Source organism: Myroides sp. 1354 (genome assembly GCF_030324495.1).
Lineage (GTDB): Bacteria > Bacteroidota > Bacteroidia > Flavobacteriales > Flavobacteriaceae > Flavobacterium.
This window is the reverse complement of record NZ_JACAGN010000014.1, coordinates 57820-104260: the sequence shown is the minus strand read 5'-3', so window position 1 is coordinate 104260 and position 46441 is coordinate 57820. Positions and strand designations below refer to the sequence as shown.

The window sequence follows — 46441 nt, the reverse complement described above, 5'->3', positions numbered from 1 at the left end:
GATAGGTCGCATCTGTTACTCAACGCCTGTTACTCCGCAGTATGCTGTGAGCGCGGGATGCGACCCTTCGTTGCCTCAGGGTGACATACTGTGTGTGAGTACTGAGTAGTGTGCTCAACGCTCGTCACTAACGCCCGTCATGTCATTTCGACGAAGGATAGGTCGCATCTGTTACTCAACGCCTGTTACTCCGCAGTATGCTGTGAGCGCGGGATGCGACCCTTCGTTGCCTCAGGGCGATTACTGTGTGTGAGTACTGAGTGTGAGTAACGGATGGACTTATCTTTAATCGGTTAAATGGGTTAACCACTCTAACCATCCTAACCCTTACTCCAAAAGCGGTTCTTTCAGTTGTTGGAAGGTATTTACAACTTCGAGAATGCTGTTGATTTCTGTGGAAGTTAGTAAAACATCCGTTGAGGTTTCTGTACAATGCTGAACGTAGTAGTAAAACAAGTCGTTGATGCTTTGAGCATATGCAGCAAAATTGGGGTTGAGGTCGTAGAGTGTGGCTAGAAGCCCTAGGTTGTGCTGATCGTTGTTGGTGAATTTTGGGGATTGTGGGAGTGCATTCATAAGTAAAAATGTTAGAAAATAGAAAACTCGTACGGTTTAGGTGTCCTAACGTTTACATACTTAGTTTACGTTTGCGGTTGTTTCCAATACCGCCACCATGCCATACGAGTAAAATTCTTTCTTTTTTATGAAAGTATGTAATTAAATAGGAGTTGTAAAGTAAAGTGTTTTTATACAAAAATAAAAATGTAAGGGATTGATTTTTAGCGTTTTATTTGTTTTGTGAACGAGATTTATAGTTTGTGTTTGAATTGGTTAACATAGTAATCAGTTATCACTTATCTGTTATCGGTTGGGATTTTCTGAATAAGCATTTGTTCATCAACGCTTATTGTTCAACGCTCGTCACTCACATACAGTATGTCATTTCTCCTTTCGTTGAGGTGATTACTATGCGTGGGATCAGTTCTAAAGATTGAGAATTTGTACAACAAACAACAAACAACCATCTCACCATCCTAACTCATCGCTCACAAACAATCACATTAAACAATTCTTTTACCATATTTCGGAATTTTTTTCCATATCTTTTTTCTAACTCAGTGGGGGATAGTGCTGTGGTGATATGAAGTTTAGGGTAACTGGCATCGTATCGCTGTTCATAGAAATGTTCAACAATATCGTAAATCACATCACAAGAGGTGCCATAGTGTTTGGCGATAAACTCTTTACCAACATTATCTAGGCAGATGCACTTGGCATTTGGCGCAAAAATGGGGGTAAATATTTCATAGCCTTTGCATGAAAAATCTTGTGCCAATAGACGGCTTACCTTGATGTCGTAATTTTTTTTGTGTGGATAAAAGGATTGTGTTAAACGCATAAAGGCCGTTTTTCCACTTCCTTCTTCGCCCATAAGTAAAAGCCCTTTGTTTGAGGATAGTTTTAATGAAGCCATGACCTTTTGATCGTCAATAGCATAGGCAATGAGTTTGTAGAAAAGTTCTTTCTGACGAGAAGTTAGCGTAAAGTGATAACCAAAAATAGCCTTTCCACGTTCTTGAATAAAAGCAAAGCATTGATCAAGATCGTACATCTTGGTTTGATTCACCAAAGTGTAAGTATCCGTGATTTTTAATTTATAGGGGTTCATGAAATTTATTTTTTTGAATTGATGGATTTTTTTCTTTTATATCTTGGTTATTGTTTATTTGTTTATTATGTTTTAATATGTGTACCACTTCTTGTCCACTACTTGTATCACTACTTGTATCACTACTTGTACCACTACTTGTATCACTACTTGTATCACTACTTGTATCACTACTTGTATCACTACTTGTATCACTACTTGTATCACTACTTGTATCACTACTTGTTCCATTATTGCTACTAGTAGTGTACACTGTGGAACTATTATTTTTGTTATCTAAAGGAGTCATCATAACGTTACTTAATCCATATTTTGAATTACTCGCTTGGTAGTTGATCAATCCCCACCGATGTAAATCGCGCATGCATTTGCTGTACGTGCTATTGCTGCCAATTTTACTGCGGTTCATTAGCTCGTATCGGTTAATACCAAAGCGAGACGCAAATTGGAGGTTATTCCAGGTTTGAAATAGAGAATAATAGAGAGCAATATGAGAAGGAGTTGCTTCTGTATTTGTTCTGAAAAATTCTGATAAGGCATTCAAGTGCCGAATGTAGTTTACCATGGGCTACAGAGTTTATGTTATTATTAGAGTCAAAAATAGCATTGGCTTTTGTTTGGTTTATTTTAGTTAATAGTTTATGTTTTGTGTTTTTTCGTTTATTATTTGTTAATTGTATTTATATTGGGTGTTTTTATTGGTTATTTTATATTTTTAATTGATTTATCATCGTGATGAATAAGATGTAATTTCATAAATTGATTAATGAAAAATTTAAATGAAGTTTTAAGGCAAAAAGAAAGGATTATGGATCAATATGTTGTTCCTTTTGTCATGAATGAGAAAAGTTTAGCCATTAGCACAGCAAAACTGAGAAATTTGCTCTTAGAAATGCAAGAGATTACGAGTAAGAATCAATTCAGATCTCGTAAAAAAGAGATTACCTTCTACAGCAAAGACCTCATGGATATCTTATCTAGTTATTGGTTTTTACATGAAATAGGACTTTTGTATAGCACGATGCCACTCGATCAGTCGCTAAAAACAGCTTATCTCAACCAGAAATGGCAGTATTACTGTAGTTTTAAAAGTCAATATTATCACCAATATAGTCTATACTGCATTGAAAATGAAGTGTTAGATTGGCAAGCAATCAAGTACTATTTCCATACCAATAATTTACAGTGCGCATTTACATTCTTTGATGCTACCTGTGTTTTTTTATTTTCTGCTTATTTTAAAGCTCTACAACTTATATTGGAACAATTAGAATACGCGATGTCTACTTCTTCATTTTCATTTAATCACCGGCCTTTGCGGTGGAATAAATCTAAAATAGACCTAAGTTTGTTGGTGTATGCCTTGTTTGAGTTTAATAAAAACGATGACGAGAAAGTGTTGTTAATTGAATGGACCAATGCATTTGAAAAACTATTTAATACCTCAATTAGCAAGAACTTCCATCAAACTTTAAGCGCTTTTCAGAAGCGAAAAAATATAGATTATACTATTATTTCTCAATTAAGGGATATCATTCAGGCCAAGTATATGGATATAGAGTAACACATAGAGCATATTGTTTTTTAGAAAAATCAGTAAAAAACTAAGGAGGTTGTAAACCTCCCTAGCCATTTGGGGCATCCTTCTTGCCTTTTGCTATTCTTCTTCAGTAGTAATCTGACTTACCGCGGATAGAATACCTCCTGCAACAGCCATATAAGTTGCAATGGTGGTTATTAGAACGGGTAAGGCTACTGGAGCAGCGAGAATTCCTCCGCTAATAGCTACTAAACTTAGCCCTATGGTTCTTAGCGTTTTGAAGAACTTCGGCGTTGGTGCTTTGACACGTCGAATGATTTGTTTCATAATTTTCCTTGTTTTATTAGATTAATAATGGCGTCTTCAGACGCTTCTTTAATAGTTAATTGCAACAGCTGATCAGTGGGTATTGCTCCTGTGTGTTCTAATAATTTTTGCATGGCTAGTTGAGAGCGGTGTCCCCATGTAGAACTTATAATGCGACTAACGGGAGCAATGCATCCTTGTAGTTCTAGTTGTACATTGTTGGCGGTATGAAATCGAATACCGTGGCGATGGGGAACCTTTTTAATTTCAATGTGATGTTTAAAATGTTCATTATAGCACGGTTTTAGGGGGTAGGTTCCCTCTAGAATGCAAGAGATGTACGCCTTGTTATTTAACCAGGGTAATTCTAACGTAAAGCAGATGTTTTGATCATTAAATTGCAATAGCCCGTGTGTGGCCTCAGGGAAATAAACCCGGTGTAATGTTAATTTATTCATAGCGTTATATTTTTGATTCGTAAAATCCAAAGTTGAGCGAAATTGAAAAGCTGTAAAACAAGGGGGGGAGCAGTTGTCCTATAAAGGGAAAAGAAAAGTGTAAAAAGGAGTAAAAAAGGTGTTCTTGTTCACTGAGTATACAAGTAGTGAACTACAAGAAAAGCATCAGATTGTTCCATTATCTTCCAGGTCTAAACAATCAATTAAAAAACAAGAAGAATGAACGGAGTAAATAGCAAGAAAAAGAGAATGATTATTTACGCAATAGACGTTGTTGAATTGACGGGTAGAAGTTATAAAACAGCGTTGCGAATTTTGAATGAGGTACGAGTATTTTATGCTAAACCTCCTAGAGCTTTTGTCTCGTACAGAGAATTTGCCATGTATATGGGGTTGGATGAAAATGAAGTATTGGAATTTATAAATGGAGGAAAATCGGAGAAAAAATAGTATTAAAGAGCTTTAAACTGTGTTTAAGGCTCTTTTAATTTTCAATAACTCCATGTAATCCCTCGTAGTTATTGAGCATTTTCTTATGATCCAATAGACCTTCGTTATGGGTTTGTTATACCTTCGTTAGGTGTTTGTTTGGTAAAAGCCCCTAAAACCTAACAAACACCTAACAAACATCAAACAAACCCAAAAGGAACTGCGAATCAACTTTAACTAAAGTGTTGATTTATAGTTTTTTGTATTTTTTTATTTAGAGTAAAAATGGAAATTTACACCTTTGTTTTCCCTGAAATGGAAGAGTACGGAAGGGGGTGTTGTGCGTTTTTCTTTGTTTTTTTAGTATTGCAAGGAGAACATTAGTGAAGGTAGCTACGACGCATAATCTCAAAAATTAGTATTCATCAATTAAACGTTACAATCATGGGAAAAATGGACAATGGATTAACAGGCGGTTTTAGAGGAAAACTCGGAACAGTTGTAGGAGCAAAGATGAACGGACAGTACATTGTCCGTAATGCACCCAAAAAAGGAGGAAGAAAACCAACATCGGCTCAGTTGAATCACCGAAATAAATTTAGATTGGTTTCTAAATTTCTGCGTCCGATAAATAAAGTAATCAAGCGCTTTTTTGATCCTGATACGGAAGCAAAGTCTAAAATAAATATTGCTTTAGCCTATCACCTTAAAGAAGCAGTGAAAGAGATGGATGGTGAATATGTCATCGACTTTGAAAAGGTAGTCATTAGCAAGGGAATTCTCATTACTATTTTTGTGGATCAGGTAATCCTGGAAAATAAAGAATTTACCATCACTTGGAGTTCAAATTCAGTATTTAATACTATAGGGGCAACAGATACACTGACGCTTGTTCTCTATCAAAAATCAACCAAATCTACGTTTGTTTTTGAGAATGTTGTCCAGCGTAGTGCAATGGAATTTAAATTTCAATTACCTGGTAGCTTTGAAGAAACAGGGTATGCACTCTGGGGATTTATGTCGGATGAAGCAGGAGTTGAATGTAGTACAAGTCTCTTTCTGGGAGAGTATTAGTCGGTTAATAGTGAACAGTAATCGTATTCTTGCCCTTGATGCTAGAAACAGACGGGGTTGCAGTTTGGTTGTTTTTTACCAATAGTGAAGAAGTAGTATACTGTGAGCGCGGGATGCGACCCTTCGTGGCCTCAGGGTGATTACTATGTGTGGGTATTGAGTATGCTCAACGCCCGTCATGTCATTTCGACGAAGGAGAAATCGCATCCGTTACTCAACACCTGTTACTCTCGCCCGTCATTCACGCTCGTTATGTCATTTCGACGAAGGAGAAATCGCATCCGTTACTCCTCAGTATGATGTGAGCGCGGGATGCGACCCTTCGTTGCCTCAGGGTGACATACTGTGTGTGGGTACTGAGTATGCTCAACGCCCGTCATGTCATTTCGACGAAGGAGAAATCGCATCCGTTACTCAACGCCTGTTACTCTTGCTCGTCATTCACGCTCGTCACTAACACCCGTCACTAACACCCGTCATGTCACCTCGACGCAGGAGAAATCGAAACGTAGTGAAGATTCATCGAACTCCAAAACAAGATATAAACTCGGTGAGATAGGTCGCATCTGTTACTCAACGCCTGTTACTCTCGCCCGTCATTCACGCTCGTCATGTCACCTCGACGAAGGAGAAATCGCATCTGTTACTCAACGCCTGTTACTCCGCAGTATGCTGTGAGCGCGGGATGCGACCCTTCGTTGCCTCAGGGTGACATACTGTGTGTGGGTAACTGTGTGGGTATTGGATGGAACACAACGTTTAGTTGATTCGTAAAGCGTATTCACTGTTAGTCTCATCATGTAGTATTGACGCACCGGATGTCACCTGAATGATGGTACGTTATTTGTGATATCTAACAGAAAAGATGTACAAAGATTTTGATGAGAATAGTCCTGCGGGTTACCATACTTACTATGTTTATATTATGACAAATAAATATAGAACTACGTTTTATATTGGCGTAACGAATGATTTGAAAAGACGGGTGTCTGAACATCAGAGTAATAAAGAGAATAAGCCTAAAAGTTTTACAGGAAGGTACTTCTTAACTGATTTGATTTATTTTGAAACTTTTACTTGGATTCAAAACGCTATTCCACGAGAAAAGGAATTAAAAAAGTGGAGTAGAAAGAAGAAACTAAACCTTATTCGATCAACTAATCCTATGTTGAATACACTGATTGTTTAAAAGCTAATGGGTTACCTTTTAAACACTTTAATCCTTTTAACTAAGTTTATGTATAATGTGATTTGAGCACGGGATGCGACCTCTCCTTTCGTCGAGGTGACATACTGAGTGTGGGTACTGAGTGTGGGTACTGTGTGTGGGTACTGTGTGTGGGTACTGTGTGTGGGTACTGTGTGTGAGTATTGTGTGTGAGTATTGTGTGTGAGTATTGTGTGTGAGTATTGTGTGCTCAACGCCCCGTCACTCAACGCCCCGTTATGTCATTTCGACGAAGGAGAAATCGCATCTGTTATTCAACGCCTGTTACTCTCGCCCGTCATTCACGCCCGTCATGTCCTCGACTTAAGAGAAATCGGAGCACTGCGTAGATTCATCGAACTCCAAAACAAAATATAAACTCGGTGAGATAGGTTGCATCTGTTACTCAACGCCTGTTACTCCTCAGTATGCTGTGAGCGCGGGATGCGACCCTTCGTTGCCTCAGGGTGACATACTGTGTGTGGGTATACAGCGGTTTAGTTGATGTGTAAAGTGTATCCACTGTTAGTATCATCATGCAGTATTGACGCACCGTATGTCACCGCGACGAAGGAGAGGATTAACAACCAATTTTTCCATTCACTGCCTGCAATTCGCTATTAATAAAAGGAAAATTCATTTTTTACTCTCAATTTTTTAATAGTATAGTTGGGTTACCGGTAGGATATTAACGTAATATTTTTGTATAATTTCTTTTCATGTACTGTTTTGTGAAATACAGACAATAGTGATTAACTTAATTTTATGTTTTGTTAAATTTTAGTAGTATTGTGCATATTTTTAAAATTAGCTTAAAATCGTTGAGAATAGTTTGTTTTTTGTATAAAAATGAAGTTTGTTTTTGCGTTTATTGAATTAAAATTCATTTCGTTTTAGCTATTTATTAAAATAAAATCAATTATTACTTAATATAAGTAGTGAAAAACTAATTATGTAATAAATGCAGTAAAAACGAATAGAGGACCTACTGGTACAGCATTCGTTTTCTAAACGGACTAGTCGTCCATTTCTGCGTTTAAAATTTAAGTTATGCACAAAACCTTACTCTATTCCCTCCTAATTTTAGGCTCTAGTTCGCTGAGCTGTTTCGCACAGCAAACATTTAAAAATTCCCATCAATTAATATGGATAAAAGGGCTGTCAACGGCTGAATCTCAATTGGGATTTAATTACAATACTCGAATTCAGATCAGTGGTGAATTTCCTGTATTGAACAAAAAAATCACTTCTTCTCAATACAGTTATGTTTTTTATGTTTTGAAGAGCATAAAAGAAGGGGAAAAACTTTTCTCTATATACAATGGTGATTTATTGCACAGTTTTTATACAGATGTAATTAAATCAAGTTTGGAAGCGAAGGTGGATTTGGCATATTTAGCGAAAGGAGCAATTGTCAATTTTAATTTTTCTAATGTAGATTTTCGAAATGGTACAGCAAAAGAAATATTTTATTTAGATAATTCTTATGATAGATCAAAAACTGCTTTGTATGAGGTCTTAATTTGCAAGGATTGTTCTGAACCTTCTGTCCGCGATCAGATAGAAACCTATTTGGCTCTAAAGTATGGAATTACCTTATCTAATAAAGAAAAGTACAAGAGTAGTAGGAATGTAGCAATTTGGGATGCTCAATATAATTCATCATTTAATCACCATATTATTGGAATTGCTAAAGATTCTTATTTTGGTTTGGAGCAACGTGCAACTTCTAGTAATGAGGAACAAGAGGTAATTCTTAAAAAAACGGATAATCAAATTCCATTGGCTAATCAAACTTATTTATTGATAGGGGATAATGGAAAGGAAAAAGCCTTTGATAATCAAAGCAATCGTTTTAAACGTCAATGGTTGGCTCAAAATAAGGGAGATCATGATGTAGCTGTAGATTTAGAAGTTCTTGTTACACCAGAAAAAGAGATAAAGTATCACCTGTATACTTCTACAGGAAACGAGATTGCTCATGATGAATCTGATACAATTAAATTGAGCTTTAAAAACATAAGACTTAATAAAAGAACGGATACGTATTTATCTATTGGAAGAACAAAACCGTTTACGATTGAAGTAAAACAAGATACTTTGGGTATTAACCAAAGTTATAAGCTACTTACAAATGAACAAGGAGAACCTCCTTTCTCTATTCAGGCAACGGATTTAAAAACACAAAAGGCTTACTTTTTTGTTAGTGAAAATGCAACATACGCCTTAGAAAACTTGCCGAGTTCAACCTATGCTATTGTCGTTCAAGATAGCCAGCAACAAAAAGCAGAAATACCTGAGATTACTTTAGATTTTACTGCGGCTAATCAAATTCAATTAGCGTCGAGTTGGGCATTAAATGGACGCGAAATGTTGGATATTAAACCTCAGTTGAAATCAAAGGAAAAGCAATTGGGCTATCGTTGGTATTTGGAAGATAAACTAATTTCTACTGCACCCGTGTTACGCGTAAATTATCCTGGAACTTTTACGCTAGAAGTAACTGATGTTCGTGGAAAATATCAGCGTTTTGGTTTCACGGTAGATCGAAAAATAAAAACCGAAACTTCATTGGATGAACAATGGTTGGTTAGTCCGAATCCTGTGAATGCTGGAGAAGAGTTCAGCGTACATTATTTGTTTGAATCAGACAAATATGTGGATTTTTATATTTATACCCTAGAAGGAAAATTTATTCAACGCAATAAACTAGGATTTATTAGCGGAGGAGAGTATACGTACCGTTTAGCAGGTAAAACAACTTATTTGTTGGTTTCTATCATCAACAATAAAACATCTTTTCAAACCTTAATTGTTAAATAACCCTTACTATCATGCAATTTTTTAAACGTTATCAAAGAGAGATTTCTACTTTTATTTTGATAAGCTTACTGCAAAGTTTCGTATTCGAAGTTTCTGCGGCCTATGCAAAACCAATTCCTGTTGGACAGGTCTCTTATTTTTATGCGCCAATTTCAAATTTGGCAGAGGAAGAGCAGGAATTTGCACAAAATCAATCGCTGAATGAAAAAACATATTGGATCGATCCTGCTGATTTTAGTGTTGTTGAAAATACAACAATAGAAACACAACACAGTGAAGCGGAGAGAGAATCGCAAATTTATACAACAACTACAGATGATAAATCAATATTATACCCTGCAGATATCGCTTATGGTATAATTGGAACTGTTGCCTCTATGCCATATGACAATCCGGAAGATAACTTATTTAAAGTGAACTTAACGGATGGAGTAGATTATGAAGCTACTTATGTATTGTCTTATGAATTATATGGTGCTTCTAGTGGAGCAGAAGTAGCGAAAAGCATTAATACAACAACTAGTATAGGTGGGTATTTGCAACGTAATCATCAACAATGGACTAGGGTAGAAGAGTATATTTCTCCATTTAATTTAAAACAGGGAATTAATACAATTCTATTTACTGCAGATTTACAAAAGGAAACGCAATATACGGTTCGCAATTTGCAAATTGAAAAGCGTTTGCAACAAGCGACTAAAGGAGAAATTCAAGTAAACAAAACGGTAGGGGATAGTTTAACTGGAAAAGTGTATGTTTCGGGTATTGTTCCAATGCAAGAAGAAGTTGAATTGTTCATTTCAGGAAAGCGTATCCCTATTGTAAATCATACATTTGAGTATCTGCAAGAGGCGAATGGTACAGCATCTTCGTTGAAAATGGAAGTGAAAAAGGGAGATAACGTATTGGCTACCCAATTCATTGATTTAGAAAAAGCGAAGACGTTTCCACAAACAAAAGAGCTAACAAGTCCATTTAAACGCCATGAATTTGCGGTTAAAAAGTCAAAGGAAACCAATGAATTTATGCACGGTAAGGTAGGAATCCAAGTGCCAACAGCAAGTTTTGCCAAGGATTTTACTTTGTCAATTCAAGAATTAAGACCTAGTGATTATGCTCCTACAGGAATGGCATTGGTCAATGTAACATCAAATAATGGAGCGTATCGATTTTTACCGGATGGAATTCAATTTGATCAAGAGGTAACCTTAACCATCCCCTATGATGTTGCAGCATTACCTCGTGGTTACAGTGCTAAAGATATTCAGGTGTTTTACTTTGATACGGAATTGAAGCAATGGACCAAAGTAAAGGTAATTGATGTATTGGAAGATAGCCAACAGGTAGTAGCGGTAACGAACCACTTTACGGATTATTTGGCAGGGGTAATTCAAGAACCTGAGAGCCCAGAGACTAGTGCTTTTGCTCCAACAACGCTCAGTGGGATACAAGCAGTAAATCCAACCGAAAATATTCCCATGGTGAGTGTGCCACAAATTAACGATAAAGGAGATGCTGCACTTACATTCCCATTGCTATTACCTCAAGGAAGACATGGGATGACACCCGATATTTCGGTGAATTACAACAGTAGTGCAGATGAGGGAGATTTTGGATTGGGATGGAGTTTATCCGTACCTACCATATCAGTGGATACCCGTTGGGGTGTGCCTTTATATGACACGGCTAAAGAAACGGAATCTTATTTGTTTAATGGAGAGGAACTTTTACTTGTTAAAGCGGATCGTACACTTTATGCACCCCACAAAGATCCTTTGATGGGAAGGGTAGGCAATGTGGCGATATTTCAAAAGTTACAACACAATCCGAACCAAGAAATAAAGCGTGTAGGAACGGTGAATAATTATACTTGGGAAGTAACGGATAAATCATCTGGTTGGAGTTATGCCTATAGAACTTATGCTAAAGGGAAATGGTATTTGACTAGGGTAACTGATCCTTTTGAGAATTATATGTTGTATAGTTATAATCAAAATGCAAATGGTGATTATCAATTATCAGAAGTTACATATAATAGAAATCCTGTTTTAGATTCTAATGAAGATCGACATATCTTTAAAGTGATCATTAAGCGAAAAACTACTATTGACTCACCGTCAGGAGCCCGTCGTGATGTGAAACTCAGCAATCGCTTTGGTGTAGAATCTAAAAGTATTGATTTAATTGATAAAATTATCATTGAAACAGCACCAAAAGCAGATTTGAGAGTGGACAAGCATAATGTTTATTTAGGGCATATGCTTAATGAATATAAGTTTTTGTACAAAGCAGGTGCATTTGGACGAAGTTTGCTTTATAAGATAATTAATACGAATAACAATAACACGGATCATTTCGCTGATACTAGATCTCCCATCGTAGAGGAATATAACTTTGATTATTATAATGATGTGGCGGGCGGTTCTCTTTTTGAGAGTTCAGGAAAGACGTATAATACGTACAAGGATTACGCTACAGACTATGATGCCTTTAAAGTATATCTTTCTGCTTTAGGAGGTACGGAGGGAAAATCTACAAATTACAACGGAGGTGGTTCTGCTGGAATCGTAACCCCAATATTTCCAAATTCATGGTTGCCTTTTAGTCGTGCTGCAACCTTGGGTGGAAGTATAGGTGGAGGTTCTTCTAATTCTGAATCAAAAGTAATGATGACGGATATTGATGGGGATGGATTGCCAGATAAAGTATTCAAGGATGGAGGTAAATTTTATTACAGAAAAAATTTAAGTGATAAATTTTCTTCTGACGTGTATCCAATCAAAAATTTACCAAACCTGAGTTATTCACGTAGTACAAATAGTGATATGGGATTTAGTGTTAATATTTTCGTTGGAAATATTGCTAGATCAAATGCAAAAAGCTCAACCAAAACATCAACCTATATGACGGATGTAAATGCCGATGGTATATTGGATGTAGTGGATAATGAGCGCGTGTATTTTGGGTATATTGACCCCGTAACAAAAACTCCTACATATAGTTTAGATAGTTCGATAACACCTGTTATTATTTTAAAAGAAGAAGATGTAGCCCCAGTGTTGAATCCGATTCCTCAGGTGGATATGACTAATGGTCCCATGGATATTGTTATGGTTTGGCGTGCGCCCAAACCAGGACAGGTTAAAGTGTCGGGAACCATTACTAAACGACATGTAGGATTAGAAAATGGATTGAAATTTTCTATTGAACGCTTGCACGAAAGCAATATGGGGAATGCTAGTTTTATATTGGGACCTAACCTAATGCTTTCAACAAGTGAGAGTCACAATCATACCTTAACTGTAGAGAAGGGAGATTTGTTGTTCTTTCGATCGCATACCAATCAAACGCCTATTGAAGAATTAGGTGTTTCTTGGAATCCTCGCGTTGAATATATTGGAGAAAACCCAGATCCCATTCAAGCGGCTTCTCGTCATGCATCATCCTATCAAGAAGGGGTTTTAATTGGAACGAATATGGAACATACGTTCCGAACAAAGGGGAAATATAGACTAGAATGGCCTAGTTTTAATATTTTTGATGAAGATCGCGTAACAATTCGCGTTTCGTATTTCAAAAAGGGAACCACTGGTGGCGGGAACTTACCTGCAACAGGAAGCAATGTGGTTGTTTATGAGAAGATAAGTGGAATAAACTCTAGTACAGCTTTTCCTTCGCCTAATATAACGTTAGACATGAGTTCGATTACTACGGTTTCAAGTAGTTATCACTATGTAAAAGTGGAAGTATTGAGTGATTCGGAAATCGATTGGGGGAAAATTGACCGACAATTCAAACCAAAATTAGTCTCTCTCAATCGCGATAATACCGATGTGTATTTAACTCCTTATTATGGCAATTACAGTAAAGTACATACGAGTTATGTACCATTAAAAGTTACCGGTACAGGGCCAGATGTAACCATTACGATTAAAAATGATTTTAAACTAGAGAATTGTAGGCAAGAAGTATGTAGTGAACGTTATGTGTATTTAGTAGCACGTTGGGGTGATGGAACAATCATAAAATTAGTTAACGGGTCAAATGATGCTCCGGCAGGATTCATTAAATTTCGTTACAAATTTGATGCAGCAGGTAATATTATACAAAAACAGCGTTTGAATGCCAATTATCAGTATGAGAATTTACGCGATACTTATAAAATGAATTTTGGTAATAGTGTAGGGCAGAAGTATTATTTTGAATATTATACCACAGAACATAAAATTGGAGAATTAGTCGATGCTTACCAAGGTGGAGATTTTCCTGCATTGATTAAAGCTACCGCAAGTAGAGGAACTCCATCCAACTATATGCAAGGAGTAGATAATACAGGTAAAATAAAAGCAAATGTATATACCTCAGAACAAACAGCAGCTTGGGGACCTATGTTCCGAAATTGGGGACAATTTGCTTATAAAGGAGCGGATGTTGGACAAACATATAGACCGATAGTTGGAAAGAATATCAATCTATTTAATACAGCTGCGAACACAACTAATTCAGGAGCTACAGCAGAAGATATCTTAGAAGATCGAAGCTTGACATTGGATCAAGTAGATATGGATGAAGTTCAAGGTTTAGCGGGTAATATGACAGAATACTTTGGTATGTTGTTGCCAAATAAGCAAAAGGATCGATGGGAAAGCCATGAGCATTTATATATTTCCAAATCAGCTGTGAGTCCATATACGCGATTCTTAACGGACGATATCCCTGATTTACGACCACCAACGGTGCCTGTTGGGAATTTTGGTGCTGCAGGAATTAATAAGTATTCGTATTTTAAGAATAATACCACAAATAAATCTTTAGGTTTCTTAGGGTTTACAGTGGGTAGAGCAGATACAGATGGGTCTAGTGAATTGTTAAATGAGTTTTTAGATGTGAATGGAGATGGTTTCCCTGATATTATTGGAGAACAAATTCAGGTTACAGCAAAAAGAGGAGGACTATCGAGTCGTATTGAACAAACTAATTTTAATATAAAAACGTCAATTAGTGGATCTGGTTCCATGGCAGGCGGTGGTAATGCCGGGATAACTGGTAGTCCTAAATTAGGAGATAAATCAAATAGAGCGGCCAATTTAAATATAAAATTTGGGAATCAGGCCAGTGGTTCTATTGGAGGAAATAAGTTTACAACAAATAATACAACGACTCGTTTTTATGTAGACATTAATGGGGATGGACTGATTGATATTGTACAATCAGATGGTTCTGTATTGTTAAACTATGGAGGCGTTTTTAGACAAAGCTCCCTATGGCGCAATTTACCACTTCAACAAGGGAAAACGGAAACTAAAGGAGGAAGTATTGGCGGAGCATTAGGTAGTAGTTTCAAAAATGAATCAAACTTAGATATTTCTGCAGGTTTGAGTATTTCGCATAGTATATCCAATGATCAGGTAACGTACATAGATTTGAATGGAGATGGTTTGCCTGAGAAAATAGTGAATGGCAAATACTATATCAATACAGGAATGGGATTTGAATCTTCTTCACAGAATGCACCAGGAAGTCAAGTTCAAAAGTCAATTGAAGCGGGTATAAATGGAAATGTAACCATTTGTGTGTATTTTCCAATTCCGATTATTTTTACAGGACCTAAGTTTTGTTTCTCAGTAGGAGCAGCAGGTGGTAGAAGTTATTCTAGTGAAGAGGGACGTTATATGGATTTTGATGGTGATGGTTATGTCGATTATGTAACTTCTTCTAAGAATGAGAGTATTACCGTATATAAATCGCGTATTAAACGCACGAATTTGTTGAAAACAGTAACCCAGTCTACCGGAGCAACGATAAGTTTAGATTATGATATAAAAAACCCTTTGGATAATTCAGCTATTGGATCAACATACAAAATGCCTTATAAAAAATGGGCGTTGACTAAAGTGTCTGTATATGATGGTTTTGTGGGCGATGGGCAAAATACAACCCAATATGCCTATGAGTATTTCAATGGGTATAAAGATCGTAAAGAGCGCAATTTCTTAGGGTTTGGAAAAACCAAAGCTCATCTTCTACATGCAGATGGTAGAACACCGTTCCGTACGGATGTTACGGAATATCTACTAGATGGAATGCGCGATAATGAACTGTATATGCCAGGAACGAGCTCTGATCTAAAACAGTATATCTACAAAAAAGGATTACCGAAAAAAACCTATACACTAGATAAAAGACAGCGTTTACTTAAGGAAACAACGTATGACTATAAATTTTATGACACTCGTTTATTAACTGGAGATGTCAATACTACATCTACTTCGAATGCAGAGGTAAGAGTGTTTACTGAAAAACTATCTGTATTGCCATTGATTACCAATATACAAAACAAAAATTGGGTGTATCAAAGCGAAACAGGTACAACGGCTCTTATGAATCAGACGCAACAAAAGTTTGTGGTATATGATAAAATGGGAAATGTGAAAAAATATCAGGATGTTGATCGCGGATTAACAGTTGATATAGAATATAACACGGAGATTATGACTTTGCCAATCAGTCATAGAGTTGCGTTAACTGCAGGGAATAAGCAATTGCGATTAACCAAAGCCTCTGTAATTTTTAGTGGAACTAGGTATAATGAAATTAAGAAGTATATAAATGCAACTGAATTCATAACGGTAAAGTATGATTATAATTTATTCGGTAATTTAGCGAAGAAAACACTACCAGGCGGATTGAGCTATGTGTATGACTATGGTGTAATGAACTACGGAGCGCATGGGGATTACCTTAAAATTTTACCAGGGAAAATAAAAGACTCTTTTGGAAATATTACAGAAATATATTACAATTCTTTTAGTATGCCTGTATTGACAGTAGATGCCTATGGAGAGAAAGTGAAATACAAATACGATGCTTTTAATCGATTGAAAGAGGTAAAAGGACCGTACGAAGCAGATTGGACAATTAAAAATGAATACTTAAATAACCGTACGGCTATTACTAAACATAATTTAGGCAATGGTGATATTTTGCATACAAGTATGTTAACTGATGGATTGGGACGCGTGATTCAGGTGAAAAAACAACTAGAAAACGAAGAAAGCTATGAAGCTTGTGAAAATGGTAGAACTGCCTTGCGTTTTGCTGTTTCTGGTAAAAATATATATGACGAATTTGGTCGTGTGGTAACGAATTATCTTTCGGAAGAAGAATTGCATTGTGACCCTATGCCATTAGAAGATTTAGGCTTTGAAAACCTAACGCCGGAGGAAATATTTAAAGTTATGTTGACTAGATATTATCCGACTACAGATTTAGAAGATCGAAAAATCATGACGACCTATGACAATCAAGATCGTATATTAAAACAAGTAGTATCGGGATCTAATGCTTTGACGGAGAATGTTTATGGATTTACTGGAAATTTAATGACTCAAAAAGTTATTTTACCTGAAGGTAATACCACCATTAGCTATTTTGATAAATTAGGACAAAAAACGAAGCAAAGCCAAGTAGGTAATGGTCAAACACTGACAACTCAATTTGCTTATGATCCGTTAGGTCAAATAAACTACGTAACCAATGCCGCAAATCACTATACAAAATACGAGTATGATTTATTGGGTAGAATGATTAAAAAAGATGCTTCAGCTTCTGGTATAACTCACTTTAAATACGATGGTTTAGGACAAATTACGAATAAAGAAGATGCTAATGGTCAAGTGACGGAATACGTATATGAATACAATCGCTTAGTTAAGCTTCATGGCGAACAAATAAATGCAATGTTTACTTATGAACCAGGAGGCCGTCTGAAAGCAATGGAAGATCGTACAGGTAGCCATGAGTTTAAATACGGAAAATTGGGAGAAGTAGTAGAGGAAACGAAAAAACTTATCGATATTCATGGTGTTCCACATTATTTTAAAACCAAATACAAATACGATTCTTGGGGACGTATACTAGAAATGGTGTATCCTGATAAAGAAAAGGTAGTGTACAATTACAATAGCGTAGGGCAATTAATAAGTGTGATAAATGATAGTGATTTTGAATATTTATCGCATGTGAAGTATAATTATTTTGACCAACCTTATTATATTAAATATGGAAATAAGGTGGAAATGAAGCAGGAATTTGATTTAATAGAACGTTTACGCGCAGCTCAACTATCATCACCCCAGTCAGATGATACAGATGTTCAAAGTATTTTTTCTCGCAATGTATATGGTTACGATAGAAATAACAACGTAAAGAGTGTATATAATAATTTTAGCCAACATAGAACATTAAATGTTGGCGGAACTTATGCTAGGGTTTATAATTATGATATGTTTAATCGCTTAGAATCTTCTAATGGACAATGGGACGGATTGTTAGAAAAACACGAGTATGCCTTAACGATGAAGTACAATAAAGATCATTCTATCGCATTGAAAGAACAGGTACATCAAGTTTATGACAGAAATACACAACAGACGTTTTATACAGAAAATTCGTTGTATAAGGAATATAAATATGGGGATGCAAATAAACCGCAGTTGACTTCTATTGGAGGTAAGGATGGTTATAGTACACCCTTTACGCAAAATTTTAAATACGATGCGAATGGAAATATTCTGAATATATCGTCTACTGCTAATATTAAACAAGCATTAGAGTATAAGGATAGAGATTTTAAATGGGATGCTAATAACAACATTGTTTCCATTATCGAAGATGGTGGGAGTATTAGCAGCACATATTTATATGATGGTAAAGGAGAACGAGTTGGAAAGCGAATTGGTGGAGGTAGCAATTTGAGTATTAATGGAGGAGTTCCATTATTTGGATCTTATGGTGCTGCAGAAACTTTATATCCAAGTGGTCATTTGGTTTATACGAAAGGAAATTACACCAAACATTATTATGCAAATTCTAAACGCATAGCATCTCGTATTGGAAATTCACAAGACATAGGTGCCTTTGAAAGAGAAAATTATAATAATGTGCAAGTATCTCCACATGGACCAACTACTCCGCGAATGAATGCGACATCAAGTTATTCAACGCGTGGTATTGGCGAAATTGCTGATGGGGTGATTCCTTTTCCAGGAGGACCTTTGATACCTTCGAAGACTTCTACAACGATTTGTAAAAATCAAGTGGATTTCTTGTTAAATTCATTGTACAATACTCCAGAGAAAGCGTATTGTAAACAACAAATACTGGATATTATTGAGAAAAATAAGTATACTTTAAAAGCGTGTAAACATCCAATAGTAAATCTTTGGGATACATGTAGAGAATATGAAACGGTTGTTAGTATTGACTATTGTCGTGTATTGGAACAAATCAATGCTAAAGGCTGTGTGAAGTTAACAGATGATGGCCTAGTAATTGATCCAGATACGGGGTATATTTATGATCCATTAACTGGAATTCCTTATGATCCTATTACGAAAAAACCAATTGATTTAGGACTGGTAAAAGAACAAGATCGCTCAGAGTTGGATTGTTACAATCGTTTTCTTAATTTTATTGAACATTATAAAGATAAAGAGAAGAAGCCAGGGATTTATTTAGAGTTAATCAAATATTATAATTGCTTAACATGTTTAAATTGTAAAGAATGTTATGACTTACCAGGTATTCTTAATATAGATGACATCGCAGGGCGAGAAGGAGGTTGGATTAAAGCAGATGCAGGTTATTATATTCGTTTTTGTGACTTGATCATTCCTCCAATCGAGGAAGAAGAGGTTGAAACCGAAGAACCTAATTTTCCTCCTGTGGTATTGTCTCCAGGAGTTGGTGATACATGGACGGATATACCTCCTGTAATAGTGCCAATTGAAGCCAATCCGTTAGAACAACACGGTCCTGTTTGGTGGTACCATGGTGATCATTTGGGAAGTACTTCGTATATTACAGACGTTTTAGGAAAACCTGTACAATACATTGAGTATTTACCATTCGGAGAGGTAATGGTGGAACAAAGTACCAACAACATTTTGGAGAATGTGTATAAGTTCAATGCGAAGGAGTTAGATGCACAAACAGGGTATTACTATTACGGAGCACGTTATTATGATCCGGGAGCAAGTATATTTTTGAGTGTGGATCCGTTGGCAGAACAGTTCCCAGCATGGACACCGTACCATTATGTACATAATAACCCGATTAATTTGGTGGATCCTACGGGGATGGCAGCAGAGGACTCAACAGGGAAAGATGATTGGTTTGTTAATAACAAAAATGGTAATGTTATAAAAGTTGGAGGAGTTAGTGATTTAAGTACTTTAAGTAGCGAAACTTTAGAAAAGTACGAATTAGGAGATATTAACAACTATACTCGACTTGGAAAAGATGATATGTTTGGAGATATTGGAACTCCTGGTTTAAAAGGAAGAGTATCAGATTATAAGAATATTAAAATGAATGGTGAATCTGAAAATTTTATGAAAAATAATGACTATTATTTAGGGTGGGATTTTATTATGGAAGAGCAACAGATAACTTCTGGAGGAAGGATGGGAAGTGAGAATTATTCTCATAAAGTAGGATCCATTAAAAAGTTAGAAGATGTGGGATATACATATGCTAAATTAGATCAGTTTTATCAGAAAAAAGGAATTACGGAGGTTGCATCTGATGTAATGCAATATATGAAGGTGGAAACAGTGCAATATAGATATACTATGCGATTATATAGTCCAACAAGAGATGTGGAACCATTTTTTGAATCTAATAAAAAAGGAATGTCTAGAGATGTGCCTTTGAATATTGTAAAAGGTTTTGTTGAAGCCTTTTCTGATTTAATAGGAAAATAAGAAGATTAGTAATGAGGAATTTTTATTTAGTTATATTTATTATAAGTGTTTTGTTAAGTTGCAATGGGCAACAATCAATGTTAAATGAGACCAATTTGAAGTATAAGAATCATCATTTAAAAAAATTTGATAAGGATTTTATAGATCATTTTCCTAGTAGGATTACTACTCCAAAAAACACAATTATTAGTGCAGAAAATACAGAAAGAGGATTTATCGGTATGCTTTTGTATGAATATGATATGGAAGTAGAAGAAATAATAACAATTGAAAATAGATTGAAAAATGAAGCAATGAAATATTACAAATCTGAAGATAGTTGTTTATTGGTTATAAATAGATTTGATACTGATAAGACTTTTGGATATCCTAAAAAAATAATTTTACCTGATTCGATATCTGTAAACAGAAGCTGTTATCAAGATTTATTACCAATACCAAAGTTTTTTAAATATAAAAATGAGGATTCCAATTCAATAAAAAATGAAACGATGTTGCCTTCAGGATTTAATATCTATGTGTTAGAAGCTAAGTCAGGAAATTATTTTGGTAAGTATGATTTAATACCTAATAGACAAATGCCAGATGGATGGAAAAATGGCTATTCTAAAGGTGTAGCTGTAAGCCAAAAACATCGATGTGTTATTTATTGGAGCGTAGCTTTTTAAAATAGAAATGAACAACCCGATTGCGTTGAATTATCTTCAAGACCTTTCGGCTAAAGCCTCAGACGCAATCCTTGCCTCTAAATAAATAATAAAGCCCGTTAGTCTTTTGGATTAACGGGTTTTATTTTATAAAATAGTTTATAATTTTTTAGTCGTTCTTTTTCAACCAAATAAAACCTTATTTTTATATGGACAGTTGGTCTTGTAAAACCAAGGTTGAGTTCGCACAAAGAAAAAAGGGAATAGATATAGATGAGTGTGGACCCGTTGGCGGAAGAGTTCCCAGGATGGAATCCGTACCATTATGTACATAATAACCCGATTAATATGACTGATCCTACTGGAATGTTTGAATCTAAAAGTGAAGCTAAGTCATGGGCAAAGGAAAATAATATAAAAACGGGTTGGTTTAGAGATAATAAAATTAATCAATCAAGTGATGGAACATGGTCAATAGATAATCGAAAAGAGGGGACAAGTTATTATAGTCATTCATCACAAGGAACAACTGAAGTTTTGAAGGGAAGTTTAATGACAGTTAGTAGTAGTTCATTAGGTTCTTCTTGGGGTAATTGGTTTAGTAGAAGAAGAAGCGGTTCTATGTTATGGGGAAGTCAAAGATCCGAAACAACAGGAATTGGTTCTAAAAAAGGAGTAGATGGAGAGATTTATGGTAGTTGGGATTCGATATTAGCACCTGGCGGTGGAGGTGTCAATCTTATAAATTTTTCTGCCAAAATAAGGTTTTTTGGAGATTTAACACAAAGATACAGTAGTAGTTTATCCGCGGGGGTTGGTGCAGGGGAGAATTTAGGAAGTAAATATAATGTTGTGTTGTTTAAGGGATTTAATGATACAGTTCAATTCCCAGTAAATCATCAACAGCTTATTAATTTAGATATTAATAATAATGTAGATAATGGTAAGTTTAGAGATTCAATAAAAAAGAATGTTTTAGATTTTAATGGCTATGTGATTAAAAGTAATGAAAAAAAATAATATTAAATATTGGATAATCGGATTAGTTTTGTCGATTTGTGCATGTGATAATGAAAATATTACAGGATATAAAGAGATTGATGATAATTATACGTTCAAAAAGCCAGAGGTTGTATTTAAAGAAGATATACTATTGAAAAGATATTTCTTAGATTCAAAATCAGATTCTGTGTATACTATAATCAAAAATTCTAAAGGTGAAGTAAGTAGAGGATGGGCATATAAATTTATCCGAATAGGTAATTGGTTTTTTGAGAATAAAAAGCAACTTGATAGTATTTATAATTATGTTAATTATTGTGGAGGAATACATCATATCAATACGATACAGTATTTTGTTGAAGGTAAGCCGCAATACGAAAAAGGATATTGGTATGAATTGCATTATGATACACTTAATTTGAAGGAAAATAAGCCTATAGATGTTGAAATAAAAGTGAATTATGATAAGAATTTGTATGAAAGAAATATAGCCCTGTATTTTTTTAGGGAATCAATTAGTAATGCTGATTACTGTTATTTTAAAGAATTAAAAAAAGACAGTTTACCTTCATTTGGGAAGGATTATTATTCTTTTGAAATTACTCCGAAATATAAAGGCATACATTCAATAAATGGATTTTATATTTTGTTACCTAAGAAGCAATCTAATGCAAATCAGATGGTAGATTTGAAGCCTGTTTTTTTTAAATTTGATTTAGATGTGAAGTAAATGTATAGACTAAACCCTCGATCGTGCGGACTTAACTTCAAGCAATTCAGCTAAAGCCTCGGGTGCAGTCCGTGTGCATAAATTATAGAATACAAAACCCGTTAGTCTTTCGATTAGCGGGTTTTCTTTTATAAAATAGCTTGTACTTTTCTTGAATAAGTCGCTTTCAACTAAATAAAATCTTACTTTTATCGAAACAGTTGATCTTTGAAAATCAAGGTTGAGTTCGCACGAGCAAAAGAAGGAGTAGATGTGGCTGAATGGGGATTCGTTGGCGGAACAATTCCCAGCATGGAATCCGTACCATTATGTACACAATAACCCGATTAATTTGGTGGATCCAACGGGGATGAGTGCGGAAAATCCGGGAGAAGGGGAGCCTACTTTACCTAATACAACTTTACCTGAAATAACAATAAATGCGACAAGACCAACTTTTTCAGGATATGCAAAACCTCTTCATTCAGAGTCATCAGACAAGGGAAGTCGTTTAAGTGGATATAATATTTATGGAAGAGCAGGAGGGAATCTAGGTGAGGTTTATGGAGGTATTTCTGGTTTTAGTTTAGGTTACGAGAATTATACTGAATTAGGAGGGTATCATGGAAATATAGGTATTCATGATATCGAAGCAAAGACTGGAATCAGAGCTGGTACAACTGATACGAATTTATCACTTGATCTTAAGGGTAGTGTGTTATCTGCCAGGGCTTCAGCAGATGCTGGATTGTATACAGGAAGTAATGGTAAGTACGGAGGGGAATTGGGAGCCAATGCAGGAGCTTATGTTGCAGAAGGAGAAATAGCTCCTAGTGTAAGTATATTAGGATTAACGATTGGAGTTATGATAGGGGGATCTGCAGGCAGTGCACACATTGGTGGTAGGGCAGAAATGCTGTATGATTCGAATACTAATGAAGGTGAAGTTGCAGGTACTGCAAATATTGGGCTTGGAGTAGGTCTGAAAGTAGGATTTATATTAACTAATACAAAGCAAGAGTTTTTTAACACTAAATCAAAAAAATTATATGATGAAGGTATTTTATATTTTATTTTTTATTCTTTTGGATTTTTTGGTATTTAATTTTTTAGTACGAAAAATCAAATTAAATATAGTAGTGAAAAGTGTATGTGTCATTTTTCTCCTTATAATTGTAATGATTCATTTACTGAGATTTTCAGATTTTTTACTATCAGATAAAGTTTTTTTAATTTTAATTTTTTTTACTGCTGGATTATTTGTTTTTCATTTTGGTAAAGAGATTTCAATATGGATTACAGTTATATTTCATAATAGAGAAAAAAGTGAGTTAGTATTAAAATGGTTTAAAATTTGGACTGATTATATTATATATATTTTGGTATTGCTATTTCAAATAGCAACAATAATTAATTATGAAGATACGATTTAACTTAGTGGCTCTTTTTCTTTTTTTGAGCTGCAGTCACCATATTGAAACTAATAAGTTTGAAACTAATGAATTTTCAATCATATATCCTGAAAAATTAGTATTTAATGATGGTAATGAAGAAGGGGCAGTTTTTATTTTAAAATCAACACCAACAAGTCCTGATGATGTTTTTATAGAAAATATTAACCTTGTTACACAAGAAGTAAATGAGGTTGAATTTGTTGAATTTGCGAATCAAACAGTGAGTAAAATAGAAGGTTTTGCAGAAGTTGAGAAAAGCGAAATTATTAATATTAATACGATAAATTGCTTAAGAATTGTTTTTTCAATGAAGCAAAATAATTTAGATCTAAAATTTATTCAACATTATCTTATTAAGGGGAATAAAATGTATCTGTTAACATTTTCAAGTGAAAGTAAATTTTATAATGATTATTATGAAGAAATGAATAATGTTTTAATGAGCTTTAAATTAAAATAAATTTGTTTTTTATCTAAAAGAACATTTTAAAGCAGCAATAAAATAACCCGATTGAGCGGACTTGTAGTCCGTGCGCATCAATAAAAACGAAAACCCGTTAGTCTTTCGATTAGCGGGTTTCGTTGATAAAATAGCTTGTACTTTTCTTGAATAAGTCGCTTTCAACTAAATAAAATCTTACTTTTATCGAAAAAGTTGGTCATTGAAAATCAAGGTTGAGTTCGCACGAGCAAAAGAAGGAGTAGATGTGGTTGAGTGTGGATCCGTTAGCGGAAGAGTTTCCGGGATGGAATCCGTACCATTATGTACACAATAACCCGATTAATTTGGTGGATCCAACGGGGATGAGTGCACAAAATCCAGGAGAAGGAGATCCTGTGAAACAGCCACAACTGGGCAATATTGTAAACAGTGCATTATCCGAGATGGGAACAATATTAGATGATATTGTTATTAGTGTACAAAAAGGAGCAGATAAATTGGCTTCGGATTGGGAGAAGAATAAAGAGAAATCGGGGTATAATCATTTTAAAAATCATGGAAAGAATGATTTATTTGGTTTTATGAAGATATATGGAATAGGAACTGAAAGTGGAGGTTTTAGTTAGAGAAGTATAATGAATAATCAAACAATTGATGCTAATGATGCTGGGTTTATGAATGGTGCAGGCGGGGGGGTTTTATCTGTATTTAAGATGATAGCTAAATTTATGGATGGTGTCCAAGATATTATGGGGGCTATTTCTGTAGGTGGCGCTGCAGGAGATGCCTTAGAAAGTTGGTTTGGTGGCGATAAAGTTAGAAAGCATACATTTGATGGTTTTAAGGTAGAAAATCCTAATAAACCTTATACAAATTTACCTCCTATGCCTTTTTACCTTATTGAAGTACAGAAAGATACTTTTTTACCAGAGAGTAGAATACAACGTACAGATTGGGGTAGACATAAAAGAAATGATTCTTTGATAGAAGCAGGGAAAGCAAAAACATGGAATAATAGATATAATTTAGAATGAGAATAGTAAGTTTAATTTTTATGATGACATTATTGTCTTCTTGTGAAAGAAAACAAGAGAAAAAGGACAAATTTGAAGAATATAAAGGAATGCAATTAACAGAAACTCTTTCTGAATCAATACGTGGTAATATTAGTTATACGTTAGAATTGCCTGATACGTTAAGAGTAAACCAACCTTATGATGCTGTTTTTAATTTTGATAGCCCATTTGATACCATTGTAGATCCAATGGTTCAGGATAGTATTAAATTTAGAATATTAACCATGTTTTATTATAAACCCATAAAAGTTGGTGTCAAAAATAACAATAGTGATTTCGTAATAAAAGACTCTATTTATATACCTAATAAAGAGTTTATTTTAGGGAATGTTAGATTTAAGGAAAAGGGTAGATATTTATTTTTAGTATTAATTGAAGATCAAATAATGTATAATTTTTATAAGGAAGGGAAACGTGATTCGATTCATTATGATAGAATATTTGAAGAAATTACAAAAGAAGTCGTGGTTATTGAGTAAATATCGTTAAAATAAACATCCCGATCGCGAGGACTTAACTTCAAGCAGTTCGGCTAAAGCCTCGGGTGCAATCCGTGCGCCTAAATTGTAGAATACAAAATCCGTTAGTCTTTCGATTTAGCGGGTTTTGTTTTATAAAATAGCTTGTACTTTTCTTTAGAAGATTTTTTCAATCAAATAAAATCTTATTTTTATCGAAACAGTTAATCTTGTAAATCCAAGGTTGCACCGCGTGAGCAAAAGAAGGAGTAGAGGTGGTTGAGTGTGGACTCGTTGGCAGAAAAAATGCCAAATTGGAACCCTTATGCGTATACTTTTAATAATCCTATTAACTTTACGGATCCTACAGGGATGGTTCCAGAAGGGAAGGATGATTGGGTAGAATGGACTTCAACAGATGGAACAAAACACTTTACTTATGATAATGATGTAAAAACGGTACAAGATGCTGTTGGTAAAGGATATAATGATGTTTCATCTGTAATGGAAAGTTTTCATTATAGTGATGAATCAGGAATGCATCATATGAGAGATGATGGATATATATCAACAGCTGATGGAAATGTAGTTGACTTGCATAATAATGAAACTTATAGAACTACTGATAATACTTTTTTTAGTAAAAATAAAACAGGAAGGGAACAACTTTTAGAGCTTGGAGGTGCTTTTGGAGATTTTATAACGTTACTTGGACTCGTAACATTGCAACCAGAAATAGTGGCAGTAGGATCTTATATAGGCAATGGAACTTTAATTGGAGAGCTTGGTAATTCTTTTGCTACTCAAGGATTTAATGAAAGTACAATTACGGAGGGAGCTTCTAAAGTTGCTCTAAATAGAGCAAGTAGTTATTTAGGGAAAGCAGGAGTTAACGCAAGTAGAAAAGTTGCAGGCGATAATTTCGTTAAATCAGGAGCAAATAAAGTAACAGAATCAGTTATTGAAGGAAGTATTGGTATTAAAACAAAAATCATTGAAAGCGAGATGAAGAGTTCGCGTAAGAAATAAACTAATGTATGATAAATTATAAATTTTTATTAATTGGAGTTGTTTTTATAATAGCGGGGATAATACCAATTGTTCGAAATAAATTCTATAGGTTAAAAGAGAAGGATATGTTATGGGCAACATCTTTGGGCTCTTTTTTAAGTGCAATAGTTGTATTGTTATTTGGTTTAGCTGTATTGATTTATGAAATAAGTAAGTTGCTTTCTAATAAGTAGCTGTTTTATAATTTAATTAATTTCCGATCTTGCGGACTTAACCTCGTTCAATTCGGCTAAAGCCTCGGGTGCAATCCGTGCGCCTAAATTATAGAATATAAAACCCGTTAGTCTTTCGATTTAGCGGGTTTTGTTTTATAAAATAGCTTGTACTTTTCTTTAGAAGATCTTTTCAATCAAATAAAATCCTATTTTTATCGAAAAAGTTGGTCTTGTAAACCCAAGGTTGAGTTCGCGTGAGCAAAAGAAGGAGTAGATGTGGTTGAGTGTGGACCCTTTGGCGGAAGATTTTCCAGGATGGAATCCGTACCATTATGTGCACAATAATCCGATTAATTTGGTGGATCCTACGGGGATGGCAGCAGAATGGGTTCCTGGTACTGATGGAAATGCTATTAGTTATACTGTAAATGCCAAAGGAGTAGCAGTATGGTCATCAAATACTCCTACGGAATATATTAAACTTGGTAATACGATGTTACAAACTGTAAAAGGTAAGTCACAACTTGATAAAGCACTTTTAAGTCCTGATGTTAAAGTGGATACTTTTATACATAAAGGTAGGAAAGAAGGAGAGTCAGGTATTTTTGGGAAAAGCACTTTTGGTTTTGCAACCCCTCTTTCTGTTGATGACATAGATAATCCGACAAAAGTAACTTCAGGAAGAATAGATCTTTATCCGAAGGCATATGAAGATATTTTAGAAAATGAATACGGTAGTTTTGTTAAATTTAATTATGGTGAAGAGACTTTTTTTCCTTCGGAATTTTCGGTTTATGAAAATTTATCAACTACTTATGGACATGAAATAGAACATTTATTTGATTCTAATTCATCATCACATCTTAATAAGTTACAGGGGAAAGTATCAGATCCTGAAGTACAACCCAATAAGGTATCACAAGAAACCTTTCAACAATTAAAGGAGAATAAGAATAACCAAAAATAAAATAAGAATGATTTTAAAAAGAATATATATAGTAAATGCGTTGTTTTTACTTTCGTTGAATATTTATAGTCAAAATATAGATGTAAGTTTAAAGAATAGAATGATTCAATTTTTATATGAACAAAGAGAACTTAACGATTTTGATGTTAGATTTTTAAAGGAGAATAAAGATAATAAAAATGTCATTTTATTTTGGGCTGATGAAGTTGATTTTAATTGTATTGAACAGTTTAAGGTTTTTAAGTTTGGGACATCTAAAGAGCATAGTCAAATTTTTTTAATGATTGTAAAAAATAAGAACGAAATAATTGTATTAGGAAAGGATTTAAAGAATGAAATGAGAGAACAATATTTTTTTGATTTTTTTAAATTTTATGAAGATAATAAGATAATTTGTCTCTATAAATCTTTGCTTTTTACAGAGTTATTTGAAGTTTATCAACATAATATTAATGTTAATAGCATTGATTATATTGATTTGCCAAATGTTTTTATCCCCGATTGATTTAAATATTTTTATATAAAAGATACCCCCAGCTTTCCAAAACGGATCGTTGGGGTTTTGTATTTTAGTTAACAGTTTGCCGTTAGCGTTTGGCAATAGTAAAAAAACAAAGTCAATTTTTTGAAAGAGAAAATTCAGTATAATAAAAATTTGATTGGAACTTTAAAGCGTTATCTTTAGTATGATTTGGGATAAGTATCATAATTTTGATGTGCTTCTTTCTTAGTCTGGAGCTGCAGGATTCAATACAGGAGGTGTTACTAGTTATTTACTATCATTTACTGTGACTATGGATTTCTATGAAAATATTGACCCGAATGCAACAGTGTTTAAAGGAATAAAAGGGATCGGTTAAGATGTTAATGGAGGGATATGGTTATACAGTTGGATATTCGAGACCTGATAGAGGAGTTCGAATGGGACAATCAAGAACATATGCATTATTTATCTGAAGTGATAAGTAATTTTAAAAATTATGTAAAATCAATTAAACCCTAATTTATGAATCGAATATATATAAGTTTAGTGGTTAGTATTGTGTTGTCTTCTTGTGCTTATTTAGATAGTAAATTTTGTGCTAAAGTCACTCCAATAACTTTAGCAGAAGATTACTATCTTGTCTTGAATAAGAAACCAGAAAAATGGTCAGGTGATGGAACATGGTATTATGATCTAGTTGGAAAGGATTTGAATACACAAAGAGATACTTTAATTAAAGTGTATAACTACAGGTGGCACGATGGGTTTACATATTATTGGGATAAGGGAGATACGCTTGTTAAGAAAAAAGATTCTTTAATTGTAGAGATACGAAAAAAAGATACTATTTATTTTATGGAATGGCAGTGTGGTAATCCTTTGATTAATGGTGTTTCTTTTAGAGATTTTAAACATCCCAAATAAAACAATTAGTACAACCCCCAATCGCTCGGATTTAACGTCGTTCAATTCGACTAAAGCCTTGGGTGCAGTCCGTGCGAATGAATTATAGAATACAAAACCCGATCGCGCGGATTTAACTTCGTTCAATTCGGCTAAAGCCTCGGGTGCAATCCGTGCGCCTAATTATAAAAGAAAACCCGCTTTCTATTAGCGGGTTTTCTTTTATAAAATAGCTTGTAATTTTCTTGAATAAGTCGCTTTCAACTAAATAAAATCTTACTTTTATCGAAACAGATGGTTGAGTAAATGCAAGGTTGAGTTCGCACGAGCAAAAGAAGGAGTAGATTTGGTTGAATGGGGATTCGTTGGCGGAAGAGTTCCCAGGATGGAATCCGTATCATTATGTACACAATAATCCTGTTAATTTGATTGATCCAACGGGGATGAGTGCGGAAAAAGGAGACGGACATTATTTTGGAAGTGATGGAAAAACATACTTAGGTACAGATGGAAAAAATGATAACAAAGCATATACCTTAAAAGGAGGTTTAAAACCCAATTTAAATAATAAGCCAGTTAATTGGGGAGGAAGATTAGATGCTAAACATGCTGAAGCATTAAGAAGTAATTCTACAGAAGGGATTTTTGATACAAGTAGAGTTATTAATACTCTGACATCCACAATCAAGCGAACAGGAAGTGGAGGATTTGACCCAAGTGTAGTAGATGGCGCTGTAATAAATGCGCTTAAATACAATTTACCACAAGGATTACAAGATGCAGGAGATGTTATTGCTTTGAGTGGATATGGGATGACTATAACAGGAGTCGGTGCTGGTATTGGTGTGGCAATATTTAGTATAGGAGGTGCTATGTTAGGAGTTGGAGCTGGTATGGAAGCGATAGTGAATATTGTTGATCATAATTATGGAGAAGTAGGTTAGAGCGTAGCATTTACAACTGGAGATGAACTGCTTAATGCAGGGATGAATAAGGTTATTCCAGGTCCTAAAAATGATTTAGGGAAAGAAATTCTTAAACAAGGAGCTTCTTTAAAGTTTAAAATAATTGAGAACGAAGTTAAAAAAAGAAAATAATGGAATTAGTTTATTCTATCCTATGTATTTTAGGAGGTAGTTTGTATTTGGCTTATTTATTTAGAAAAAAAAATGAAGAGTCTAACTTTTGGGATAAGTCAATGGAAATACGTGGATATATTGGTGGTATGATATTTCTTCTTATGGGAATAGTAATGCTGTATAGATTTTTTTTTGATTAAATAGCTACAAACCCCAATAAGAAGTACTTAACTTCAAGCCGTTCGGCTGAAGCTTTGGGGTTAGTGTGTGAGTATAGGTAGGAGATAGTTTGTATGAGGTTGAGGTGTAAAAAGGCACGGATTGCACTCGAGGCTTTAGCCGAACTGAACGAAGTTAAATCCGCGCTAACGGTTATTCTCGATCATAGACAATAGAGTTAACACCAGAGCAAGATAGACTGTTTGATGACTATCAAAGTCAAAAAGGACATAATTTAAGAGACTCTATTAGAAAAGCATATTATTATAACGTAAGTTCAAAATGATTTTTAAAAAAAAGAATAGTATTTTTATTATAGTTATATCATTTGTTTTTATACAGTGTGACAATAAAACGATAATAACAAAAATTGAAGATATCGATAGCAAATATAAATTTACAGCTATTGAAAGGTTTAATTTTGATAGGGACTCTTTATATCCATATGTTGAATTATTTTATTTAAGTAAGTATAAAGATTCAGTGTATGTCATTGGTACAAAAAAAATGAAAGATTATACAATTAGATCGAGAGGATGGTCTTATAGAGACAATAAAGTTGGAGATTGGTACTATGAAAAAGTATATTCAAATCAAAAGATTAAGGCTGATAGTGTTATTAATTTTGTTTCTTTTTGTGGGGAATATGTAATTAACACAGTAAAAAAATTTCAGAACGATTCTTTAAATAAATTTGAAGGGTATACCTATGATCTTAAATTTAAGAAGGATATTAGAGTTAATGATACCGTAGATATTAAATTAGAGTTTGTATACGATACAATAATGTTTAAAAGAATTAGTAATGAATTCTATATATTTAAGCCTAAGTCTTTGAAAGACTATTGTGATAGTTCTAATTACGTAATAGACAGTTTTCCTATTGTTAATAATACTGCTAAAATGAAGTTTCAGGTGGATGAGATAGGAGAAATTAAAATTTTAGGTTATTGTTATTTGTTGAATAAACGAAATGCTAATGATACTATAAAAAGAGCACAGAAGATTTTTACTGAAATAAATTTAGAAGTTAAATAAGATCTAAAACCCGATCGCGCGGATTTAAGGTTGCAATCCGTGCGCCTAAATTATAGAATACACAACCCGTTAGTCTTTCGATTAGCGGGTTTTCTTTTATAAAATAGCTTGTAATTTTCTTGAATAAGTCGCTTTCAACTAAATAAAATCTTACTTTTATCGAAACAGTTGGTTTTTTAAATTCAAGGTTGAGTTCGCGCGAGCAAAAGAAGAAGTAGAGGTGGTTGAGTGTGGATCCGTTAGTGGAAGAGTTTCCGGGATGGACACCGAAAATCAATTATAAACAATAAAATCCTTAATCCTCTTTAACCAAATTACTCTGCAGTATGCTGTGAGCGCGGGATGCGACCCTTCGTTGCCTCAGGGTGACATACTGTGTGTGGGTATTGAGTATGCTCAACGCCCGTCATGTCATTTCGACGAAGGAGAAATCGCATCTGTTACTCAACGCCTGTTACTCTTGCTCGTCATTCACGCTCGTCATGTCACCTCGACGTAGGAGAAATCGTAGCGCAGCGTAGATTCATCGAACTCCAAAATAAAATCGAAACGTAGTGAAAATCGTAACGCAGTGGAGATTCATCGAACTCCAAAACAAAATATAAAATAGGTGAGATATATTCATCGAATACCAAAACATAAACCTAATGAGATAAATATAAACTCGGTGAGATAGGTCGCATCTGTTACTCCACAGTATGCTGTGAGCGCGGGATGCGACCCTTCGTTGCCTCAGGGTGACATACTGTGTGTGGGTACTGTGTGTGGGTACTGTGTGTGGGTACTGTGTGTGGGTACTGTGTGTGTTCAACACCCGTCATTCACGCTCGTCATTCACGCTCGTCATGTCACCTCGACGTAGGAGAAATCGTAGCGCAGCGTAGATTCATCGAATACAAAAACAAATATAAACTCGGTGAGATAGGTCGCATCTGTTACTCAACGCCTGTTACTCCGCAGTATGATGTGAGCGCGAGATGCGACCCTTCGTTGCCTCAGAGTGTTCAAATTATCTACAACTTGTGCAGAATACAAAACAAATTTAGGACAAGAGGTGAATAAAGAGGAAGAAGCGTGTGCTTATATCGTGTTATGAGATGTAAGTGATTGTTTTTGAGTGAATTGCGCTTTGTTTTTTTATGTTTTGTTTAATGAAAAGGCAGTTTTTCTGTGTTTTTTTATAAATTGAGTTGTAATTGTTTTAAAAAGGATAATTTTTTAATAATAAAACGTGAATATTTTTGCTTTTATTGATTGATAATTGATTGTTTTTGCTTTGTTTATAATAATATTATTTGTTTTTTATGCAATTGTTGATATATTTGCAATGTATTTAACGATATAAAACTAAAAAAAATGATAGATTCAATTGTTTTACATTTGGAATCATTGAAACAGGACGATTGGTATGAGGAGTTTTTAGTTTTGTTGGAAAAAGAGAAACAGCTAGGAAAAAACTACCTCTTATTATCGTCGATTCCAGTAGCCTTACACTATCGCTTGATACAAGAAAATTATACGATTAAGCGCATAGAGAAAACGAGTAGACACTTCTTCTTTTTTAAAAAGACGGAGTATTATTTTGAGGTAAGTCATGAATGAGGAATGGGGAAGGAGTAGAAAATAGTGAATGGTGTTTTTTAATTTATACATTATGCATTATTTTCTACTTAGGAATGGTTATCCTAAATAAGGTATAGGGCGTATGATTAATAAAAGATAAAAAATGATCACAAAAGGCTTAGATAAATCAAAATACAAGTGGAATTGTAATGAAATATTGTTAGTTTTTTGTTAAAGTGGTATTTTGTTGGTTTTTTTGTGAATTTATTACAAATCACCTTATTTTCTTGAGAAAAACATTGATTTTATCGTTTTATTTGATATATTTACAACATCTTACTAAAACGAAAATATTAATAAAATGTTAGAATCAGCATTTGAACAATTGAAATTGTCAGAATGTTCTGATGATTTTGATCAGTTTTTACTCTTACTAGAAAAAGAGAAAAAGCAGGGACAGAATTATGTTACTTTGTCAACACTGCCCAAAGGCTTACATTATCGCCTAATCCAAGAGGATTACATCATCAAAAGAGAGGAACGCACAGTAAAACGCTTCTTATTCTTTAAGAAAAGTGTGCTCTATTATGTGGTAAGGCCTTCAAAATAAAATTTGTTTTTGTTTACACCTAGGTAAATAAGGAAAAAGGAAAATTCGAGGTATTTGAACAAAATTGGAGATTCTTAAATTGTTATTACCGATCCTTACTATGATGATCTTATAAAATAAGATATATCGAATGATCTTGTACCGTATTTATCACACCTGCTCTGGCTTACTTTCCTAGAGCGGGTTTTTTTGTGAATAGTCTAATTGTATTTGATTCTTCTTTCTTAGTTGATAATTAATGATCATACAATGACCTAAATGCAAAAAACCATCCCTCTGTAGGAATGGTTTCTTTTTATTTGATATTCATCGGTAAGCGTAGAGCTGTAACCGTATACTATCGTTTTTCTTACATGGCGATTACTTTGCCATTTTCTTTTTCTGCTACTTCTTTGCGCAACGAACTGCTAGAAAAACGGTGATCTCTAGAATTGAAATACAATTCGATTCCCTTTTCTTCACAGTATTTTCTGCCGGTGAAGTTTTTCTCCGCATATTCATCTCCTAAAATTCTCACATGAATATGGAAAGCGCGTAGGATATCTTCTAAGTCTTGTTCAGTGGTATACGGAACAATCTCATCTACAAATTTACAACCTTTCAGTTGGATATAACGCTCTACTACAGTTTGAGTAGGTTTGTTCTTTTCTGGTCGGTCAATGGTAGGATCAGTCTGTAATCCTACGATTAAATAATCACATTGGCGTTTTGCCTCTTCTAGCATCTTGATATGGCCTGCATGTAGCAAGTCAAATGAGCTAAATGTAATACCAATTTTTTTTGTTGTCATAGCATTGGGGTTAAAAGTTTATTGTTGTACAAATGCCTTGGTAAGATGCAATACAATACAGAAGAAACTTTTATTAATCTGCCAAATTTACAAGCTTTTTAACCTAACTTCCAAATGATTTAAGGGAATATTAGCTTTGTTTTAGTAATAAAGGTTGTAAATAGGCATAAAAAAAGCGTTTTTGTAATTTACTTAAAAAACGCCTTTTTTTACTTTATATTGTTTGAAATGCTAATCAAGTGAACTTTTTCCGCTATAGTAGCATTTTCTAGCTTCTAAGAATAAATAATACTGTACTCCAAAAAGGATAGAGGCAATCACTAAGTGAGCGGCTTGTGTGCCAAATGGGAAATGTGCATACTGCATTAATATACCCGTTAGAATCTCTAAAACTAAAAGAATAGCAACCCATTTTACTTTAGAGAAACCTAGATTCAATTTGTTATTCAAGAAAAACAAATAGAAGTTGAGTACGAATACCAGTATAGAGAAACTACGGTGAATGTAGAAGTCTAAGGTAGGTGTGTTTAACCAAAGGTATTCATTGGTAATTCCTGCTTTTACTTGTTCATCTACAAATTCGCGAACCTGTGTTCCCAATACTACCTGAACCAAAGTTAACAATAAGGTAATGGCTGTTAGAGCGCGGAAAGTTGCATTGTATTTTTTTATTTCGGTTTTGTTTTTCGCCACTTTGATGATGTTAATCAACAAGGCGACAATAACCAAAGCCATAACCATGTGTACCGTGATTTTAAGTGGGTTTAATACCGAATAAACCACAGTTGCCCCCAACCACGCTTGGAATCCCATAAGGAATACTACAAGCCAAGAAGCGAAGACTAATTTCTTTCTGGTTTTCCAATAACCAAAGGATGCAATGGCTAAGGCTAAACACCCTATTCCTGCCACGGCACCACAAAGTCGGTTGATGTACTCTGTCCAGGTGTGTTTAGGGTTAAATTTAGCGTAGTCGTGTTTGGTGTACTTCTCCCAATGTGCTTCGTCATACGTTGATGGGGTGGTGAAGGTTTCTTTGGCTTTCCAAAGCGCTTCATCGTGAATAATCATTTGTCCCTTTTTGTATTCTCGGTCGGGCTGCCAAGTTAGTACTTCCTCGTCGGTTGGAGGAATATAGTAACCAAAACACTTCGGCCAATCAGGACATCCCATTCCGGAACCTGTCATTCGAACTGCCGCCCCTGCAAAAATCACCAGGTATACCAATACCAGGGATAGTTTTGCTAAAGGTAAAAAAGAGCTTTTCATAGTATTATTTATTTACAATTGTTAGTCCCATTTTAGTTGCCTTTTCAAGCATAAAGTCGTAGGCAGCCTGGTATTCATTCGGGATAACCCCCTCTAGAATAGCTTCTTTGATTGCCTCTTTCAACGTGCCAATCTCTCTACAAGGTTGTAGGTTGAACAACTCCATGATTTCTTCTCCTGTAATAGGTGGTTGGAAGTTGCGCACGTGATCTCTTTCTTCCACTTCTACTATCTTTTGGCGTACCATTTGAAAGTTGTTGTGGTATTTCTTAAATTTATTCGGATTCTTTGTTGTAATATCTGCCTCACACAAAGTCATCAAGTCCTCTACGTGTTCTCCTGCATCAAATACCAAACGGCGTACAGCCGAATCAGTGACTTCTTTTTGAGACAAAACAATGGGACGTGAACTCATCATCACCATTTTTTGCACAAATTTCATCTTCTGATTTAAAGGCATGTGCAAACGAGTAAAGATATTTTTTACCATCTTGCCTCCCAAAAATTCATGCCCGTGAAATGTCCAGCCTTGTTTTTTAGAAAAACGCTTGGTTGGTGCTTTGCCAATATCGTGTAATAAAGCGGCCCAACGCAACCATACATCGTCTGTATTGCGCGCAATATTATCAACTACCTCAAGGGTGTGATAGAAATTGTTTTTGTGCGTATGTCCTTCTATTTCTTCTACTTGATTTAGGGCAATCAACTCAGGTAGAATTAAGTGGAGTAATCCCGTTTGATATAGCAATAAAAAGCCTTTTGACGGAACTTCCGCTTGTAGTATTTTGTTTAATTCATCCACAATGCGTTCCCCTGAAATAATTTGAAGGCGCTCACAATTGCGTTTAATTGAGGCTAGCGAATCTTCTTCTATGACAAAGTTGAGTTGCGTAGCAAATCGAATGGCACGCATCATGCGCAATGGATCGTCAGAATAGGTAATATCTGGATCTAATGGAGTGCGAATGATTTTGTTTTGTAGATCCTCACTGCCGTTAAACGGGTCAATGAGTTGTCCATAGGTAGCTTTACTTAGCGAAAGGGCCAAGGCATTAATGGTGAAATCTCTTCGGTTTTGATCGTCTTCTAAGGTACCATCTTCTACTACAGGCTTGCGACTGTCAAAGTGATACGACTCTTTTCGGGCACCCACAAATTCAATGTCAATGTCATCATAGCGCAACATAGCCGTACCATAGTTTTTGAAAACCTGTACTTTAGGATGATTTGGCAATAAATTTGATACTTCTAAAGCTAAGGCAATGCCGCTGCCCACAGCCACAATGTCAATGTCTTTCTTTGAATCTCTTTGCAGTAAAAAATCGCGTACAAAACCGCCAATTACATAAGCGTCTACCTCTAGGTTTGCTGCCGCTTGGGTAATAATCTCAAAAATGGGATGTTGTAGTGCTTCTTTATAGGTTGGATGTTCTTGGGTCATAATGTCAAATGGCACAGCTTATTTGCGTATAATTGTTACCTGTGCGTTTTCTTTTAATTTAATGATAGTGGAAGGTTTGATTGGTTTGGTTTCCTCTTGTCTGAGGTTTACCACATAATCAACGCCTTCAAGAATGCGTAAATCGATGTCCATAAAGTTCTGAGGCGAAGGATATCCACTTAGGTTTGCCGATGTGGAAACTAAAGGAACCTTCATGCGCTCAATCAAATTATAACAAAATGGATCTTTGACAATGCGCATACCCAGTGAATTATCAGAGGCGATAATTTCGGGGGCAACCATTTTGGGGTTGTCTAAGATTAAGGTGGTCGGTTTATCGCTAAATTCGAGAATCTCCCACGCTACCTCGGGTATATTGTTAAATACGCGATGTAAAAGGCGATCGCCATTAACCAAGACGATCATGCTCTTGCTCTCCGCACGTTGTTTTAATTGATATATCTTTTTGATGGCTTCTGAATTTGTTGCATCACAGCCAATCCCCCAAATGGTGTCTGTGGGATACAAAATGATACCGCCATTCTTAATTACTTCGAAAGCTTTGTGAACTTCTTTTTGGATGTCTTCCATTTTAGTCTCCTTACAATAAAATTGGTTCTTTATTTGAAGGGCTTAAAAATACTAAAAAAATAGGATACACGGGAGCCTTGAGACAGAAGAAATACAGTAGCACTTTCAAAAAAGAAAGAATTATAATATTTTTAAGGGAAGTGCATCTTTTTTGGCTTACTTTTAAGACGCCTAAAATTAGTTATATTATGCATGTGAAAAGAAGAAAGGACTTTAATAAAGAAGAGGTATTAGCCATGTATGCTAAAGTGTGTAAGCACACTTTAATGGAGACATTGCAAATTGAATATATAGATGCAGGACCTGAGTTTTTAGTGGCAACGATGCCTGTAAACGAACGCGTACATCAACCAGCAGGTTTACTACATGGTGGCGCAATGGTGGCCCTGGCCGAAAGTCTAGGAAGTGGAGCATCTCTAATGCTCATTGATCCTACTCAACAAGAAATAAGAGGAATTGAAATATCAGCCAATCACGTGCGCAGCAAAAGAGCAGGGTTGGTCACGGGAACGGCTCGATTAGTACACCGTGGACGTACATTACACTTATGGGAAATTAAAATTACAGATGAAAATGACGTATTGCTGTCTGTCTGTAAGATTACCAATATTGTAATTGATAAAAATAAAGCGGAATGAGATTATACGAGACATGGACCCAACATATAGCAGCAGATAAACCCTATGTGCTCTATAAAAAACCAGGTCAAACCCAAGTCATCGGCTTGTTTCAACGCGATAATACCCTACACCAAGTAGAACATTTTACCGAATCTGGATTCATATTAGCGCCTTTTCACGAAGGCATTCGCTTTTATATACCCTTGGCTCATGCCGATAAGATAGAGGAAGAGATCCCTGTAGAGGCCGTTGATTTTGCTGCCTTTGATTTAGATTATGAGGCACAACCAGCTAAGGCTAATTTTGAGCATTTAGTTGGTCGTTGTGTAACAGCAATCAAAAATGGACAGTTTAGCAAAGTTGTCCCAGCGAGAAAAGAAGAAGTTGCTGTTGAAGTAACGGAAATTCAATCGCTGTTTACCAAGTTGCTGGTGGCTTATCCAGAGGCATTTTGCTATGTGATATACCACCCACAAATAGGTTTGTGGATGGGGGCAACACCAGAAACACTCGTGGAGTTAAAAGGTAAGGTATTGCATACCATGGCTTTGGCAGGTACGCAGGTAAATCACGGTAAAGATGAAGTGCGTTGGGGGGAGAAAGAACGAGAAGAGCAGCGCTATGTCACAGAGTTTATTGTAGAGAAATTACAGCCGTTGAGTACACATATTGAGGTGTCTGAGCCTTTTACTAAACGAGCCGCTAAGGTAATGCACATCTGTACGAATATAGAAGCAGAGCTGAAAGAAGTTGATGTACAAACAATCGTAGAAGCCTTGCATCCAACGCCTGCAGTTTGTGGAATGCCTAAAGATGTTAGTCGAGATTTCCTACTTCATGAAGAAGGATATTCGCGTAAGTATTATGCTGGTTATTTGGGAGAGTTGAATGTTCCGATCGCTGAAAATTCACAACATAGTCGCCTGTTTGTAAACTTAAGGTGTATGGAAATTGAAAAAGAACACGTAAATTTATATATCGGATGTGGTGTAACGGAAGATAGCGATCCAACGAGTGAGTTTATCGAAACCGTTAATAAATCCACCACGATGAAGAAAGTTTTATTTTAAGTATTAAGCATGAAAGTAGATATATTAGCCTTTGGGGCTCATCCAGATGATGTGGAATTGGGATGTGGAGCTACCTTAGCCAAAGAAGTTCACGGAGGAAAGAAAGTGGGGATTGTCGATCTAACCCGCGGTGAATTAGGAACAAGAGGAAGTGCCGAAATTCGCGCACAAGAAGCGGCAGCAGCAGCTCAGGTTTTGGGAGTAGTAGTACGTGAGAATTTAGGTTTTCGCGATGGTTTTTTTGTCAATGACGAGGCACATCAATTGGAAGTAATTAAAATGATTCGCAAGTACAAACCAGAGATTGTCTTGTGTAATGCGATTGACGACCGACATATTGACCATGGAAAAGGAAGTAAATTAGTTTCTGATGCTTGTTTTTTAGCAGGGTTGAGGCGTATTGAAACTGCGCTAAATGGAGTAGAGCAGGAGGAATGGCGTCCAAAAGTAGTGTATCACTATATTCAATGGAAAAATATTGAACCTGATTTTGTCGTAGATGTTACAGGATTCATTGATCAAAAAATGGAAGCGGTTTTAGCGTATGGTACCCAATTTTATGATGTAAACTCCAAAGAGCCCTCAACACCAATTACTTCCAAAAATTTCTTGGACAGTATTGTGTATCGCGCTCAGGATTTAGGGCGCTTGATTAATAGAGAACACGCAGAAGGATTTACAGTAGAAAGATATTTGGCTGTCAATCGTTTAGATGATTTGATGTAAAATTTTTCAAAAAATGCTTGCAACATAAGGAAATATGGCTACCTTTGCAAGCGTCAAAATAAGACAAATACGGTGGTTATAGCTCAGCTGGTTAGAGCGTCGGATTGTGGTTCCGAAGGTCGTGGGTTCGAAACCCATTAATCACCCAAAAAGAACTAGGTGAATGTATTGAAACACCTTAAAAAATATACACGGTGGTTATAGCTCAGCTGGTTAGAGCGTCGGATTGTGGTTCCGAAGGTCGTGGGTTCGAAACCCATTAATCACCCAAAAAGAACTAGGTGAATGTATTGAAACACCTTAAAAAATATACACGGTGGTTATAGCTCAGCTGGTTAGAGCGTCGGATTGTGGTTCCGAAGGTCGTGGGTTCGAACCCCATTAATCACCCTAAAAAAAGAGAGAATGAGTAATCATTCTCTCTTTTTTTATTATCGGTTATGAGTTATCGGTTATGAGTGTCATTCTCACCACCACACCCTCCTCACCAACTATCGGTTATGAGTGCCCTTCTCACCATCACACCAACTATCTCACCTAGTTTATATTTATCTCACCTATTTTATATTTTGTTTTGGAGTTCGATGAATCTCCACTGCGTTACGATTTTCACTGCGTTACGATTTGGTTTTAGTGTTCGATGAATATATCTCACCTATTTTATGTTTTGTTTTGGTATTCGATGAATCTCCACTGCGTTACGATTTGGTTTTAGTGTTCGATGAATATATCTCACCTATTTTATATTTTGTTTTGGAGTTCGATGAATCTCCACTGTGTTACGATTTTCACTACGTTTCGATTTCACCAACTCATAATAACACAAAAAAAGTTAGGAGTAAATCATCCTATTTAGATCATTTACTCCTAACCGATAACCGATAACCGATAATCAATTAAAATTTATAGCCTACACCTAATTGGAATACGCGGTGTTGAATTTTATCTCCTTCTTTATTGAAGTTTGTTAAACCAAGGTTGTAACGAGCATCAAAGAATAAACCAATAGGTAGATCATATCCTACGCCAAAGTTTAAACCAAAGTCAACTTTATTTACTGAGGATTTGATATCTTTAGTTATAGTTGTTTTTTCATTCTCGATTTTAACATCTATTTCAGCTTTAGCTTTGAGAAGAAACCCTAGCTGTGGACCTGCTTGAATACTCAAACCATCCGCAATATAGTATTTAGCCATGATAGGAATGTTGAGGTAATTTAATTTAGCAACCATTTTTGAAATTTGATAGCCAGAGTCATAATAATAGCCATAATCATCATAATCATCATAGTCATAATCATATTCATATTCATAATCATCGTACGCACTACTTTTGGCTTTGGCTCCTTGCGTTGAATACTGAAGCTCTGGTTGGATAGAGAATTTATCTGTTATAAAGATTTCAGCTGCAGCTCCCAGGTGAAAACCCGTTTTGCTTTTGCTTTCGGGATCATTGGAGAAGTTTGAAATATTTAAACCAGATTTAACTCTGAATTTCACTTCTGGCGTGTCTGGTTTATCTGTTGTTTGTGCATGAGACAAAACACTAAAAGCAAAAATAGCTAATAGGCTAGTTGTTATTTTTTTCATTGGTAATGGTGATTTTATTTTAACTTTTCTTCTTGTTTTTTAGAACAAAGGTTGTAAGGGTAAAAAAAAGAGGATAATGTTGATTATCCTCTTTCGTTTTTTTTAGAATTTATATCCTACCGAAATTTGAATGACTCTATTTTTTAAAGAGTTATCGCCTTCCTTGTTTATTTTAGTTAAACCTAAGTTATAGCGTGCATCAAAGAAAAGACCCATAGGTAATTCATAACCAGCTCCAAAGTTTAAGCCAAAATCAACTTTTTGAGTTTCACTTTTTACATTTGTAGTTTCAGATTCACCTTGGAATTTGTCTTTCGTTTCAGCTTTTACTAAAAAACCAATTTGAGGACCTGCTTGTACACTTAATCCATCAATGATATAGTATTTTGCCATGATAGGAATGTTGATGTAGTCTAATTTTAGTGTGCTATCCAATGTAAAAGTTTGCCCCATAAAAGTCTCTTTTTGTGAAGCTTTAGCTCCTTGAGTAGAGTAAAGAAGCTCTGGTTGAATTGAGAATTTTTCGTTGATGAAAATTTCTGCTACAGCTCCTACGTGAAATCCTGTTTTGCTTTTTGAGTCATCTATATCAGAAACGTTTGAAATATTCAAACCTGCTTTTGCTCCAATTTTAACATCTGGAGTTTGTGCTAATGCAGCTCCGCTGAAAGCGAAAATAGCCAATAGGCTCATAGTAATTTTCTTCATGTGTATTGTGTATTTATAAGGTTAAATTCATGCTAAAAGTATTAAATATATTTCTAATTAAAAATGAAAATAAATATGATTTGTATAATTTTTCAAAAAATAAAGTGAAATGATAAAAAAATGTGATTTCTATACTATTAATACGTATATTTAGCATTATTAAATCTCCAATAAGGGAATAAGAAGTAATTATAAGATTACTTTTTTTATTTTTGCTCGTTGAATTGGTACTTACTCCGCTACTTTTAGAAAAAGAAGAGGAGGAGGAGACGTGATTATTAAATTTTTAATGACATCTTTGTAAGTAAGAGAAATAGAGCGATGCAAAAACAAATTATCACAGAAAAAGTATGTCCACTTGAATATGCGGTAAAAGCAATCAGTGGAAAATGGAAAATTCCCATTATTTGGCGAATCAATGAAGGAGAAAAAAGGCCCAGTGAGTTTTTGAGGGGAATTGCCACAGTTGATCGGAGAGTACTCAATCAACAACTCAAAGAATTAGAAGATGTGGGTATTTTAAATAAAACGCGTTTTGATGAGGTTCCTCCTAGAGTTGAATATACATTGACCCCTATAGGAATAGCACTTGTTGAGGTTTTGAAACAACTTAATCGATGGGGGGAAGTTTTGTTGGATCAACAAACACCTAATCCGGAAGACAATTCGCAAGCAAAGGATTATAAATAACCGAATAGTCTCAAAAAAGCTAGTAGTTGTGCTACTACAAGGTGAAGGGAAGAAGATAAATACATAAAAAAAAGAAGAAAAAGCACAGATGTATGCCAATTTGGATAAAAAAAACTTGTAAAAAGAATATTTTTTTTTTGGTTTTATTGTGTTATATCTAATTTTATTGGCCTTGAGTAAGATTTATTTCATTAATTTTTTTTATAGTATTAAATTAAAACTAAAAAAGAATAACGTTGAATTTTTTTCTTGTTTATTACCTAGAATGTTATTTCCTTTGTTAGGGAATTAAATAAATGAGTAGAAGTTCATTTCGAAGCAGATTATTCCTTTTTTTTAGTAAGGCAGAAGAAAGGATATCGTGATTTGCAAGTAGTGAATTTCAAGTTTTTAATTTGATAAGGAATAATAGGAGTTCTGTTTAATTGTTTGTTGTTTCGAAATAGTACCTTATACTTTCAAGTTAAAAAACCTTACTAAAAACAAGTTGTTTTTAGTATACAAGAAAAATTTATGAAAAAGAAAAAGCAGGATGTGTAATTGTCCTGCTTTTTCTTTTTAATTTCGATTCTTTGTAAGATATGTCAGTAAATTGAAAAGCTATGTCTCCGTTAATCCAACTCCATATTGTACCAGCTACAACTCAAGCTATCGAACAAATTCAAAACTTTCTGATTGATGCAGAAGCGATGAGCGCGATAGAATCATACGAAAAGAAAGATAAGTCGATAGAAATCTTTGAATTAATTCAGCAAAATCAGTTTTATTTGGTTTACTTAAATGAATCCCTTTGGGGGTGTTTTGCGTTTCGTTCATTGGGCTATGGGGCACAATTGACTAGTTTTTACCTTTCATCCACAAAACAGTTGCCTGAAACTAACATAGTGCAAAGACAACATAATTTACTATTGCTGTGGGAGTCTATTCAAAGAAAGGCGCTCGAGGCTTCGTTTAGTTATTTAACTGTTGTGTCAGCACCAGCAAGACAAGCGTGGTATGAAACATTAGGTGGAAAACCATCCAATGTTCTCCACAATCAAAATGACGCTGTAGAATACTACCTTGCGGTAGTGGATCAACCGTGGATAAATCTGCCTACTGCTGGATTGGTGTGCATAAAAGACCATCGACTTTTGTTGGCCTTTAGTAAAAATAAACAGGCTTGGTATCTTCCTGGTGGAAAAATAGATGCAGGCGAAAATAGTCAAGAGGCATTGATACGCGAAATTGAAGAGGAACTATCTCTCATTCTACAGCCTGAACGACTTTCGTATCTAACACACATTGTAGCTCCTGCTTATGGAGAGAAAAAAAATATTCTTTTTACAAGTTTTTTTTATACGAATTAGCAGCGGATGTGATTACTATTGCAAATGAAATCGGAGGAATACAATATTTTACCAAAGAAGAATATCTCCAACATCAAATACCCGTTCCAGGGGTTTTAAAGGTATTTGATTTTTTGTTTGATCGTTGCTTGTTGTAAAGTTGTTGTTCTTGCGCTTTTTTGCAAGTTGCTTTTTCGTTTTTTCGCTTTTTTGTGTTTTTGTCAGATTGTCGATTAAAGAAAATGTATTCTTAAATCAGAAAATTTAACCGTTAACTGATAACCGATAACTATTTACAATAAAATTAACAACTCAAATGCTTGTATTTTTTGAAAAAAAAATATTTTTGTTGCTATGAAATACGCAGCACTAGTAGTCTTGTTTTTCTTTGTCAATTTTATTGCTACACCCACTATTGCGGTGTTAGCTGGCATTGAGCTAGATATTCCTATGCTGACGATTTCGGAAGAAAATAAAAAACCCATTACTAATGCAGAGGAAGAAGAAAAAGGACACTTCCATGGGTTACATCCTTTTCAAGATGATTTTCTATTTCAAGATAGAGAGGAATCTGGACTTCATTATGCACAATTGAAATTAGTGTACGAATCTTTAGAATTCGACGTTTTATCCCCCCCTCCAGAATTTTTTGTTGCTTAATTGGTTATCAGTGATCAAGGATCAGTGATTTTTTTGTTGTAAGAATATTTTTTCTTACGACCGAATATGTTTTTAACCAGAAACTGTTAACCGTAAACTAATTTTAAGTAAACAAAAAATGAAATTCAATATAAATTTGGCAACGCTTAAACCAAGTGTTGCTCCAGGCCTTGTGGTCTTTTTAGTCGCACTTCCGCTTTGTTTGGGAATTGCGCTAGCTTCGGGTGCTCCTCCAATTGCGGGAATTATCGCTGGAATAGTAGGGGGTGTAATCGTTGGATTTCTCAGTAATTCCAACGTTAGTGTAAGTGGTCCTGCAGCGGGATTAGCCGCTATTATCTTAGCCGCTATTAGTGAGTTAGGATCCTTTCAACTTTTGCTGACTGCTGGAATCCTTGCTGGGATTATTCAATTAATTTTAGGATTTTTACGCGCGGGAACTATAGCAAACTTCTTTCCGTCTAGTGTGATAGAAGGGATGTTGGCCGGAATTGGAGTCGTAATTGTAATCAAACAATTGCCTTTAGCTCTTGGGGTCAACGCCTTTAGTGAGGTTCAAAATTTCACTTCTATTCACAAAGGAACTCTTTTGATGACTCTACTCTCATTGGCTATTTTAATCGGGTGGAACAAGAGTAAAAGGTTGAAGAAAATGACCTTTTTACCCGCAGCTCTAGTTGTTGTAGCAGTAGGTATTATACTCAATCAATTGTGGATTTATACCGATAGTTCATGGGCAATCGGCGCCTCTCAAGTTGTGGCTATTCCCGTATTAGATGGACTTTCATCCATTGGTTCGCTTTTCGTTTT

The 46441-nt window shown here is 35.1% G+C and carries 40 protein-coding genes, 3 tRNA genes and 2 pseudogenes (1 of these 45 cut by a window edge); 34 read left to right on the top strand and 11 right to left on the bottom strand.

The genetic code is table 11. From position 1 onward, the window contains the following. Positions 1-327: 327 nt before the first annotated feature. From HX004_RS13895 to HX004_RS13885, 3 genes are all read right to left on the bottom strand, one after another. A complete protein-coding gene (locus tag HX004_RS13895; RefSeq protein ID WP_286443203.1) occupies positions 328-576 on the bottom strand; it encodes a hypothetical protein in 249 nt (82 codons plus the stop codon). 463 nt (positions 577-1039) lie between these two features. After that, entirely contained in the window at positions 1040-1669 is a 630-nt protein-coding gene (locus tag HX004_RS13890; protein ID WP_286443202.1) for a hypothetical protein, read from the bottom strand. Further along, entirely contained in the window at positions 1656-2234 is a 579-nt protein-coding gene (locus HX004_RS13885) for a hypothetical protein (RefSeq protein ID WP_286443201.1), read from the bottom strand. Before HX004_RS13885 ends, HX004_RS13890 begins: the two co-directional genes overlap by 14 nt. Before the next feature lie 243 nt (positions 2235-2477). On the opposite strand from HX004_RS13885, the gene HX004_RS13880 reads away from it, so the two are divergent. Next, positions 2478-3233 (top strand): hypothetical protein, encoded by a 756-nt coding sequence (locus tag HX004_RS13880; protein WP_286443200.1) that lies wholly within the window; start codon positions 2478-2480, stop codon positions 3231-3233. 93 nt (positions 3234-3326) lie between these two features. On the opposite strand, the gene HX004_RS13875 is transcribed toward HX004_RS13880, so the two are convergent. Both HX004_RS13875 and HX004_RS13870 read right to left on the bottom strand, forming a co-directional pair. Beyond that, complete coding sequence (locus HX004_RS13875; protein ID WP_286443199.1) at positions 3327-3536, bottom strand: hypothetical protein; 210 nt, start codon at positions 3534-3536, stop codon at positions 3327-3329. Further along, a complete protein-coding gene (locus HX004_RS13870; RefSeq protein ID WP_286443198.1) occupies positions 3533-3973 on the bottom strand; it encodes a DUF5675 family protein in 441 nt (146 codons plus the stop codon). Before HX004_RS13870 ends, HX004_RS13875 begins: the two co-directional genes overlap by 4 nt. 219 nt (positions 3974-4192) lie before the next feature. On the opposite strand from HX004_RS13870, the gene HX004_RS13865 reads away from it, so the two are divergent. The 23 genes and pseudogenes from HX004_RS13865 (at position 4193) to HX004_RS13755 (ending at position 34149) form a co-directional block, all read left to right on the top strand. Continuing rightward, on the top strand, positions 4193-4423 hold the full coding sequence (locus tag HX004_RS13865; RefSeq protein ID WP_286443197.1) for a hypothetical protein: 231 nt from the start codon (positions 4193-4195) through the stop codon (positions 4421-4423). Positions 4424-4846: 423 nt separating this feature from the next. Continuing rightward, the gene (locus tag HX004_RS13860) at positions 4847-5476 is read left to right on the top strand and encodes a DUF6266 family protein (RefSeq protein ID WP_286443196.1); all 630 of its coding nucleotides are present in this window, start codon (positions 4847-4849) and stop codon (positions 5474-5476) included. Positions 5477-6341: 865 nt separating this feature from the next. After that, positions 6342-6665, top strand: a complete 324-nt coding sequence (locus tag HX004_RS13855) for a GIY-YIG nuclease family protein (protein WP_286443195.1) — start codon at positions 6342-6344, stop codon at positions 6663-6665. A gap of 1068 nt (positions 6666-7733) precedes the next feature. Next, on the top strand, positions 7734-9506 hold the full coding sequence (locus HX004_RS13850; protein WP_286443194.1) for a DUF8202 domain-containing protein: 1773 nt from the start codon (positions 7734-7736) through the stop codon (positions 9504-9506). Positions 9507-9517: 11 nt separating this feature from the next. Further along, positions 9518-15508, top strand: a pseudogene (locus HX004_RS13845) (SpvB/TcaC N-terminal domain-containing protein); the annotation flags it as partial. Between the two features lie 3918 nt (positions 15509-19426). After that, positions 19427-19664 (top strand): annotated as a pseudogene (locus tag HX004_RS13840) (RHS repeat domain-containing protein); the annotation flags it as partial. A 703-nt stretch (positions 19665-20367) separates the two neighbouring features. Then, positions 20368-20940, top strand: coding sequence for a hypothetical protein (locus HX004_RS13835; RefSeq protein WP_286443193.1), 573 nt, complete (start codon positions 20368-20370; stop codon positions 20938-20940). Between the two features lie 327 nt (positions 20941-21267). Then, entirely contained in the window at positions 21268-21939 is a 672-nt protein-coding gene (locus tag HX004_RS13830) for a hypothetical protein (RefSeq protein ID WP_286443192.1), read from the top strand. Continuing rightward, positions 21926-22651 (top strand): hypothetical protein, encoded by a 726-nt coding sequence (locus tag HX004_RS13825; RefSeq protein ID WP_286443191.1) that lies wholly within the window; start codon positions 21926-21928, stop codon positions 22649-22651. The genes HX004_RS13830 and HX004_RS13825 overlap by 14 nt, the downstream gene beginning before the upstream one ends. A 250-nt stretch (positions 22652-22901) precedes the next feature. Beyond that, complete coding sequence (locus HX004_RS13820) at positions 22902-23735, top strand: RHS repeat-associated core domain-containing protein (RefSeq protein WP_286443190.1); 834 nt, start codon at positions 22902-22904, stop codon at positions 23733-23735. A 311-nt stretch (positions 23736-24046) separates the two neighbouring features. Then, the gene (locus HX004_RS13815) at positions 24047-24544 is read left to right on the top strand and encodes a hypothetical protein (RefSeq protein WP_286443189.1); all 498 of its coding nucleotides are present in this window, start codon (positions 24047-24049) and stop codon (positions 24542-24544) included. A gap of 245 nt (positions 24545-24789) precedes the next feature. Beyond that, positions 24790-25152, top strand: coding sequence for an RHS repeat domain-containing protein (locus HX004_RS13810; RefSeq protein ID WP_286443188.1), 363 nt, complete (start codon positions 24790-24792; stop codon positions 25150-25152). Positions 25153-25161: 9 nt separating this feature from the next. Next, positions 25162-25560, top strand: coding sequence for a hypothetical protein (locus tag HX004_RS13805; protein ID WP_286443187.1), 399 nt, complete (start codon positions 25162-25164; stop codon positions 25558-25560). A gap of 20 nt (positions 25561-25580) precedes the next feature. After that, positions 25581-26081, top strand: a complete 501-nt coding sequence (locus HX004_RS13800; protein WP_286443186.1) for a hypothetical protein — start codon at positions 25581-25583, stop codon at positions 26079-26081. A gap of 285 nt (positions 26082-26366) precedes the next feature. Next, complete coding sequence (locus tag HX004_RS13795; protein WP_286443185.1) at positions 26367-27089, top strand: RHS repeat-associated core domain-containing protein; 723 nt, start codon at positions 26367-26369, stop codon at positions 27087-27089. A 471-nt stretch (positions 27090-27560) separates the two neighbouring features. Further along, on the top strand, positions 27561-28253 hold the full coding sequence (locus HX004_RS13790) for an RHS repeat domain-containing protein (protein ID WP_286443184.1): 693 nt from the start codon (positions 27561-27563) through the stop codon (positions 28251-28253). 7 nt (positions 28254-28260) lie between these two features. After that, complete coding sequence (locus HX004_RS13785) at positions 28261-28758, top strand: hypothetical protein (RefSeq protein ID WP_286443183.1); 498 nt, start codon at positions 28261-28263, stop codon at positions 28756-28758. 501 nt (positions 28759-29259) lie between these two features. Then, entirely contained in the window at positions 29260-29661 is a 402-nt protein-coding gene (locus HX004_RS13780) for a hypothetical protein (protein ID WP_286443182.1), read from the top strand. Between the two features lie 344 nt (positions 29662-30005). Next, positions 30006-30584 carry an RHS repeat-associated core domain-containing protein gene (locus HX004_RS13775; protein ID WP_286443181.1) on the top strand — a complete coding sequence of 193 codons (579 nt, stop codon included), beginning with the start codon at positions 30006-30008 and terminating at the stop codon, positions 30582-30584. A gap of 152 nt (positions 30585-30736) precedes the next feature. Beyond that, on the top strand, positions 30737-30919 hold the full coding sequence (locus tag HX004_RS13770) for a hypothetical protein (RefSeq protein WP_286443180.1): 183 nt from the start codon (positions 30737-30739) through the stop codon (positions 30917-30919). A gap of 301 nt (positions 30920-31220) precedes the next feature. Then, positions 31221-31976, top strand: a complete 756-nt coding sequence (locus HX004_RS13765) for a hypothetical protein (RefSeq protein WP_286443179.1) — start codon at positions 31221-31223, stop codon at positions 31974-31976. 1356 nt (positions 31977-33332) lie between these two features. Beyond that, positions 33333-33578: a hypothetical protein gene (locus HX004_RS13760; protein WP_286443178.1), complete on the top strand. Its 246-nt coding sequence runs from the start codon at positions 33333-33335 to the stop codon at positions 33576-33578. A gap of 322 nt (positions 33579-33900) precedes the next feature. Then, positions 33901-34149: a hypothetical protein gene (locus HX004_RS13755; protein ID WP_286443177.1), complete on the top strand. Its 249-nt coding sequence runs from the start codon at positions 33901-33903 to the stop codon at positions 34147-34149. A gap of 349 nt (positions 34150-34498) precedes the next feature. Here HX004_RS13755 and HX004_RS13750 read toward each other — a convergent pair whose 3' ends face one another. From HX004_RS13750 to HX004_RS13735, 4 genes are all read right to left on the bottom strand, one after another. Continuing rightward, on the bottom strand, positions 34499-34939 hold the full coding sequence (locus HX004_RS13750; protein ID WP_286443176.1) for an adenylyltransferase/cytidyltransferase family protein: 441 nt from the start codon (positions 34937-34939) through the stop codon (positions 34499-34501). 231 nt (positions 34940-35170) lie between these two features. Further along, positions 35171-36208 carry a COX15/CtaA family protein gene (locus HX004_RS13745; protein ID WP_286443175.1) on the bottom strand — a complete coding sequence of 346 codons (1038 nt, stop codon included), beginning with the start codon at positions 36206-36208 and terminating at the stop codon, positions 35171-35173. 4 nt (positions 36209-36212) lie between these two features. After that, positions 36213-37649, bottom strand: coding sequence for a CCA tRNA nucleotidyltransferase (locus tag HX004_RS13740; protein WP_286443204.1), 1437 nt, complete (start codon positions 37647-37649; stop codon positions 36213-36215). Positions 37650-37667: 18 nt separating this feature from the next. Then, positions 37668-38240: an L-threonylcarbamoyladenylate synthase gene (locus HX004_RS13735; RefSeq protein WP_286443174.1), complete on the bottom strand. Its 573-nt coding sequence runs from the start codon at positions 38238-38240 to the stop codon at positions 37668-37670. Between the two features lie 188 nt (positions 38241-38428). Between HX004_RS13735 and HX004_RS13730 the strand changes: the two genes are divergently transcribed. The 6 genes from HX004_RS13730 (at position 38429) to HX004_RS13705 (ending at position 41046) form a co-directional block, all read left to right on the top strand. Continuing rightward, the gene (locus HX004_RS13730; RefSeq protein ID WP_286443173.1) at positions 38429-38878 is read left to right on the top strand and encodes a PaaI family thioesterase; all 450 of its coding nucleotides are present in this window, start codon (positions 38429-38431) and stop codon (positions 38876-38878) included. Then, on the top strand, positions 38875-39930 hold the full coding sequence (locus HX004_RS13725) for an isochorismate synthase (protein ID WP_286443172.1): 1056 nt from the start codon (positions 38875-38877) through the stop codon (positions 39928-39930). Before HX004_RS13730 ends, HX004_RS13725 begins: the two co-directional genes overlap by 4 nt. A gap of 9 nt (positions 39931-39939) precedes the next feature. Continuing rightward, a complete protein-coding gene (gene bshB1 / locus HX004_RS13720; protein WP_286443171.1) occupies positions 39940-40656 on the top strand; it encodes a bacillithiol biosynthesis deacetylase BshB1 in 717 nt (238 codons plus the stop codon). Positions 40657-40728: 72 nt separating this feature from the next. Next, positions 40729-40802 (top strand) — tRNA-His (locus HX004_RS13715). A gap of 48 nt (positions 40803-40850) precedes the next feature. Further along, a tRNA-His gene (locus HX004_RS13710) sits at positions 40851-40924 on the top strand. A 48-nt stretch (positions 40925-40972) separates the two neighbouring features. Continuing rightward, positions 40973-41046 (top strand) — tRNA-His (locus HX004_RS13705). A 506-nt stretch (positions 41047-41552) separates the two neighbouring features. Here HX004_RS13705 and HX004_RS13700 read toward each other — a convergent pair. Both HX004_RS13700 and HX004_RS13695 read right to left on the bottom strand, forming a co-directional pair. Next, positions 41553-42245, bottom strand: coding sequence for a porin family protein (locus HX004_RS13700; RefSeq protein ID WP_286443170.1), 693 nt, complete (start codon positions 42243-42245; stop codon positions 41553-41555). Between the two features lie 102 nt (positions 42246-42347). Beyond that, positions 42348-42953 (bottom strand): porin family protein, encoded by a 606-nt coding sequence (locus tag HX004_RS13695; protein ID WP_286443169.1) that lies wholly within the window; start codon positions 42951-42953, stop codon positions 42348-42350. Positions 42954-43274: 321 nt separating this feature from the next. On the opposite strand from HX004_RS13695, the gene HX004_RS13690 reads away from it, so the two are divergent. From HX004_RS13690 to HX004_RS13675, 4 genes are all read left to right on the top strand, one after another. Then, entirely contained in the window at positions 43275-43643 is a 369-nt protein-coding gene (locus HX004_RS13690; RefSeq protein WP_286443168.1) for a winged helix-turn-helix transcriptional regulator, read from the top strand. A 602-nt stretch (positions 43644-44245) separates the two neighbouring features. Continuing rightward, on the top strand, positions 44246-44992 hold the full coding sequence (locus HX004_RS13685; RefSeq protein ID WP_286443167.1) for an NUDIX hydrolase: 747 nt from the start codon (positions 44246-44248) through the stop codon (positions 44990-44992). A 333-nt stretch (positions 44993-45325) separates the two neighbouring features. Further along, entirely contained in the window at positions 45326-45631 is a 306-nt protein-coding gene (locus HX004_RS13680) for a hypothetical protein (RefSeq protein ID WP_286443166.1), read from the top strand. Positions 45632-45749: 118 nt separating this feature from the next. Beyond that, a protein-coding gene (locus HX004_RS13675; protein ID WP_286443165.1) for a SulP family inorganic anion transporter crosses the window boundary here: on the top strand, positions 45750-46441 show its 5' end (the start). It continues 850 nt past the right edge of the window; the window shows 692 of its 1542 coding nt (coding positions 1-692); the start codon lies at positions 45750-45752; its stop codon lies off the right edge, out of view.

Coding starts and splice junctions, on each gene's coding strand:
- HX004_RS13895 (WP_286443203.1), bottom strand. CDS start 576: ATGAATGCACTCCCACAATCCCCAAAATTCACCAACAACGATCAGCAC.
- HX004_RS13890 (WP_286443202.1), bottom strand. CDS start 1,669: ATGAACCCCTATAAATTAAAAATCACGGATACTTACACTTTGGTGAAT.
- HX004_RS13885 (WP_286443201.1), bottom strand. CDS start 2,234: ATGGTAAACTACATTCGGCACTTGAATGCCTTATCAGAATTTTTCAGA.
- HX004_RS13880 (WP_286443200.1), top strand. CDS start 2,478: ATGGATCAATATGTTGTTCCTTTTGTCATGAATGAGAAAAGTTTAGCC.
- HX004_RS13875 (WP_286443199.1), bottom strand. CDS start 3,536: ATGAAACAAATCATTCGACGTGTCAAAGCACCAACGCCGAAGTTCTTC.
- HX004_RS13870 (WP_286443198.1), bottom strand. CDS start 3,973: ATGAATAAATTAACATTACACCGGGTTTATTTCCCTGAGGCCACACAC.
- HX004_RS13865 (WP_286443197.1), top strand. CDS start 4,193: ATGAACGGAGTAAATAGCAAGAAAAAGAGAATGATTATTTACGCAATA.
- HX004_RS13860 (WP_286443196.1), top strand. CDS start 4,847: ATGGGAAAAATGGACAATGGATTAACAGGCGGTTTTAGAGGAAAACTC.
- HX004_RS13855 (WP_286443195.1), top strand. CDS start 6,342: ATGTACAAAGATTTTGATGAGAATAGTCCTGCGGGTTACCATACTTAC.
- HX004_RS13850 (WP_286443194.1), top strand. CDS start 7,734: ATGCACAAAACCTTACTCTATTCCCTCCTAATTTTAGGCTCTAGTTCG.
- HX004_RS13830 (WP_286443192.1), top strand. CDS start 21,268: ATGACTGATCCTACTGGAATGTTTGAATCTAAAAGTGAAGCTAAGTCA.
- HX004_RS13825 (WP_286443191.1), top strand. CDS start 21,926: ATGAAAAAAAATAATATTAAATATTGGATAATCGGATTAGTTTTGTCG.
- HX004_RS13820 (WP_286443190.1), top strand. CDS start 22,902: ATGTGGCTGAATGGGGATTCGTTGGCGGAACAATTCCCAGCATGGAAT.
- HX004_RS13815 (WP_286443189.1), top strand. CDS start 24,047: ATGAAGATACGATTTAACTTAGTGGCTCTTTTTCTTTTTTTGAGCTGC.
- HX004_RS13810 (WP_286443188.1), top strand. CDS start 24,790: ATGTGGTTGAGTGTGGATCCGTTAGCGGAAGAGTTTCCGGGATGGAAT.
- HX004_RS13805 (WP_286443187.1), top strand. CDS start 25,162: ATGAATAATCAAACAATTGATGCTAATGATGCTGGGTTTATGAATGGT.
- HX004_RS13800 (WP_286443186.1), top strand. CDS start 25,581: ATGATGACATTATTGTCTTCTTGTGAAAGAAAACAAGAGAAAAAGGAC.
- HX004_RS13795 (WP_286443185.1), top strand. CDS start 26,367: ATGCCAAATTGGAACCCTTATGCGTATACTTTTAATAATCCTATTAAC.
- HX004_RS13790 (WP_286443184.1), top strand. CDS start 27,561: ATGTGGTTGAGTGTGGACCCTTTGGCGGAAGATTTTCCAGGATGGAAT.
- HX004_RS13785 (WP_286443183.1), top strand. CDS start 28,261: ATGATTTTAAAAAGAATATATATAGTAAATGCGTTGTTTTTACTTTCG.
- HX004_RS13780 (WP_286443182.1), top strand. CDS start 29,260: ATGAATCGAATATATATAAGTTTAGTGGTTAGTATTGTGTTGTCTTCT.
- HX004_RS13770 (WP_286443180.1), top strand. CDS start 30,737: ATGGAATTAGTTTATTCTATCCTATGTATTTTAGGAGGTAGTTTGTAT.
- HX004_RS13765 (WP_286443179.1), top strand. CDS start 31,221: ATGATTTTTAAAAAAAAGAATAGTATTTTTATTATAGTTATATCATTT.
- HX004_RS13760 (WP_286443178.1), top strand. CDS start 33,333: ATGATAGATTCAATTGTTTTACATTTGGAATCATTGAAACAGGACGAT.
- HX004_RS13755 (WP_286443177.1), top strand. CDS start 33,901: ATGTTAGAATCAGCATTTGAACAATTGAAATTGTCAGAATGTTCTGAT.
- HX004_RS13750 (WP_286443176.1), bottom strand. CDS start 34,939: ATGACAACAAAAAAAATTGGTATTACATTTAGCTCATTTGACTTGCTA.
- HX004_RS13745 (WP_286443175.1), bottom strand. CDS start 36,208: ATGAAAAGCTCTTTTTTACCTTTAGCAAAACTATCCCTGGTATTGGTA.
- HX004_RS13740 (WP_286443204.1), bottom strand. CDS start 37,649: ATGACCCAAGAACATCCAACCTATAAAGAAGCACTACAACATCCCATT.
- HX004_RS13735 (WP_286443174.1), bottom strand. CDS start 38,240: ATGGAAGACATCCAAAAAGAAGTTCACAAAGCTTTCGAAGTAATTAAG.
- HX004_RS13730 (WP_286443173.1), top strand. CDS start 38,429: ATGCATGTGAAAAGAAGAAAGGACTTTAATAAAGAAGAGGTATTAGCC.
- HX004_RS13725 (WP_286443172.1), top strand. CDS start 38,875: ATGAGATTATACGAGACATGGACCCAACATATAGCAGCAGATAAACCC.
- bshB1 (WP_286443171.1), top strand. CDS start 39,940: ATGAAAGTAGATATATTAGCCTTTGGGGCTCATCCAGATGATGTGGAA.
- HX004_RS13700 (WP_286443170.1), bottom strand. CDS start 42,245: ATGAAAAAAATAACAACTAGCCTATTAGCTATTTTTGCTTTTAGTGTT.
- HX004_RS13695 (WP_286443169.1), bottom strand. CDS start 42,953: ATGAAGAAAATTACTATGAGCCTATTGGCTATTTTCGCTTTCAGCGGA.
- HX004_RS13690 (WP_286443168.1), top strand. CDS start 43,275: ATGCAAAAACAAATTATCACAGAAAAAGTATGTCCACTTGAATATGCG.
- HX004_RS13685 (WP_286443167.1), top strand. CDS start 44,246: ATGTCTCCGTTAATCCAACTCCATATTGTACCAGCTACAACTCAAGCT.
- HX004_RS13680 (WP_286443166.1), top strand. CDS start 45,326: ATGAAATACGCAGCACTAGTAGTCTTGTTTTTCTTTGTCAATTTTATT.